Origin of the sequence: Aeromonas caviae (assembly GCF_000819785.1) — a bacterium.
Classification (GTDB): Bacteria; Pseudomonadota; Gammaproteobacteria; order Enterobacterales; family Aeromonadaceae; genus Aeromonas; species Aeromonas caviae.
The window spans coordinates 626-54,339 of record NZ_CDBK01000079.1 but is presented as its reverse complement, the minus strand read 5'-3'; the positions used below and the strand labels follow the sequence as shown (position 1 = coordinate 54,339).

Annotated in this window: 59 protein-coding genes and 1 other RNA gene (1 of these 60 cut by a window edge); 33 read left to right on the top strand and 27 right to left on the bottom strand. The window is 63.4% G+C overall.

What is annotated here, in order from left to right; all coding sequences use genetic code 11:
- The 13 genes from BN1120_RS12810 to BN1120_RS12750 all read left to right on the top strand — a co-directional run.
- Positions 1–761: the 3' portion of a chemotaxis protein CheW gene (locus BN1120_RS12810; RefSeq protein WP_010673941.1), read on the top strand. Its footprint begins 106 nt before the window's first position; the window shows 761 of its 867 coding nt (coding positions 107–867); its start codon lies beyond the left edge, outside the window; it ends in the stop codon at positions 759–761.
- A 69-nt stretch (positions 762–830) separates the two neighbouring features.
- Positions 831–1,319, top strand: a complete 489-nt coding sequence (locus BN1120_RS12805) for a chemotaxis protein CheW (RefSeq protein WP_010673942.1) — start codon at positions 831–833, stop codon at positions 1,317–1,319.
- A 71-nt stretch (positions 1,320–1,390) separates the two neighbouring features.
- Positions 1,391–1,777: a DUF2802 domain-containing protein gene (locus BN1120_RS12800; RefSeq protein ID WP_010673943.1), complete on the top strand. Its 387-nt coding sequence runs from the start codon at positions 1,391–1,393 to the stop codon at positions 1,775–1,777.
- A gap of 218 nt (positions 1,778–1,995) precedes the next feature.
- Complete coding sequence (gene ccmA, locus BN1120_RS12795) at positions 1,996–2,631, top strand: cytochrome c biogenesis heme-transporting ATPase CcmA (protein WP_039039903.1); 636 nt, start codon at positions 1,996–1,998, stop codon at positions 2,629–2,631.
- 3 nt (positions 2,632–2,634) lie between these two features.
- Positions 2,635–3,303 carry a heme exporter protein CcmB gene (gene ccmB / locus BN1120_RS12790; RefSeq protein WP_010673945.1) on the top strand — a complete coding sequence of 223 codons (669 nt, stop codon included), beginning with the start codon at positions 2,635–2,637 and terminating at the stop codon, positions 3,301–3,303.
- A 166-nt stretch (positions 3,304–3,469) separates the two neighbouring features.
- Positions 3,470–4,210: a heme ABC transporter permease gene (locus tag BN1120_RS12785; protein ID WP_010673946.1), complete on the top strand. Its 741-nt coding sequence runs from the start codon at positions 3,470–3,472 to the stop codon at positions 4,208–4,210.
- A 2-nt stretch (positions 4,211–4,212) separates the two neighbouring features.
- Positions 4,213–4,419 (top strand): heme exporter protein CcmD, encoded by a 207-nt coding sequence (gene ccmD, locus BN1120_RS12780; protein WP_039039901.1) that lies wholly within the window; start codon positions 4,213–4,215, stop codon positions 4,417–4,419.
- Positions 4,416–4,907 carry a cytochrome c maturation protein CcmE gene (gene ccmE, locus BN1120_RS12775; RefSeq protein ID WP_010673948.1) on the top strand — a complete coding sequence of 164 codons (492 nt, stop codon included), beginning with the start codon at positions 4,416–4,418 and terminating at the stop codon, positions 4,905–4,907. Before ccmD ends, ccmE begins: the two co-directional genes overlap by 4 nt.
- Before the next feature lie 79 nt (positions 4,908–4,986).
- A complete protein-coding gene (locus BN1120_RS12770; protein ID WP_041212639.1) occupies positions 4,987–6,942 on the top strand; it encodes a heme lyase CcmF/NrfE family subunit in 1,956 nt (651 codons plus the stop codon).
- Complete coding sequence (locus BN1120_RS12765) at positions 6,939–7,469, top strand: DsbE family thiol:disulfide interchange protein (protein ID WP_010673950.1); 531 nt, start codon at positions 6,939–6,941, stop codon at positions 7,467–7,469. Before BN1120_RS12770 ends, BN1120_RS12765 begins: the two co-directional genes overlap by 4 nt.
- Before the next feature lie 10 nt (positions 7,470–7,479).
- Complete coding sequence (locus tag BN1120_RS12760) at positions 7,480–7,959, top strand: cytochrome c-type biogenesis protein (RefSeq protein ID WP_042016378.1); 480 nt, start codon at positions 7,480–7,482, stop codon at positions 7,957–7,959.
- Entirely contained in the window at positions 7,956–9,218 is a 1,263-nt protein-coding gene (gene ccmI, locus BN1120_RS12755) for a c-type cytochrome biogenesis protein CcmI (RefSeq protein ID WP_042016376.1), read from the top strand. The genes BN1120_RS12760 and ccmI overlap by 4 nt, the downstream gene beginning before the upstream one ends.
- A gap of 78 nt (positions 9,219–9,296) precedes the next feature.
- Positions 9,297–10,109: an MlaA family lipoprotein gene (locus BN1120_RS12750; RefSeq protein ID WP_042016375.1), complete on the top strand. Its 813-nt coding sequence runs from the start codon at positions 9,297–9,299 to the stop codon at positions 10,107–10,109.
- 109 nt (positions 10,110–10,218) lie between these two features.
- On the opposite strand, the gene sodB is transcribed toward BN1120_RS12750, so the two are convergent.
- Positions 10,219–10,803, bottom strand: a complete 585-nt coding sequence (gene sodB, locus BN1120_RS12745) for a superoxide dismutase [Fe] (protein WP_010673954.1) — start codon at positions 10,801–10,803, stop codon at positions 10,219–10,221.
- 287 nt (positions 10,804–11,090) lie between these two features.
- Here sodB and BN1120_RS12740 point away from each other — a divergent pair, with 287 nt between their 5' ends.
- Positions 11,091–11,435 carry a Grx4 family monothiol glutaredoxin gene (locus BN1120_RS12740; RefSeq protein WP_010673955.1) on the top strand — a complete coding sequence of 115 codons (345 nt, stop codon included), beginning with the start codon at positions 11,091–11,093 and terminating at the stop codon, positions 11,433–11,435.
- Positions 11,436–11,502: 67 nt separating this feature from the next.
- Here BN1120_RS12740 and BN1120_RS12735 read toward each other — a convergent pair whose 3' ends face one another.
- Positions 11,503–12,714 (bottom strand): RsmB/NOP family class I SAM-dependent RNA methyltransferase, encoded by a 1,212-nt coding sequence (locus tag BN1120_RS12735; RefSeq protein ID WP_010673956.1) that lies wholly within the window; start codon positions 12,712–12,714, stop codon positions 11,503–11,505.
- Positions 12,715–12,925: 211 nt separating this feature from the next.
- On the opposite strand from BN1120_RS12735, the gene BN1120_RS12730 reads away from it, so the two are divergent.
- From BN1120_RS12730 to BN1120_RS12715, 4 genes are all read left to right on the top strand, one after another.
- Entirely contained in the window at positions 12,926–14,893 is a 1,968-nt protein-coding gene (locus tag BN1120_RS12730; RefSeq protein WP_042016373.1) for a reprolysin-like metallopeptidase, read from the top strand.
- A complete protein-coding gene (locus BN1120_RS12725) occupies positions 14,890–15,213 on the top strand; it encodes a hypothetical protein (RefSeq protein ID WP_042016371.1) in 324 nt (107 codons plus the stop codon). Before BN1120_RS12730 ends, BN1120_RS12725 begins: the two co-directional genes overlap by 4 nt.
- Positions 15,214–15,370: 157 nt before the next feature.
- Positions 15,371–16,009, top strand: a complete 639-nt coding sequence (gene pdxH / locus BN1120_RS12720; RefSeq protein ID WP_042016369.1) for a pyridoxamine 5'-phosphate oxidase — start codon at positions 15,371–15,373, stop codon at positions 16,007–16,009.
- Entirely contained in the window at positions 16,009–16,968 is a 960-nt protein-coding gene (locus tag BN1120_RS12715; protein ID WP_010673960.1) for a LysR substrate-binding domain-containing protein, read from the top strand. Before pdxH ends, BN1120_RS12715 begins: the two co-directional genes overlap by 1 nt.
- Before the next feature lie 66 nt (positions 16,969–17,034).
- Here BN1120_RS12715 and BN1120_RS12710 read toward each other — a convergent pair whose 3' ends face one another.
- From BN1120_RS12710 to BN1120_RS12700, 3 genes are read right to left on the bottom strand one after another with little or no spacing between them, the layout of a single operon-like run.
- On the bottom strand, positions 17,035–18,216 hold the full coding sequence (locus BN1120_RS12710) for a M20 metallopeptidase family protein (protein WP_039039892.1): 1,182 nt from the start codon (positions 18,214–18,216) through the stop codon (positions 17,035–17,037).
- Positions 18,216–18,665: a hypothetical protein gene (locus tag BN1120_RS12705; protein ID WP_042016367.1), complete on the bottom strand. Its 450-nt coding sequence runs from the start codon at positions 18,663–18,665 to the stop codon at positions 18,216–18,218. Before BN1120_RS12705 ends, BN1120_RS12710 begins: the two co-directional genes overlap by 1 nt.
- Positions 18,662–19,480 carry a DUF3100 domain-containing protein gene (locus BN1120_RS12700; RefSeq protein ID WP_010673963.1) on the bottom strand — a complete coding sequence of 273 codons (819 nt, stop codon included), beginning with the start codon at positions 19,478–19,480 and terminating at the stop codon, positions 18,662–18,664. Before BN1120_RS12700 ends, BN1120_RS12705 begins: the two co-directional genes overlap by 4 nt.
- Positions 19,481–19,743: 263 nt before the next feature.
- Here BN1120_RS12700 and BN1120_RS12695 point away from each other — a divergent pair, with 263 nt between their 5' ends.
- Entirely contained in the window at positions 19,744–20,934 is a 1,191-nt protein-coding gene (locus BN1120_RS12695; protein WP_042016366.1) for a GNAT family N-acetyltransferase, read from the top strand.
- A gap of 152 nt (positions 20,935–21,086) precedes the next feature.
- A complete protein-coding gene (locus BN1120_RS12690; protein ID WP_010673966.1) occupies positions 21,087–21,593 on the top strand; it encodes a GNAT family N-acetyltransferase in 507 nt (168 codons plus the stop codon).
- 72 nt (positions 21,594–21,665) lie between these two features.
- On the opposite strand, the gene BN1120_RS12685 is transcribed toward BN1120_RS12690, so the two are convergent.
- A complete protein-coding gene (locus BN1120_RS12685; RefSeq protein WP_010673967.1) occupies positions 21,666–22,166 on the bottom strand; it encodes an SRPBCC family protein in 501 nt (166 codons plus the stop codon).
- 182 nt (positions 22,167–22,348) lie between these two features.
- Between BN1120_RS12685 and BN1120_RS12680 the strand changes: the two genes are divergently transcribed.
- Complete coding sequence (locus tag BN1120_RS12680) at positions 22,349–22,780, top strand: GNAT family N-acetyltransferase (protein WP_042016365.1); 432 nt, start codon at positions 22,349–22,351, stop codon at positions 22,778–22,780.
- A 156-nt stretch (positions 22,781–22,936) separates the two neighbouring features.
- Here the strand turns inward: BN1120_RS12680 and ssrA are convergent.
- Positions 22,937–23,296: a transfer-messenger RNA gene (gene ssrA, locus BN1120_RS20820) on the bottom strand.
- Positions 23,297–23,418: 122 nt separating this feature from the next.
- The gene (gene smpB, locus BN1120_RS12675) at positions 23,419–23,907 is read right to left on the bottom strand and encodes an SsrA-binding protein SmpB (protein WP_010673973.1); all 489 of its coding nucleotides are present in this window, start codon (positions 23,905–23,907) and stop codon (positions 23,419–23,421) included.
- 248 nt (positions 23,908–24,155) lie between these two features.
- On the opposite strand from smpB, the gene BN1120_RS12670 reads away from it, so the two are divergent.
- Positions 24,156–24,590, top strand: coding sequence for an SRPBCC family protein (locus tag BN1120_RS12670; protein WP_010673974.1), 435 nt, complete (start codon positions 24,156–24,158; stop codon positions 24,588–24,590).
- Positions 24,583–24,939 (top strand): RnfH family protein, encoded by a 357-nt coding sequence (locus BN1120_RS12665; protein ID WP_039039886.1) that lies wholly within the window; start codon positions 24,583–24,585, stop codon positions 24,937–24,939. The genes BN1120_RS12670 and BN1120_RS12665 overlap by 8 nt, the downstream gene beginning before the upstream one ends.
- Positions 24,940–25,006: 67 nt before the next feature.
- On the opposite strand, the gene BN1120_RS12660 is transcribed toward BN1120_RS12665, so the two are convergent.
- The 3 genes from BN1120_RS12660 to yiaY all read right to left on the bottom strand — a co-directional run bounded on the left by BN1120_RS12660 (position 25,007) and on the right by yiaY (position 27,365).
- On the bottom strand, positions 25,007–25,642 hold the full coding sequence (locus BN1120_RS12660; RefSeq protein ID WP_042016364.1) for an NAD-dependent epimerase/dehydratase family protein: 636 nt from the start codon (positions 25,640–25,642) through the stop codon (positions 25,007–25,009).
- A gap of 100 nt (positions 25,643–25,742) precedes the next feature.
- A complete protein-coding gene (locus tag BN1120_RS12655; protein ID WP_029314185.1) occupies positions 25,743–26,081 on the bottom strand; it encodes an outer membrane protein assembly factor BamE in 339 nt (112 codons plus the stop codon).
- A gap of 132 nt (positions 26,082–26,213) precedes the next feature.
- Positions 26,214–27,365, bottom strand: a complete 1,152-nt coding sequence (yiaY, locus tag BN1120_RS12650) for an L-threonine dehydrogenase (RefSeq protein WP_041212682.1) — start codon at positions 27,363–27,365, stop codon at positions 26,214–26,216.
- A gap of 392 nt (positions 27,366–27,757) precedes the next feature.
- Here yiaY and udp point away from each other — a divergent pair, with 392 nt between their 5' ends.
- On the top strand, positions 27,758–28,513 hold the full coding sequence (gene udp / locus BN1120_RS12645; protein WP_010674037.1) for a uridine phosphorylase: 756 nt from the start codon (positions 27,758–27,760) through the stop codon (positions 28,511–28,513).
- A 107-nt stretch (positions 28,514–28,620) separates the two neighbouring features.
- On the opposite strand, the gene BN1120_RS12640 is transcribed toward udp, so the two are convergent.
- Positions 28,621–29,352, bottom strand: coding sequence for an RluA family pseudouridine synthase (locus BN1120_RS12640; RefSeq protein WP_080768016.1), 732 nt, complete (start codon positions 29,350–29,352; stop codon positions 28,621–28,623).
- 194 nt (positions 29,353–29,546) lie between these two features.
- Between BN1120_RS12640 and rihA the strand changes: the two genes are divergently transcribed.
- Both rihA and BN1120_RS12630 read left to right on the top strand, forming a co-directional pair.
- Complete coding sequence (gene rihA / locus BN1120_RS12635) at positions 29,547–30,482, top strand: pyrimidine-specific ribonucleoside hydrolase RihA (RefSeq protein WP_042016362.1); 936 nt, start codon at positions 29,547–29,549, stop codon at positions 30,480–30,482.
- A 29-nt stretch (positions 30,483–30,511) separates the two neighbouring features.
- Positions 30,512–30,988, top strand: coding sequence for a hypothetical protein (locus tag BN1120_RS12630; RefSeq protein WP_029314217.1), 477 nt, complete (start codon positions 30,512–30,514; stop codon positions 30,986–30,988).
- A 96-nt stretch (positions 30,989–31,084) separates the two neighbouring features.
- Here the strand turns inward: BN1120_RS12630 and BN1120_RS12625 are convergent, their stop codons facing one another.
- The 3 genes from BN1120_RS12625 to BN1120_RS12615 form a co-directional block, all read right to left on the bottom strand.
- On the bottom strand, positions 31,085–31,381 hold the full coding sequence (locus BN1120_RS12625) for a winged helix-turn-helix domain-containing protein (RefSeq protein ID WP_039039881.1): 297 nt from the start codon (positions 31,379–31,381) through the stop codon (positions 31,085–31,087).
- A complete protein-coding gene (locus BN1120_RS12620; protein ID WP_039039880.1) occupies positions 31,378–31,908 on the bottom strand; it encodes a DUF1523 family protein in 531 nt (176 codons plus the stop codon). The genes BN1120_RS12625 and BN1120_RS12620 overlap by 4 nt, the downstream gene beginning before the upstream one ends.
- A gap of 178 nt (positions 31,909–32,086) precedes the next feature.
- Entirely contained in the window at positions 32,087–33,709 is a 1,623-nt protein-coding gene (locus BN1120_RS12615; RefSeq protein ID WP_042016360.1) for a methyl-accepting chemotaxis protein, read from the bottom strand.
- A 164-nt stretch (positions 33,710–33,873) separates the two neighbouring features.
- Between BN1120_RS12615 and BN1120_RS12610 the strand changes: the two genes are divergently transcribed.
- A complete protein-coding gene (locus tag BN1120_RS12610) occupies positions 33,874–34,506 on the top strand; it encodes a LysE family translocator (RefSeq protein WP_039039878.1) in 633 nt (210 codons plus the stop codon).
- Between the two features lie 126 nt (positions 34,507–34,632).
- On the opposite strand, the gene BN1120_RS12605 is transcribed toward BN1120_RS12610, so the two are convergent.
- The 7 genes from BN1120_RS12605 to BN1120_RS12580 all read right to left on the bottom strand — a co-directional run bounded on the left by BN1120_RS12605 (position 34,633) and on the right by BN1120_RS12580 (position 40,831).
- Positions 34,633–35,736 carry a beta-N-acetylglucosaminidase domain-containing protein gene (locus BN1120_RS12605; protein WP_042016359.1) on the bottom strand — a complete coding sequence of 368 codons (1,104 nt, stop codon included), beginning with the start codon at positions 35,734–35,736 and terminating at the stop codon, positions 34,633–34,635.
- A 45-nt stretch (positions 35,737–35,781) separates the two neighbouring features.
- On the bottom strand, positions 35,782–37,509 hold the full coding sequence (locus BN1120_RS12600) for a potassium/proton antiporter (RefSeq protein WP_010674047.1): 1,728 nt from the start codon (positions 37,507–37,509) through the stop codon (positions 35,782–35,784).
- A 268-nt stretch (positions 37,510–37,777) separates the two neighbouring features.
- Positions 37,778–37,924: a hypothetical protein gene (locus BN1120_RS21580; protein WP_010674048.1), complete on the bottom strand. Its 147-nt coding sequence runs from the start codon at positions 37,922–37,924 to the stop codon at positions 37,778–37,780.
- On the bottom strand, positions 37,924–38,610 hold the full coding sequence (locus tag BN1120_RS12595) for a M15 family metallopeptidase (protein WP_029314223.1): 687 nt from the start codon (positions 38,608–38,610) through the stop codon (positions 37,924–37,926). Before BN1120_RS12595 ends, BN1120_RS21580 begins: the two co-directional genes overlap by 1 nt.
- A gap of 29 nt (positions 38,611–38,639) precedes the next feature.
- Complete coding sequence (dapE, locus tag BN1120_RS12590) at positions 38,640–39,767, bottom strand: succinyl-diaminopimelate desuccinylase (protein ID WP_042016356.1); 1,128 nt, start codon at positions 39,765–39,767, stop codon at positions 38,640–38,642.
- A gap of 23 nt (positions 39,768–39,790) precedes the next feature.
- On the bottom strand, positions 39,791–40,141 hold the full coding sequence (locus BN1120_RS12585; protein ID WP_039039874.1) for an ArsC family reductase: 351 nt from the start codon (positions 40,139–40,141) through the stop codon (positions 39,791–39,793).
- 375 nt (positions 40,142–40,516) lie between these two features.
- Positions 40,517–40,831 carry a hypothetical protein gene (locus tag BN1120_RS12580; protein WP_010674057.1) on the bottom strand — a complete coding sequence of 105 codons (315 nt, stop codon included), beginning with the start codon at positions 40,829–40,831 and terminating at the stop codon, positions 40,517–40,519.
- 285 nt (positions 40,832–41,116) lie between these two features.
- Here BN1120_RS12580 and dcuC point away from each other — a divergent pair, with 285 nt between their 5' ends.
- Together dcuC and BN1120_RS12570 are read left to right on the top strand one after the other, a co-directional pair.
- Positions 41,117–42,493: a C4-dicarboxylate transporter DcuC gene (gene dcuC / locus BN1120_RS12575; RefSeq protein ID WP_042016354.1), complete on the top strand. Its 1,377-nt coding sequence runs from the start codon at positions 41,117–41,119 to the stop codon at positions 42,491–42,493.
- A 137-nt stretch (positions 42,494–42,630) separates the two neighbouring features.
- Positions 42,631–43,770 (top strand): M20 family metallopeptidase, encoded by a 1,140-nt coding sequence (locus BN1120_RS12570; protein ID WP_039039872.1) that lies wholly within the window; start codon positions 42,631–42,633, stop codon positions 43,768–43,770.
- Between the two features lie 70 nt (positions 43,771–43,840).
- Here BN1120_RS12570 and BN1120_RS12565 read toward each other — a convergent pair whose 3' ends face one another.
- The 3 genes from BN1120_RS12565 to asnS all read right to left on the bottom strand — a co-directional run bounded on the left by BN1120_RS12565 (position 43,841) and on the right by asnS (position 47,720).
- Complete coding sequence (locus BN1120_RS12565; RefSeq protein ID WP_042016352.1) at positions 43,841–44,497, bottom strand: Dph6-related ATP pyrophosphatase; 657 nt, start codon at positions 44,495–44,497, stop codon at positions 43,841–43,843.
- 126 nt (positions 44,498–44,623) lie between these two features.
- Positions 44,624–45,967: an anaerobic C4-dicarboxylate transporter gene (locus BN1120_RS12560; protein ID WP_042016351.1), complete on the bottom strand. Its 1,344-nt coding sequence runs from the start codon at positions 45,965–45,967 to the stop codon at positions 44,624–44,626.
- A gap of 352 nt (positions 45,968–46,319) precedes the next feature.
- Positions 46,320–47,720: an asparagine--tRNA ligase gene (gene asnS / locus BN1120_RS12555; protein WP_039039869.1), complete on the bottom strand. Its 1,401-nt coding sequence runs from the start codon at positions 47,718–47,720 to the stop codon at positions 46,320–46,322.
- Positions 47,721–47,960: 240 nt separating this feature from the next.
- Here asnS and BN1120_RS12550 point away from each other — a divergent pair, with 240 nt between their 5' ends.
- The gene (locus BN1120_RS12550) at positions 47,961–48,263 is read left to right on the top strand and encodes a hypothetical protein (RefSeq protein WP_010674063.1); all 303 of its coding nucleotides are present in this window, start codon (positions 47,961–47,963) and stop codon (positions 48,261–48,263) included.
- On the opposite strand, the gene BN1120_RS12545 is transcribed toward BN1120_RS12550, so the two are convergent.
- A complete protein-coding gene (locus BN1120_RS12545; RefSeq protein WP_042016350.1) occupies positions 48,251–49,072 on the bottom strand; it encodes a HAMP domain-containing protein in 822 nt (273 codons plus the stop codon). The genes BN1120_RS12550 and BN1120_RS12545 overlap by 13 nt on opposite strands.
- 135 nt (positions 49,073–49,207) lie before the next feature.
- Entirely contained in the window at positions 49,208–50,482 is a 1,275-nt protein-coding gene (gene bioA, locus BN1120_RS12540; protein WP_042016349.1) for an adenosylmethionine--8-amino-7-oxononanoate transaminase, read from the bottom strand.
- A gap of 193 nt (positions 50,483–50,675) precedes the next feature.
- Between bioA and bioB the strand changes: the two genes are divergently transcribed.
- The 3 genes from bioB to bioC form a co-directional block, all read left to right on the top strand.
- The gene (bioB, locus tag BN1120_RS12535) at positions 50,676–51,764 is read left to right on the top strand and encodes a biotin synthase BioB (protein WP_042016348.1); all 1,089 of its coding nucleotides are present in this window, start codon (positions 50,676–50,678) and stop codon (positions 51,762–51,764) included.
- Positions 51,761–52,957, top strand: a complete 1,197-nt coding sequence (gene bioF / locus BN1120_RS12530; protein WP_042016347.1) for an 8-amino-7-oxononanoate synthase — start codon at positions 51,761–51,763, stop codon at positions 52,955–52,957. The genes bioB and bioF overlap by 4 nt, the downstream gene beginning before the upstream one ends.
- On the top strand, positions 52,947–53,714 hold a 768-nt coding region (gene bioC, locus BN1120_RS12525; protein ID WP_042016345.1), incomplete at its 3' end, for a malonyl-ACP O-methyltransferase BioC. The genes bioF and bioC, both read left to right, overlap by 11 nt.

Here is a 53,714-nt window from a genome sequence, read left to right as displayed (position 1 = left end):
CGTTGCAACGTCAGACCGTCGCCGTGCCGGAGGTGGCTGCCACCCCCTATCTTGAAGCCGATACCCGACTGGCCCAGCTGAGCGAGCTGCTTGCCCAGGTGGGACAGGTCCAGTTCGAGATGGATGCCCTGAGCCACGAAGAGGTGCATGTCGAGCCATTCCAGCTCGAGGCGGAGGTGGTTGACAGTGAGCCTCTGGTCGCCCTGGCAGAGCCGGTGGTGGAAGCCGTGGTGGAGGAGGTCGAGCCCGTCGCCCTCGCGGTGGCGGAACCCGCGCCCGCCCTCGAAGCGGCGCCCGCACCATCGACCTGGGAGAACCTGGATACCGGCAACGAGTTTCAGGCGCTCTTCTTCGACGTGGCCGGGGTGACGTTTGCGGTGCCTCTGACCGAGTTGGGGGGCATCCATCAACTGGGGGAGGTGACCTCTCTCTTCGGCCAGCCGGGCTGGTACAAGGGGATCATGACCTCCCGCGAGCAGAAGATGAATGTGGTGGACACGGCCCAGTGGGTCATGCCGGGCCAGCATCTGGAGATGGACGATTACAAATATCTGATTATGCTGGGAGAATCACCCTGGGGATTGGCTTGTCACCAGTTGAAGGGCACAGAACTGCTGCACCGGGACCAAGTGAAGTGGCGCCATCAGGAGGGCAAGCGCCCCTGGCTGGCCGGCATGGTCAAGGAGAAGATGTGTGCCCTGCTGCACGTCAGGGAGCTCTTGCTGCTGCTTGGCCGGGGCGTGAACATCGAAGGCCGCTGACAACATCGGCATCGCCATGGTTTTATTGCTAATTTTACCCGTTGACGGGTTCATACAAGGATCAAGAAGATGACAGAGAAGCGCAATATTGCACAGAATCTGGCCGAAGACGAAGTGCTGCAGTGGGTGACCTTCCAGTTGGAAAACGAGACCTATGGCATCAACGTGATGCAGGTTCAGGAAGTGTTGCGCTACACCGAGATCGCTCCGGTCCCGGGTGCACCTGACTACGTGCTGGGCATCATCAACCTGCGTGGCAACGTGGTGACCGTCATCGATACCCGCTCCCGTTTCGGCCTGCCGGCCGGGGACGTGAGCGAGAACTCCCGCATCGTCATCATCGAGGCGGAGAAGCAGGTGATCGGCATCATGGTGGACAGCGTGGCCGAGGTGGTCTATCTGCGCTCCTCCGAGATCGATGCCGCCCCGGCGGTGGGCACCGAGGAGAGCGCCAAGTTCATCCAGGGCGTCAGCAACCGTGACGGCCAACTGCTGATCCTGGTGGATCTCAACAAGCTGCTCTCCGACGAAGAGTGGGAAGACATTGGTTCCCTGTAACAGGGACGGGAACGTGCGGACGGGGGCGATGGCACCTGTCCGCCTCCCTGTGACGGTAAGGTGATGGTTTGATGATTGAATTTGCAGCCTTGGGGTTGTCCTTGCTCGCACTGGTGCTGGCCCTTTACGGGATCCTGGGGCACCGTCGTCGCCAGCGAGAGTCCGAGGCCAGGGTGGAAGCGCTGCAGGGGCAGCTTGAGAGTCTGCGCAAGCAGATGATGGAGTTGCACACGGGCGCCATCGGCATGGGTCAGCGTCTGCAAGCCGCAGAAGGGGCCATGCAGAAGATCCACGACAGCCAGCAGGAGCTGACGTTGCAGGATCCGGAGCGCCGCCTCTACAGCCGCGCCGCCAAGATGGTGGAGCTTGGTGCCGATCTGGACGAGGTGATGAGCGAGTGCGAGTTGCCCCAGGCGGAAGCGGAGCTGCTTATTTCCCTGCGAAAGGGACGCAGCTGACGGATGTGTCGCGGGGAGGCCGGTGCCTCCCCGCTTTCTGTTCGGCCCGTGGCCACCTCTTTCTCGATGCCGGGACGGTGATAATCCTTTGGCATCAATCTCTTTGGTGGGGGCGCGATCTTCCCCACAAATCCTGTTGATTATTGGCATCTTTGAAAAGACGCCTCCGGATCCTGTGTTAAGATGCAGGCCGCCTCATTTTCAACGATTACATCCCCATGCTGCTTCAAGCGAACAATCTGAGCTGCGTGCGTGAAGATCGCACCCTGTTTGAACATCTCTCCTTCGCGGTGCGTGCCGGGGATTTGATGCAGATTGAGGGTCCCAACGGGGTGGGCAAGACCAGCCTGTTGCGCCTGCTCACCGGCCTCTCCCAGCCCTTTGCTGGCGAGGTGTGCTGGAATGGGGAGAATATCCGCCATTGCCGGGATGAATACCACGCCAGCCTGCTTTACCTGGGCCATCAGCCCGGCGTCAAGGCGACCCTGACCCCCCTTGAGAATCTCTCCTTCTACCAGAAGCTTCATGGCCCTGCCGGGGACGGCGTGGATCTCTGGCGGGTGCTGGCCCAGGTCGGTCTCGCCGGTTTCGAAGACTATCCCGCGGGGCAGCTCTCCGCCGGGCAGCAGCGACGGGTGGCGCTGGCCAGGCTGTGGCTGAGCGAGCGACCGGCGCTCTGGATCCTGGACGAGCCCTTCACCGCCATCGACAAGCAGGGGGTCAGGGTGCTGGAGCAGTTGTTCCTCGCCCACGCGGACAGGGGGGGCATGGTGGTCCTTACTACCCACCAGGATCTGACCCTGATGCAGGGGCGGCTCAAGACCCTCTCCCTGACCTCGCTGTTGCAGGAGTAGCCCATGCTGCGCGCCGTCATACACCTTATTCACCGCGAGTTGCTGATGGCCCTGCGCCAGCGCGCCGACATCTTCAACCCGCTCTGGTTCTTCCTCATCGTCATCACCCTGTTTCCATTGGGGATCGGGCCCGAGCCCCAGTTGCTCGCCCGCATCGCTCCCGGCATCATCTGGGTGGCGGCCCTGCTGGCGGCCATGCTCTCCCTGGAGCGGCTGTTTCGTGACGACTTCAGCGACGGCGCCCTGGAGCAGATGATGCTGATGCCCCATCCCCTGGGGTTGCTGGCCCTGGCCAAAGTGATCGCTCACTGGTTGCTGACCGGTCTGCCGCTGTTGCTGGTCTCCCCCTTGCTCGCCATCCTGCTCTCCCTGGAGCTGAAGACCTATCTGGCCGTGGTGGCTACCCTGGCGCTCGGTACACCAGTGCTGAGCCTGCTCGGGGCGGTCGGAGTGGCGCTGACCGCAGGGCTGCGCAAGGGGGGCGTGCTGCTCAGCCTGCTGCTGCTGCCGCTCTATATTCCGGTGCTTATCTTCGCCACGTCCGCCATCGACGCGGCCAGCATGGGACTGCCCTATGCCGGTCAGCTCGCCATCCTGGGGGCCATGCTGGTGGGGGCATTGACCCTGACGCCCCTGGCCATCTCGGCGGCGTTGCGGGTGAGTGTCAACTGATTGATTTGGTGAAAAGATTTTCGTTTGAAGCCTTGTTAGGGGCGAGATAGTTGAGATAGATCAAGGGGATGGCTGCTTATTGCTTTCGGGGGATATGATGTTTTTCCCCCATGGGTATGGTAGCCCTCGCCACTTAAAAATTAATAACTGAAAGGTTTCGTGAGCTATGTGGAAATGGTTGCACCCTTATGCCAAACCCGAGCGCGCCTATGGGCTGGCCGGCACCCTGCTGCCCTGGTTTGCCGTGACAAGCCTGCTTGCCTTCATCATCGGCACCGTCTGGGGGCTGGCTTTCGCTCCCGCCGATTACCAGCAGGGCGACTCTTTCAGGATCATCTATATCCATGTACCCTCCGCCATCCTCTCCATGGGCGCCTACTCCACCATGGCGGTAGCCGCCTTCATTGGCCTGGTGTGGCAGCTGCGCATGGCAGACATGACGGTGGCGGCCATCGCCCCGGTGGGGGCCGTCTTCACCTTCATTGCCCTCTTTACCGGCGCCGCCTGGGGCAAACCCATGTGGGGCACCTGGTGGGTGTGGGATGCCCGGCTCACCTCCGAGCTCATCCTGCTGTTCCTCTATCTGGGTGTCATCGCCCTCTACAACGCCTTCAGCGACAAGGTGGTGGCGGGCCGCGCCGCCGGCATCCTGGCGCTGGTCGGGGTGATCAACCTGCCCATCATCCACTACTCGGTGGAGTGGTGGAACACCCTGCACCAGGGGGCCACCATCACCAAGTTTGACAAACCCTCCATCTCCCCCGAGATGCTGTGGCCGCTGCTCATCATGATCCTGGCGTTCGCCGCGTTTCTCGGTGCCCTGACCCTGATGCGTTTTCGCAATGAGCTGCTGATGCGGGAGTGGCACCGCCCCTGGGTCGCCGACATCGCCAGGCAGGAGAAGTAAGCATGCACTTTGCCTCGTTCAGTGATTTCATGGCCATGGGAGGCTATGCCTTCTACGTCTGGCTCTCCTTCGGTCTGACCCTGCTCTGCCTGGTCGGCATCGTCATTTCCACCCGGTTGAAGACCCGCAGCCTGCTTGGCGAACTGCGCAACAAGCAGGCTCGGGAGGCACGCCGCAAGGCAGCCCAGCAGATGGAGAACACCCTATGAACCCGCGCCGCAAGAAACGCCTCACCATCATCCTGGCCATCAGCCTGGGCCTTGCCAGCGTGACTGGCCTGGTGCTCTATGCCCTGAGCCAGAACATCGACCTCTTCTACACCCCGAGCGAGCTGGTGGAAGGGAAGGGGCCGGAGAAGATCAAGCCCGAGGAGGGGCAGCGCCTGCGCATCGGTGGCCTGGTGGTGCCGGGGTCTGTGGTGCGGGATCCCCAGAGCCTCAAGGTAGCCTTCAAGCTGGTGGACAACGGCGGCCATTTGGTGACGGTGGAGTTTGACGGCATTCTGCCGGACCTGTTCCGCGAGGGGCAGGGCATTGTCGCTCAGGGCACCCTCAAGGATGCCACCACGGTCGCCGCCTTCGAGGTGCTGGCCAAGCACGACGAGAACTACATGCCGCCGGAAGTGGCCGACGCCACCAACGGCATGCACTTCAAGCCCGAGTACACAGAGGCACAGTTGCAGGGAGCCAAGCAATGATGCCGGTATGTGCCAAGAATTCACTTCTTTATGCCGCCAAATCGGCAGGTTTCTCCGTGCAATCGAGAGGGAATAGTCAATGATCCCGGAATTAGGGCAGTTCTCACTGATCCTGGCCTTCGCCACCGCCCTGCTGCTGGGCAGTTACCCGCTGATCGGGGCCCATCTCGGTCGTCTTGGCATGATGTCGGCGGCCCGCCCGCTCGCCTACAGCCAGTTTCTGCTGCTGCTGCTGTCGTTTCTCTGCCTCACCTGGGCCTTTATCGACAACGACTTCACCGTGCAGTACGTGGCCACCAACTCCAACAGCCTGCTGCCCCTGCAATACCGCATCTCGGCGGTGTGGGGAGCCCATGAAGGCTCGCTGCTGCTCTGGGTGCTGACCCTGGGGGGCTGGACGGCGGCGGTGGCCCTCTTCAGCCGCCGCCTGCCGCTCGATGCGGTGGCGCGGGTACTCGGGGTGCTCGGCCTTATCTCGGTGGGCTTCACCGCCTTCGTGCTGTTCACCTCGGATCCTTTCACCCGCACCCTGCCGTATTTCCCGGTGGACGGGCGGGATCTCAATCCGCTGCTGCAGGATCCCGGTCTCATCTTCCACCCCCCCATGCTCTACATGGGCTACGTGGGCTTCTCGGTGGCCTTCGCCTTCGCCATCGCCTCCCTGATGACGGGGCGTCTGGACGCCACCTGGGCGCGCTGGTCCCGTCCCTGGACCATGGCGGCCTGGGTGTTCCTGACGCTGGGCATCGTGCTCGGCTCTTGGTGGGCCTATTACGAACTTGGCTGGGGTGGCTGGTGGTTCTGGGATCCGGTGGAAAACGCCTCCTTCATGCCCTGGCTGGCGGGCACGGCCCTGCTCCACTCCCTCGCGGTGAGCGAGAAGCGCGCCACCTTCAAGGCCTGGACCGTGCTGCTGGCGCTCTCGGCCTTCTCCCTGAGCCTGCTCGGCACCTTCCTGGTGCGTTCCGGCGTGCTGGTGTCGGTCCATGCGTTTGCCTCGGACCCGACCCGGGGTCTGTTCATCCTGGGCTTCCTGCTGGCGGTGATAGGCAGCTCCCTGCTGCTGTTCGCTTTCAAGGGCTCCCAGGTGAAGAGCCACGGCAAGCATGAGCTGTGGAGCCGGGAGACCCTGCTCCTTGGCAACAACATCCTGCTGGTGGCGGGCCTGCTCACCGTGCTGCTCGGCACCCTGTTGCCCCTGGTGCACAAGGAGCTGGGGCTTGGCAGCATCTCCATCGGCACCCCCTTCTTCAATCACATCTACAGCTGGCTCATCATCCCCTTCGCCCTGCTGCTGGGGGTGGGCCCCCTGTTCCGCTGGCGCCGCCAGGATCTCGGTGAGCTCAAGGGCAAGGTGATGCTCGCCCTGGTGCTGAGCCTGGCCGCGGCTCTGCTGTTGCCCAAACTCTTTGCCGAGGCGTTCAAACCCTGGGCTGCGCTCGGTATTGGGCTTGGCGTCTGGATCATCGTCACCAGCGTGCAGGAGACCTGGGCGCGGGCCACCCACAAACACGGTTTTGCCACCGGCGTGCGCAAGCTTGGCAACAGCCACTGGGCCATGATCCTGGGGCACGTGGGGCTCGCGGTCAGCATCATCGGCATCGCCTGCACCCAGAACTACAGCATCGAGAAGGACCTGCGGATGCAGGCCGGCGATCGCGTCCAGTTCGCTGATTACGAGTTCGTCTTCACCGGCATCAAGGAGAAGAACGGCCCCAACTACGACGGTTTCAAGGGTGTGCTGGAAGTGCACCGGGATGGCAAGCAGGTTGCCCTGCTCAAACCCGAGAAGCGGATGTACACCGTGAGCCGCATGCCGATGACCGAGGCGGCCATCGATGCGGGGGTTACCCGGGATCTCTATGCGGCGCTCGGCGAGCAGCTCGACAACGGCGCCTGGGCGGTACGGATCTACTACAAGCCCTTCGTGCGCTGGATCTGGTTCGGCGGCGTCTTCATGGCCCTCGGCGGCGTGCTGGCCATGCTGGACAAGCGCTACCGCTTCGGACGTCGTGACGAGGAGGCCAAGGCATGAGCAAGAAGACCTGGCTCTATCTGCTGCCCTTCATCATCTTCCTGATGGGGGCCGTGTTTCTGTTCAAGGGGCTCTACTCCGATCCCACCAAGCTCGAATCCGTGATGGTGGACAAGGAGGTGCCCGTGTTCACCCTGCAGGACATCTATGACCTGGGCAAGCAGCACGACAGGAGCATCCTCAAGGGGCGCCCCATGCTGCTCAACGTCTGGGCCACCTGGTGCCCGACCTGTTACGGGGAACACACCTACCTCAAGGAGCTGGCGGGGCAGGGGATCTACATCGTCGGCATGAACTACAAGGATGAGCGTGACAAGGCCATCAAGTGGCTGGCGGAGCTTGGCAATCCCTACCAGATCAACCTCTATGATCCGGACGGCATGCTGGGGCTGGATCTCGGTGTCTATGGCGCGCCGGAGACCTTCTTCATCGACAGCCAGGGCATCATCCGCTATCGCCACGTGGGGGACATCAACCCAGACGTCTGGGCGTCGACTCTCAAACCCATCTTCGATGCCATGAAGTGAGGCCTCCCCGATGAAAACACTGATTGCATCCCTGTTGCTGCTGGCCGGTCTCGTCTGCGCCGGACAGGCCCGCGCCGCCATCGACGTCTACACCTTCGACAGCGACGCCCAAGAGCAGACCTTTCGCGAGCTGACTAAGGAGCTGCGCTGCCCCAAGTGCCAAAACCAGGACATCGCGGATTCCAACGCCGGGCTCGCCAAGGATCTGCGGGACAAGACCTACCAGATGGTGCGCGAGGGCAAGGAGAAGCAGGAAGTGGTGGACTACATGGTGGCCCGCTACGGCAACTTCATTCTCTATGATCCCCCCCTGATGGCCTCGACCCTGATCCTCTGGCTTGGCCCCTTGCTGGTCATCGTGATTGGCGTCGTCACCGTGGTGGTGCGAAGCCGCCGTCGTCCCGCGGCTGCCACGCCGGCGGATAGCGCCCTGAGCGCGGAGGAGCAGCGTCGTCTGGCTGCCCTGCTCAAAGAGGAAGAGAAACAATGACCCCATTCTGGATACTGGGTGCGGCCCTGCTGGTGCTGGCGAGCCTGGCGCTGATCGTGCCGCTGTGGCGTGGCGAGGGCCGGCAGAGCATCAGTCGCTCGGCCCTCAACAAGCAGCTCTATCGCCAGCGCCTGCTGGAGATAGGGGAAGAGCGGGAGCAGGGGATACTGGCGGAGGAGCCGGAATCCCTGGTGGAGCTGCAGCGCAGCCTCCTGGACGACATTCCCGACGTGGAGCAGACCGCCCGTGGCGGCAAGAGCCTGATCTGGATCCCCGGTGTGCTGGTGCTGGCGGTGGTGAGCATCGGCCTCTACGCCAAGCTCGGCGCCTGGCAGGAGGTGAGCCGCTGGCAGGATGCCAGCAGCCGGTTGGGGGAGCTCAGCAATCGCATCCTGGTGGAGCGCGACACCCGGGTGACCGAGCAGGATCTGCTGGACTTCACCCTGGCCCTGCGAACCCGGCTGAAAGAAGAACCGAACGACTACCGTGGCTGGCTGCTGCTGGGGCGCCTGACCCTGGATGGCAATGATCCCGAGATGGCCCGCGAGGCGCTGGAGCGTGCCTACGCTCTCGCGCCCCAGAAGGCCATGGTAGCGGTGCCCTATGCCCAGGCCCTGATGATGACGGGGGAGGAAGCCCGTGCGGATCAATTGTTGCAGGCGGTCATTACCGAGGACCCGGCCAACATCGAGGCTCGCTCCGTCCACGCCTTCATGGCCCTGCAAAAAGAGGATTTCCAGACCGCCCTCGACCGCTGGCAGGGGATGTTGCCGCTGCTGGAGCCGGGCTCGGCCCGCTACACCATGGTGGAGCGCTCCATGGAGTACGCCAGGCAGCAGCTTGTCCAGCGTGGCATCGCCGTGACTACCCCGTCTGCCGAAGGCCAGGCACAAGCCGGGGTGCTGGCGGTGAAAGAGGGGGAGTTCCCCCTGCACATCACCCTGGCGCCGGGCATCAAGATGCCGGAAGATGCCCATCTGTTCGTCTTTGCGGTGATCCCCAACGGTCCGCCCATGCCCATCGCGGTCAAGCGCATTGCTGGCCCGCATCTCCCGCTCACCCTCTCCCTGGGGGACGGGGATGCCATGATGGCGGGGAGCAAGCTGGCGGCCCATGCCGAGCTGCAGTTCAAGGCGCGCCTCTCCCGGGGCGGCAACGTCATGAACAAGGAAGGCGCCTTTGAAGGGGTTTCGGTCACCGTGCCGACCAGCACCATCCCCACAGCGCCGATTGACATCCGCATCGATCACGCCCTCTAATACGCTTTTGGCCCACCCCTTGGGGTGGGCCCCCTGTATAATTCATATCAATACCCAAAAAAATCTTAGGACTTTCATATGTATCTGCGTTCAGGAGCATTGGCGGTGGCATTGCTGCTCGCGGGCTGTGCGGGCGGCCCTCCCAAGCCGGGCCCGGAGAGCCTGGATCTCGGCGAGACCCCGAGCCGCCCCGGGGCATCCAGCACGGCCAGCGATCCTCGCGACCCCTTCCAGGGGCCCAACCGTGCCATGTGGGCCGTCAACTATGACGTGCTGGAGCCCTATGTGGCGCGCCCCGTGGTACACGGCTATGCCCGCTATGTCCCGCAAGGAGTGAGGGACAGCATCGAGAATTTCGTGGACAACTTCGACGAGCCGAGCAGCATGGTAAACCACCTGCTGGTGGGGGATCTGAAAGGGGCCGGTACCAACCTGGGCCGCTTCACCCTCAACACCACTGTGGGCCTGCTCGGTCTGTTCGACGTGGCCAAGCATGCGGGCCTGGCTCGCAACACACTGGAGATGGACACCGTGCTCGGCAAGGCCGACATCGGGGATGGCGCCTATCTGATGGTGCCGGTCTACGGTCCCACTACCACCCGTCAACTGGTAGGGGATACCATCGATACCATCTACTTCCCCTATGCCCTGCTGACCTTCCCGCTGAAGGTGGTGCACTGGGCACTGGATGGCCTCGGCACCCGCTCCAAGCTGATCGATCAGGAGCGCATCATTGACAACGCGCTGGATCCTTACGCCCTGACCAAGGACTTCTACTTGCAGTACAACGATGGCAAGGTGACGGGCCGCAAACCCGAGCTCCAGGAGCAGAAGTCAGAGGCGGCGGATGATGGCAACCTCGACGATTACATGGACGAGATAGACCAGTAAGCACGGTCATCTTCCACAAGGCGCCTGAGGGCGCCTTTGTTGTCGATGGCAGGTGTTCGACCATAAAAAACGCCCCGCAAGTGCGGGGCGTTTTGGCAAGAAAGGCTTATCAGGCAGCCAGGTTCTTGGCCACGAATTCCCAGTTGACCAGGGCCCAGAAGGTTTCCATGTACTTCGGACGCAGGTTGCGGAAATCGATGTAGTAGGCGTGTTCCCACAGGTCGACGGTCAGCAGCGGGGTGGTACCGGCTTCGGTCAGCGGGCAACCGGCGTTGGAGGTGTTGACTATGGCCAGGGAGCCGTCAGCCTTTTTCACCAGCCAGGTCCAGCTGGAGCCGAAGTTGCCGATGGCAGACTTGGTGAACGCATCCTTGAACTCGGCGAAGGAGCCGAAGGCCTTGGTGATGGCATCGGCCAGGGCGCCAGTGGGCTCGCCACCGCCGTTCGGGGAGAGGCAGTGCCAGTAGAAGGTGTGGTTCCAGATCTGGGCAGCGTTGTTGAAGACGCCACCAGTGGAGGTCTTGATGATCTCTTCCAGAGACTTGCCTTCAAACTCGGTACCCGGCACCAGGTTGTTCAGGTTGACCACGTAGGTGTTGTGGTGCTTGCCATGGTGGTATTCCAGGGTTTCCTGGGAGATGTGCGGTTCCAGAGCATTGATTGCATAGGGCAGAGCGGGAAGTTCGAAAGCCATTTTCTACTCTCCATTGGCTGGTCCGTGCGAAGGCGACGGTTGCAAGACATTGCGTACTCTTTTCTATCTTGAAAAGAATTGTTCTTGAAATGAGGGGGCCAGACGGCCCAAAGCCCGTCGATTGTAGCAGTATCAAAGATGGGCGAACAACCCTTGATTCTTGCCATGATCCGGATCAAGCTGCGGCGTATTGATGCATGACTTCTTTCATTCGCAACGGTTTGCCAGTTTGTGGTCTGCCCGGATTGCAGTAGAATGGCCGCCGAAATCGCTCCAGTGAGGCATTTATGGAAACTATTGAAAAGATCAAACAGCAGTTGGCTGAGAATCCCATCATCCTCTACATGAAGGGATCCCCCAAGCTGCCCAGCTGCGGTTTCTCTGCCCAGGCCTCCCAGGCCCTGATGTCCTGCGGCGAGCCTTTCGCCTATGTCGACATCCTGCAGAACCCGGACATCCGCGCCGAGCTGCCGAAATTCGCCAACTGGCCCACCTTCCCGCAACTGTGGGTCGAGGGCGAGCTGGTCGGTGGTTGCGACATCATGATCGAGATGTTCCAGGCCGGCGAGCTGCAGACCCTGATCAAGGAAACTGCCGCCAAGCACAAGCAGGATGACGCTGCCGCCGAATAAGGCCGCATCCATACCATGCAAAAAGGGGAGCCACTGGCTCCCCTTTTCTTTGTGCCCACGACAGACATCAGGCGATGCGTTCGAGGCGCGCCATGTAGAAGCCGTCGAAGCCGGTCTCGGCCGGGCTGACGTTGTGATCGCCGATCAGGCGGAAGTGCTCGTTGGCGGCGAGGAACTTGTCCACCTGCTGGCGGTTCTCCTCGGGCAGGATGGAGCAGGTGGCGTAGACCAGTAGGCCGCCCACCTTCACCATCTGGCTGTAGCGCTGCAGGATCTCCTCTTGCAGGGCGACCAGCACCGGCAGGCGCTCGGCGGTGTCGCGCCACTTGGCATCCGGGTTGCGCTTGAGCACGCCAAGGCCGGAGCAGGGGACGTCCAGCAGCACGCGATCGGCGCTTTCTTTAAGGCGCTTGACGGTCTTGCTGCTGGTGATGACCCGGGTCTCCACGTTGTGGGCACCGGCGCGGCGGGCGCGCTGCTTGAGGTTTTCCAGTTTCCACTCTTCCACGTCCATGGCCAGCAGACGGCCCTTGCCCTGCATCATGGCGGCCAGGTGCAGGGTCTTGCCGCCGGCACCGGCACAGGCGTCGATGACCCGCATGCCGGGCTTGACGTCGAGGGCCGCGGCCACCAGCTGGGAGCCGGCATCCTGCTGCTCGAAGCAGCCATCGGCAAAGGCCTGAGTACGGAACAGGGCGGCGTCCGAGGTCACTTGCAGGGCGGTCTCCACTCCGTCGACGGGCACTGTGGTGACATGCTCTTTGGCCAGCATGGCTTGCAGCTCGTCCCGGGTGCACTTGAGGGTGTTGACCCGCAGGTAACGCTTGGGCATCCAGGCCAGGGCGGCACGCTCGGCCGGCCAGGCGTCGCCCAGTTGCTCGCTGCCGAGCTTTTCCAGCCAGGCAGGGCAGCCGTCCATCAGCACCGGGTTCTTCTTGGCCTCGGTCAGGCGGCGGCGGAACGCCTCCTCGTTGAAGCGATCCAGGGTCGGGTGGTTGGGCTGATCTATCTTGTGGAAGGCGTGCCAGCTGTGCAGCAGCGGCCAGACATTCTTCTCCGCCTGACGGACCTGGATGCCGGTGAGGAAGCAGTAGAGGCTGAGGCGGCGCAGCAGATCGCCGGTGACCAGGGCAATCCTTGCCTGTTCTTGCGGTTTGAGTTCGATGCCGGAGAAGTGACGTGCATAGGCGCGGTCGAGGGTAAGACCCTGACCTAGCACATCGTCAACGATGGCAACGACCAGATCCCCGAAACGGGGCAACAGTGGGGACTTGAGCATGAGATTAACCTTGGCCAAAGAAAGAGTGAACCGGCCCCGTCGAAGAGGGGTTCTGGAACGGACAAATCCGCGCCATGATAGGGGCTAGTCTGCATTGGTGCAACCTTCCCCATTCGGGGAATGTACAGAGGATGTTGCTGGACTAATCGGACCAGCGGGCAAATGATGCCGTGGCAGTTCAGGTGAATCCGTTTAAAAAGGAATTAAAAAGATGCAGTTGATGAAATATTCTCCGCTGGCGGTGCTGGTGGCGGGTCTGATGACGTCCGGCAACCTGATGGCCGGCGAGTGGCATACGGTCACGGCGCGGGCCACCGCCGCCGATGGGTACGAGGTGAGGGCCAGCCAGTATCGCATCGTCACCGTCTCCACCGATTACCTGGCTGCCCTGAAGGGGGGCGAGCGCCGCCTGACTCTGCCTCTGCCGGATGGCAAGGAGGTGACCTTCAGCCTGCAACCCTATGATCTGCTGCCGGCGGATCTGGCCGCCAAATATCCCGATATCCTGGCCTTCAAGGGGTACAACGAAGCGGCGCCGGGCGAGACCGGGCGCTTCGATCTCGGTCCCCAGGGATTCCACGCCATGTTCAGCCATGAAGGGAAGATGGTGTTCGTCGATCCCCTTCGCAATGGGGAAGGCTATGCCGTCTATTACCAGCAAGATGCCCACAGCCGGCTGGAAGAAGAGGCGGACAAGGTGATCGGGGGCGAGGCCAAAAAGCTGGCCCGCCAGGTGCTGGTGGATGGCAACGAGCGCAAGCGCTATGTCATCGCCATCTCGGCGGCGGGGGAGTACACCCAGTATCACGGCGGCACCGTGGAGGCGGGTCTTGGCGCCATCACCACCCTGCTCAACCGGGTCAACGAGGTCTACCAGCGTGACGTGGCGGCCGAATTCCAGCTCGCCAGCGGCAACGACACCATCATCTTCACCGACGTGGCGAACGATCCCTTCAACAATGATGACGGCGATATCGATGCCAACATGCAGGTGCAGGCCGATGCCCTGACCAAGGGGCTGGGGGCCTTCGACATCGGCCATGTGGTCAACACCGGTGGCGGCGGCCTGGCGGGACTGGGCGTACTCTGCACCCCTGACAAATCGGCGGGGATGACGGGCTCCTCCGAGCCGGTGGGGGATGCCTTCTTCATCGACTACGTAGCCCACGAGATTGGTCACCAGTTCGGGGCAGACCACACCTTCAACGGCACCACAGGCAGTTGTGGCGGCGGCAACCGGGAACCAAGCCAGGCCTGGGAGCCGGGCAGCGGCAGCTCCATCATGGCCTATGCAGGGATCTGCGGAGACGAAGATCTGCAGCCCCACAGCGAGCCCTATTTCCACAGCAAGTCCATCGAGCAGATGCGGGCCCACATGGCCACGGAGCCAAATTGCGGCACCCCGTTGGCGCTGGTCAACAATGCGCCCCAGGTGGCGGCAGGCAATGACTACGTCATCCCTGCCAACACCCCCTTCGTGCTCAAGGGGGCGGGGGCCGATCTTGACAGCGATCCGCTGAATTACACCTGGGAGCAGATCGATCTGGGGACGGAGTCGAGCAGCCCGGCCACCATGGTGGACGACGGCAGCCGCCCGCTGTTCCGTTTCGTGGCGCCGACCAGCGTGCCGGAGCGCATCCTGCCGAGTCTCACCTCCCTGCTCACCAACACCCTGGCAATAGGGGAGGCCTGGCCTGCCACCAACCGGGACCTGAACTTCCGCCTCACGGCGCGGGACGGCAAGGGCGGTGTCGCCAGCGATGACATGAAGATCCAGGTGGTCAACACCGGCAAGGCCTTTGCCCTGACCAGCCCGGTGGTGACCCCCCTGGGGGCGGGCAAGACGCAGACCATCAGTTGGGAAGTGGCCGGCACCAATGCCGCCCCCATCAACTGCAGCAAGGTGGATCTCTTCATGACCCGGGACGAGGGGGCAAACTGGACTCCCCTTGCCAGCGGCAAACCCAACTCGGGCTCGGCGAGCGTCACCATCCCGGCGGGCCAGGACGGCACTGCCCGCTTGAAGGTGGCGTGCAGCGACAACATCTTCTTCGCCATCAGTCCCCTCAAGCTCTCGGTCACCCAGCGCGGTGAAGAGGGGGGAAGCGGTGGCGGCGGTGCCCTCGGCTTCTGGACCCTGGCCCTGGCGTTGCTGGGCTGGCAGCGGAGGCGGGCATGAGACTGGCCGGGGGGCTGCTGCTCACCCTGCTCGGCGGTTGTCAGGCCGATGCTGACACCCTGGAGCAGGCGGTCAGCGCCAGCCTCGCCAGGCAGGATTACCGGCTGATCGTGCGGGCCGGGCGCGGCGAGGTGGCGCCCGGGATCGCGGCGGATCAGCAGGCGGCGGCCAAGGCGCGCTGCGGCGTGCGCTATCTCGACGGATTCGGGGATGTCATCAAGCCGGATCAGAAGGAGGCCCACGCCAGGCTGAGCGCCTATGCGGCGGACTACAACCGGCGCATGCTGGCCCATTGCCCGCCGGTTGACGGCAAGCAGTAGGCTGACGGTCATCGGCATAAAGGGGGAGGCATGAGCCTCCCTCTCTTTTTGCTCCGCCATTTGGCCGCCCCGAGGCTTGTACCCATGGCGCGCTCGTCGCACAATGCCTGCACCCATCGCCGCACGGGCGGCAGAGAAAGAGAGAAGGAAAATCAAGATGATGGATGTGGCTGATCTGCGTCGCGAATACACCAGGGGTGGACTGCACCGGGCCGATCTGCCGGCCGAGCCCCTCGCCCTGTTCGAGAAGTGGCTGGCCCAGGCGTGCGAGGCCAGACTGACCGATCCCACCGCCATGGTGGTGGGCACCGTGGATGCCGATGGTCAGCCCTGGCAGCGCACCGTGCTGCTCAAGCACTACGATGCCGAAGGCATGGTGTTCTACACCAACATGGGCAGCCGCAAGGCGCATCAGCTGGAGGGCAACCCCCGTATCAGCCTGCTCTTCCCCTGGCACACCCTGGACAGACAGGTGCACGTGACCGGTCGGGTGGAGAAGATGAGCACCTTCGAGGTGATGAAGTATTTCCACAGCCGTCCCAAGGACAGCCAGATCGCCGCCTGGGTCTCCAAACAGTCGACCCGCATCTCGGCCCGTGGCGTGCTGGAGGCCAAGTTCCTCGAACTCAAGCAGAAGTTTGCCAATGGCGAGGTGCCGCTGCCGAGCTTCTGGGGTGGTTTCCGGGTGCGGATCGAGACGGTGGAGTTCTGGCAGGGGGGCGAGCATCGTCTGCACGATCGCTTCTATTACACCCGCGAGGGGGACGGCTGGCACATCGAGCGCCTGGCGCCCTGATGAACATCGCCCGGCTCAAGAACTTCACCGAGATAGTGAAGAACAACTTCAACATCTCGGCGACGGCGGAGAAGCTCTATACCTCCCAGCCGACCCTCAGCAAGCAGATGAAGATGCTGGAAGAGGAGCTGGGGCTGGCGCTGTTTACCCGCAAGGGCAAGAACCTGGCGGGCCTGACCCCCATGGGGGAGCAGGTGATGGAGCTGGCCAGGGGAGTGGTGGCCCAGGTGGAGCAGATTGGTCAGCTTTCCCTCGGGGATCAGCTGGCCACCAGCGGGGTGCTGCGCATCGCCACCACCCACACCATGGCCCGCTACAAGCTGCCGGCGGTCATTACCGAATTCTCCCGCCGCTACCCCGAGGTGAGCATCCAGCTGCATCAGGGAGCCCCTGCCCAACTGGCGCAGATGGCGCAAAACGGGGATGTGGAGATGGCCATCGCCACCGAGTCCATGCACCTGTTCGACGAGCTGGCGACCGTGCCCTGCTATCGCTGGGGGCGCAGCGTGGTGGTGCCCCACGGCCATCCGCTGCTGGACTGCCAGCCGCTGGCCATGGCGGATCTGGCCCGGTATCCCCTCATCACCTATGTGTTCGGTTTCACCGGCCGCTCCAAGATGGACAAGGCGTTCGGTCGCCATGGTCTCAGCCCCCGCATCGTGCTGACGGCCACCGACAGCGACATCATCAAGCACTATGTGCGCCTGGGAATGGGAGTCGGGGTGATCGCCACCTCGGCGTTCGACGAAGGGGACAGGGAGAGCCTGGTCTGCCTCAACATCGATCATCTGATCGCCTCGAGCGTTGCCCATGTGTGCCTGCGCAGGCACGCCCACCTGCGGGACTACATGTACGACTTCATCCACCTCTATGCCCCCCATGTGAGCCGGGAGACGGTGCAGCTGGCGCTGCTCAACCAGGGAACGCCCGCTCCGTCTGCGACCCTGCCCTGGCTCTGACGCCGAGACATAAAAAAGAGAGGCCGTCGGCCTCTCTTTGCATTGCTATCCCCTTGTACTGACCCCTCAGGCGGCTCGGGTCGCCAGATTGACGAAGATCTGGGCTCCCACCAGCAGGCAGTCGTCGTCCAGGTAATAGGGGTTCGCGTGCAGGTAGTTGCAGATCCCCTTGGCCTGATTGCCGCTGCCGAGGAAGAACATGGCCCCCATGCGGCTTGGCGTGGCGTTGATCATGTAGCTGAAGTCCTCGCTGCCGGTCATGGGCTGGCCCTTTGCGTTGATCCCGTCGCTGGACAACACCTCCGAGGCGGCTTGTTGCAGGCGCTCGCAGGCCTGGGGGTGGTTCTCCACTGCCGGGTAGCCGGCATGGACCATGGTGGTCTTGAAGCCGCGCAGCTCGCTCTGGGCGATGATGTCCCTGAAGCTGTTTTTCAGGATCTGGTCGGTTTCGGCATCCATGGCGCGGATGGTGCCACGGGCCTGCACATGATCGGCGATGGCGTTGGGAATGGTGCCGCCGTTGATCATGCCGCAACCAAAGACCGCCGGGCTGAACGGGCTGGTGCGCTTGGCGACGATGTAGTCCATGTCCTCGATGATCCGCACCGCCTCCCGGATGGCATCCAGCCCCTTGTGGGGGGTGGATCCGTGGGCGGAGATGCCGTGCACATCCAGCGTCCAGGCCGACCCCCAGGAGGACATGACCCCCTGGTTGAACTTGATGGTGCCCGTCTCCATGGCGCCGTCGTTGTGCAGGGCATAGACCTCGTCCACCCCCTTCATGCAGCCAAGCTCCACCATCTTTTCGGCACCGGGGACGCGCATGTCCTCTTCCGCCATCTGGAAGATGAAGCGGACGTTGTACCGCAGGCGCTCGCGGTTGGCGGCCAGAAACCTGGCGGCGGTCAGAGCGATCGCCATGTGGGAGTCGTGGCCGCAGTTGTGGGCCATCCCCTCATGGGTGGATTTGAACGCCACCTCGCTCATGTCGTGCATCTCCAGGCCATCCATGTCGGCACGAAAGGCAATGGTGGGCAGGGCAGGGTCGACCGCCAGATCCCCGTGAAAACCGGTGAAACCGGGATACAGGGTGATCCTGTAGCCGAACTCTTCCATCAACCCACGGCAGTAGGCAGAGGTCTTGAACTCGGCCCCGGAGTATTCCGGGATGCGGTGCAGGTGGTGGCGCACTTCGTAGCTGAAGTCGCGCAGGGCCAACAGGTCAGGTTCGATATGGTAGTGGTTCATCAGATGATCCCTTGAATGGAGAAACCGAGCTGGGCAACCAGGGAGGCGCCAAAGAAGCAGCAGGTGGAGACGATCATGAAGATGAGGATCACCTTCCACGACATCTTCTTGAGCTCCTCCAGCTGACCGCCCACCGAGAGGCCGGCGAAGGCCAGGAGCGGCACGCAGCAGGAGAGGAAGGAGATCTTGGCCACGGCATCGATGAAGAGGCCGCGCACCGGGGTCTCGGGCAGGCAGATGAGAATGCCGATGATGGTGGCATAGGCAAAGGCCGGCAGGGAGGAGGGCAGATAGCGCTTGGTCACCAGGGAGGCGAACACCACCAGGGACATGGCGACGAAGCTGTCCCCCATCTGCCACAGCGGCAGGCCCGAGGTCAGGGTCTGGGTGAACATGGCCAGCAGGATCGCCAGGAAGACGAAGCGCATATCCATCACGATGCTTTTCATGCTTTCTCTCCTTTGGCGGTCAGGGCATAGATTTTTTCAGCGAGCGGCAGACCCAGATAGGTGAGGGAGAGCGCTCCCAGGGCCGACGAGAGCAGGTTCGAGGCGGCGGCGATGCTGAGCACCTGCTGGGCCATCGCCTCATCGAGGCCGTTGATGAGGGCACCGGAGGCGGCGCTCAGCATGGAGCCGGATCCCACGCCGGAACCGGCGGCCAGGGCCAGAGGATGCAGTCCGGTGAGGGGGGCGATGCTGCCGAGCACGCTGAACCAGAGGGTGCCGATGACGGAGCCGCACAGGTAGATGGCGAGCACGCCGATGTACTCCTGAGAGCCGGTGCCGAACTTGCCCTGGATCACCGCGACCGAGGGTTCACGGCTGATGGAGGAGCAGGCCCCGATGGCGCGGCGGCCAAAGCCGAACTTCACTGCCAGCGGAATGGCGATGAGGATGGGCAGGAGGTTGCCTATCTCCTGCAGGAAGAGCGGTACGCCGACGCTCAGGATCATCTTGAGGTTGGGGATGATCATCCCCGCATACTGGGTCCCGAGGATCAGCAGGCTGAAACCCACCATCTTGCCGCAGAAGCCCTCTTCTCGCTCGGTGAAGAGCCTCTTCCAGCCGGGAATGCGATCCTTGACGGGCTTGGCGGAGACGATCATGCCGATGATGACGGCAAAGAGCATGGGCAGGATGGGGATGATGGCGATGCCGAGTCTGATCTCCTGCTTCCCGATGAGGGATTGGGCCACGAAGATCAGCAGGGCGGTCGCCAGGGTACTGACTACTACCGTTTTGAGTGGGCTGGTTGGCTGCATAGTGTGTTCTCTTGTTATCCGTTGTCCTTCATGGGCGTCTTTGGTCACGCCATGATGGGGGCATGATAGGAAGCGAGGAGGGGAAGGAATGTGACCGCCATCAAGTCAGCCATATGGCATTTTTTCATGGGGTATGCCGTTTAACCATGGTAAACATATGGTTTAACAACTCATTGGCAGCGGCTTATGCTGCCTCAAACAGGAGTGTGGTGCCGCCCGGGCACCCGGTGCCTGATCCGGGGGGGGCGGATGTGGGGGAAGGAATGGATCTGTTGATCGAGGGTGTGCTCTGGCGCCCCTCCTGGCAAGCGGCGTTGCAGGCCTGGCAGCACCAGGGAAACCGCTGGTGGCTGCTGCTTGGCAAAGGGGAGGCGAGGGAAATGGCACCCTGGTCGGTCAGCCCGCCAGATGGCATTCTCCTTGCCCGCGACCTGCTTGCCGCCTGGCTGGGGGAGGCCGCCTCCCCGCTGATGGCGACACAGCCGGACCGGCAGATCCTGATCGCTGCCTCCGGCTCCCTGCTGACCCTGGCCAGAGAGAGCGGCCTGCTCACCCTGGGGCCCGCGGGGGCGGATCATCGCCTCGGTGCCGATGACGACCTCGGGGTTGCCCTGCAACACCTGCTTGCCCGCCGCCTGATGACCCCGGTGCTGCGCGAGCCTGGCGGGCAGGACGCGCTGGTGCTGCGCCCCCTGCTGCCCGGCGATGAGAGCGCCATCCTGCGTTATTGTTCGGATGCGGCCCTCGCCCGCTATACCCTCAACATCCCCCACCCCTATTCGCCGGAGGCGGCGCGGGACTGGCTTGCCCTGAGTGGGCGCAAGGCTGCTCTCGGGCTGGGATGCACCTGGGCCCTGACTCTGCCCCAGGGGCGTGAAGACGAGCCCGCTCCCTTGGTCGGCTCTCTCTCCCTGCACTGGCACGGGGAGCTGGCATGGTGGGTCGGCGTGCCCTGGCAGAACAGGGGGCTGGCCACCCGGGCCGCGAGCCTGGTCAGGGCGTTTGCCTTCGAGCAGTGGCACCTGCCTGCCCTCACCGCCCGCCACATGCCGGGCAACCTCGCCTCAGGCCGGGTGATGGAAAAGACCGGCATGCACCATGACGGGCGTCGGCCAGATCCGGCCGATGGCGCCCTCATGCTCGATCACTGGCGGCTGGATCGCCCGGCGCGCCTGACGGATGCACGCAAAGAGGCGCTGACCCCCTGGCTGGATGACGAGGAGGTGGCCGTGGCCATACTGCACGGTGAGGGGGTGGCGCTTTTCATGGCGGGGGAGGCGACAGGGGGCGAGCAGACACTCAGCGGGCTGACGGTGCGGCGCTATCCCCAGGCCATGCTGGCGCCAGAGGCGCCCGGGGTGCAGGCCCATGGTGGTGGCGCCCTCCTCAAGGAGTGCGGGGATCTGGGCCTCGCCTATCTGCGGCGATTGCGACAGCCTGACGACGGACGCTGATGGCTTGCGCAAGCTCGCTCATCGCGAAGCCTGGTGCGGGGTCTGTCAGGTGTTTTCCTGAGTCCGCCCTCCCATTTTCAGACAAAGGCAGTGAAGAGGCGCCCCACTTCTGTGGAATAATGGCCGCCCTGCTGTACGAGGAGTAACGCTGTATGTTGAGAACCGAGCGTCCCGGCGACATGCTGCCAGTCTATGAGCTGGTGAGTGCCGCCTTTGGTCGTCCCGACGAGGCCGAACTGGTCAACCGCCTGCGAGAATGTGGGGCCGCCGTGGTCACCATGGTCGAGGAGGAAGAGTACGAGTTCATGGGGCACCTGATGCTGAGCCCGATCACCATTGAGGGACAGGAAGGGCCCTGGTTGGGACTGGCACCCGTGGCCGTGCATCCCGACTGGCAGGGACAGGGCATTGGCTCGGATCTGGTGCGGGAAGGGCTGGACACGGCACTGGAGATGGACTGGAAGGCGGTGGTGGTGCTCGGGGATCCCGCCTACTACGCCCGTTTCGGCTTTCGGCCTGCCAGCGACTTCGGCCTGCACTGCATCTACGAGGTGCCGACGGAGTGTTTCATGGCGATGGAGTTGCAACCCGGCGGGCTCGACGGGGTAAGGGGCGAGGTGCTCTATCACCCCCTGTTCGATGAAGAGCCGGTGGAGTGACCGCCTGCCCATCCATGAAAAAGGACCCTGAGCGGGTCCTTTTTCGTGCCATGCCCATCGCTTGAATGGACGTCACTGGGCTAGGGATTTCAGCTGCTGCTTGCCCGGCGGGTTGTTCCAGTCGATGGGGCCGTGGGTGAAACGGTACTGAAGCCTTGGCAGACTCAATTCCAGCCACTCCTCACGGAAGTAGGCATAACCCTGGTCCCAGTCTGGATCCTGCGCCCAGCCGGTCTGCAGGAAGTGGAGCCGGGTGCCCTGGCCCTCCGGCACGAAGCGCAGGCTGACCTGGGTCTTCTGTTGACGAATGTGGGGAAACTGGGGAGGGAAATTCCAGCTGAAGCTGAGCAGATCATGGGGCATGACCGCCATCACCCGGCACCCTTCGCTGCCACGCTCGCCGAGGGGAGCATCGGGTCTGAAATAGATCTCGAACGGCCCGTTGGGTTCCGGGACCATGAGGCACTCCGGCGCCAGAAAACTGCGCAGCCCGCTCTCCGTGGTCCAGGCCCGCCAGACATCGTCAATGTGGGCGGGTACCAGAATACTGCCTTCAATTTGCTTGTTATCCATAAATCAGTGAACCTCAAACCAGTCATGGACGGGACCTCGGCAGTATAGCCTCTGAGGCGATAAAATAGGCAGCCCTGTGTCACACGGTTACGTATTCAAGAGGGTCCATATTGCCGATTTGACAGCACGGCGGGATCCATCGAGAGTGGGAAGCGACAAGCACGCAACGCAAGGATGGTGTCATGATCAGAATGATGACGGAAGCTGACGAGCCCATGCTGGCGCAGCTCTTCCTCAAGGGAAGGCGCCAGGCCTTCCATTGGGTTGATCCCGCCCTGTTCCGGCTCGAGGATTTTGCCGAGCAGACCCGGGGCGAGGAGATCTGGGTGGCGGAGAAAGGGGGCAGCCCGTGCGGATTCGTCTCCATCTGGGGGGCCGAGAGCTTCGTGCATCATCTCTACGTGGTGGCGGACTGGCACGGGCAGGGCATGGGGCGGGCCTTGCTTGCCGCCGGCTTGGCCGGATACCCCTCCCCGGCCTCCCTCAAGGTGGCCATGCGCAACACCACGGCGATGGCTTTCTATCATCGCCTGGGCTGGGAGAACACCGAAGAGACGGGTCATTGCGACATCACGGGGCCCTGGCGCAGGCTGGTCCTGACAACCGGCGACTAGTCTCCCTCACGAGGCGCGCCCTCTGCCCCGGCAGGGGGCGGCATCAGGGCCCTCCCTCCCGCCACTGTGCCCCGCACAGGCCATCAGCGCCGGCTCGGAGATGAACGAAAAGCATAAAAAAGGCCACTTCCTGCGAAGTGGCCCTTTCCAAACGTTTGGTGGAGCTGGGGGGATTTGAACCCCCGTCCAAAATTACTACATCCTCGGTACTACATGCTTAGTCACTCTTTACATTCGCCAACACGCTGCGGAGAGACACGCCACGCATTGACTAGCTCGATTGGTTTTAATGCTTCCGCCCCGAGCAGGACTTCCACACGATCCTGTGAAGGATGACCTTCCATTTCCCTAGGACACAGGCAAGCTAGGGGAGAAGGGCTCAGCGCAGGTTATTAAGCTGCGAGTGCGTAGTTTTCGTCGTTTGCGACTATTTTTTTGCGGTTTATTAACGAGGCCTACCGCACCTCGGCATGCACCTTGGGTTTCGTGAATCTTGTCGAATCCAGAATCAGCCCCAAGTTGTCAAAAGGGATTGTACGCAAAAATCCTGTCATGGCAAGGCGTTGATGGCAATCGACCGGCCTTGGCCGGTCGATTGCTGGTTTATTGGTCGCCGCATGGGGGCCGGCGGCGCACAATCAACCGCGGTGCTTGTTCTTCATGATACGGGCCTTCTCACGGTCCCATTCCCGTGCCTTGGTGTCTTCCCGCTTGTCGTGCTCTTTCTTGCCTTTCACTAGGCCGATCTCGACCTTGACCCAGCACGCTTTCCAGTAGAGGGCCAGCGGCACTATGGTGTAGCCCTGACGAGCGGTCAGGCTCTCGAGCTTGTCGAGTTCACGGCGACTGAGCAGCAATTTGCGGGTGCGGGTCGGATCGCATACCACGTGGCTGGAGGCGGCGTTCAGCGGCAGGAAGCTGGAGCCGAACAGGAAGGCTTCCCCCTGCATGAAGATGACATAGGCTTCGCTGATGTTGGCCTTGCCCGCCCGCAGGGACTTCACTTCCCACCCTTGCAGGGACAGGCCGGCCTCCACGCGCTCTTCGATGAAGTACTCGTGACGGGCGGTTCTGTTGAGTGCAATGGTGCTGGACCCGGCTTTGTTTTTACTGTTCTTTTTGCTCATGACGGGGGCCTTAGGCAATGTTTAGGAAGGCGCATTATACGTGGGTGGCGGCGGCTGTAAAACGCACAGCGCTCCGAGTGGCGGCTTTGTGAGCAGTTCGATGACGATTTTGAGGGAAGGGCGGGGCGAGAGCAGGCCACACTGGCCGGAAAGTGTGCGATTGCCCTGCTTGGTGACCCGCGAACAGTTTCGGCGGTGATTTTGGCTGACAAGGTGATAAAATCGGGCCGATTGGATGAGGAAAACCCATGCCCCGTATTACTCGCAGTGCCCTGGTGATGTTCAGCGCGGAACAGATGTTCCGGCTGGTCAATGATGTTGATGCCTATCCTGAGTTCCTGCCCGGCTGTGTCGGCAGCCGTGTTCACGAGTCAGGTGAAGACTACATGATGGCCTCGGTCGATGTGGCCAAGGCAGGTATCGCCAAGACCTTTACCACGCGCAACCAGCTTGATGCCAATCGCACCATCAAGATGGAGCTGGTGGAGGGGCCTTTCAGCAAGCTGGCGGGATGGTGGACCTTCACACCCCTGGACGTGGATGCCTGCAAGGTGGAGTTCGATCTCGACTTCGAGTTCACCTCCAAGCTCATTGAGCTGGCCTTTGGCCAGATCTTCCGCGAGCTGGTGAGCTCCATGGTGCTTGCCTTCTCCAATCGTGCCAAGGTGGTTTACGGTGTCTGAGCTCCTCAATATCGAAGTGGCCTATGCCCTGCCCGAGCGGCAGACGGTGCTGTGCATCCGGGTCGCGCCCGAGACCAGCGTGCTGGCGGCCATCGAACAGTCCGGCATCCTGCAAAAGCACCCGGAGATCGACCTGTCGGTCAACAAGTTCGGTATCTACAGCCGTCCGGTGAAGGGCACAGAGTCGGTGCAGGAGGGGGATCGCATCGAGATCTACCGCCCTCTCATCGCCGACCCCAAGGAGATGCGCAAGAAGCGGGCGGAGAAAGCCAAGGAAGAGGGGCGCGCCGATGTGGTCACCGGCGGGCGACCCGATGTGCACCGCAAGCGAGACGATGCCGGCACCTGACGGGTGATGTGCTGTGACAAGGGGCGCCGTGGCGCCCCTTTGTGATCGTCTCGCCCGGCACGGGGCATCACAGGGTGAGCAGACGCTCGTTTTCCACCGTCTCTATCCCGCTCTCCTGGATGGCAAGGCGCGCCATGGCGTGCGCCACCTGACTGGCCTCGATGGCACGCCAGCGGCGCAGCGACCCGCGCAGCAGGGGCTTTACCAGCGGATAGATGGCCTGGATGATCTGCTCCGAACGGCGCGCAGGTTCGCGATGGCCGAGCAGCATGGCCGGGCGCAGGATGACGAGCCGCTGCCACTCCTGGGCCAGCAGGGCCTGCTCCATCTCGCCCTTGGTGCGGGGATAGAGAGCAGGGGAACCCGGGTTGGCGCCCAGACTGGAGACCACCAGCAGGCGGCGGCAGCCGTGGCGACGGGCGAGCGCGGCAAAGGCCAGCACATAGTCGAGATCGACCCGGCGAAAAGCCTCGGCCGAGCCGGCATCCTTGCGGGTGGTGCCAAGGCAGCAGAAGGCAATGTCCACAGGGGCGGGCAGCGTCAATCTGTCCAGCGCGTCGAACGAGGTGGGCAGCCAGGTGCGTCCCGGAGCGGGATCGCCGGGTTTGCGGCAAAGCAGGAGGAGGTCGTGCTCCGTCCCCAGCTCGCGCAGCAAGGCTTTGCCAATCAGACCGGTGGCGCCGGCAATCAGGAATCGACTCATGATGATCTCCTCGGGGCAATGAGGTATCCAGAGTGTGGCCCGGCGACATCGCCGGGGCCAGAGAGAACAAAACCGGCAGAAGCCGGTTTTGTGATGTCATCTAGAGCGGTGTGGTGAAGGCGGCAGGGAGAGGGAAATCACCGGTCACGGTGGCCAGTCTGTCACCCACGAAGTTGAGGGTCAGCTCCTTGCGCTCCTTGTCGCCCCGACCGGGCTGGAACTCATAGAGGTAGTACCAGGTGTTGGGGTCAAAGCTGTCGCGCAACATGGGAGAACCCAGCACGAACTCGACCTGTTCGCGGGTCATGCCCTGGCGCAGCTTGTCGACCTGCTTTTGTTCCACATAGTTGCCCTGGGGAATATCGATGCGATAGACCAGGCTGCAACCGGACAGGGTGAGGGCGGTCAGGGCCGCGGCAATCAGGTGTTTCATCCGCATATCGGGTTCAGATCATCCATACAGTCTTTTTAGCTCGGCAAATCATACCCACTCCCCGTGCGGAAGTAAAAAGCCATTGATCCATCAGCCAATAAAAAGGGCCGCGTGGCGGCCCTGGCAGATCTTGCCCCCTTACATGGCGGCGCGGAAGATGGCGACGATCTCCGCGTGAGTCGCCTGCCTGGGGTTGGTGAGACCGCAGGCATCCTTGAGCGCATTGGTGGCCAGCACGTCGAGATCGTCGGCCCTGACCCCGAGCTGCTCCAGACCGGCGGGGATCTTGACGTCGCGAGCCAGTTGCCGGATGGCGTCAATGGCTGCCGCCGCACCCTGCTCATCGCTCATGGCGCTCACATCCACCCCCATATGACGGGCCACATCCTTGAGCCGACCGGCGCACACCCGGGCGTTGTAGGCCTGGACATGGGGTAGCAGCACCGCATTGCACACTCCGTGGGGCAGGTCGTAGAAGCCGCCGAGCTGGTGAGCCATGGCGTGCACATAGCCCAGGCTTGCGTTGTTGAAGGCCATGCCGGCCAGGAACTGGGCATAGGCCATCTGCTCGCGGGCATGGAGATCCTCCCCCTGATGCACGGCGGTGCGAAGGTGTTCGGCAATCAGTGCGATGGCCATCACGGCGCTGGCATCGGTGACCGGGGTGGCGGCGGTGGAGACATAGGCCTCGATGGCGTGGGTCAGGGCATCCATGCCGGTGGCGGCGGTGAGGCCGGCGGGCTTGGCCAGCATCAGTTCCGGGTCGTTGACCGACATCAGCGGCGTGACGTGCTTGTCGATGATGGCCATTTTCACCTGACGGGATTCGTCGGTAATGATGCAAAAACGGGTCATCTCGGAGGCGGTGCCGGCCGTGGTATTGATGGCGATGAGCGGCAACTGCGGCTTGGCGGAGCGATCCACCCCCTCGTAATCTTTGATGCTGCCCCCATTGGCGGCCACCAGGGCGATGCCCTTGGCGCAGTCGTGGGGTGAGCCGCCGCCGAGCGAAATGACGCAGTCACAGCCGTGGGCCCGGATCATCGCAAGACCCGCCTCGACGTTGGCCACGGTGGGATTAGGTCTGGTCTCGTCGAACACCACGGCACCGATGCCGTGCTCGGCCAGGAGGGCGGCAAGCCGGCCCACCACGCCAATCTGGCCCAGGATCTTGTCGGTGACGATGAGCGCCTTGCGATAGCCATGTCCCTGGATATCTGCTGCCGCTTCCTGCAGGCAGCCCGCCCCCATCAGGTTGATTGCGGGAATGTAGAACTTGAATGTCGCCATGATGGACTCCGTATGATTAGCCATTAAGTGGTATTCGGGCGCCAACATAACAGCGTCGGAGGGGATGAGAAGGGGTCAATGGTATCTCGTTTGCAACTTTGTGGACTCGATCGAGCTCTTTAAATGGACGGTCGCTCAAGGCTTGACAAGGGACGGGAGAGCAAAAGGAGCGTAAAAACGTTTTTCAAGAAATTCATCATCTTAGCAAACGTTTCGCGCCATTTTTGTCAGCTTTGAAGCGCAGAAGTGTGAGGCGCATCAAGGAATTGGAAAGCGCTTTCGACCATAGTTGGCGCCTCCCCGGATGAGGGGATACTGGCTTGAAAGTACCGTAAAGAATCACCTTAACTGCACTCGGCTGCCATGCGGTGGGGCGCAACCAGGAGTCCACTATGTCTGATGTATTTCACTTGGGTTTGAAAAAAGCGGATCTGCAAGGCGCCACCCTGGCGATCGTTCCCGGTGACCCCGAGCGCGTGAAGCGCATCGCAGAACTGTTGGACAACCCGGTGCACCTGGCCAGCCATCGTGAATTCACCACCTGGCGCGGCGAGATGGACGGCAAGGCCGTGATCATCTGCTCCACCGGTATTGGTGGCCCGTCCACCTCCATCGCGGTGGAAGAACTGGCCCAGCTGGGTATCCGTACCTTCCTGCGCATCGGCACCACCGGCGCCATCCAGCCGCACCTGAACGTGGGCGACGTGATCGTCACCACCGGCTCCGTGCGCCTCGACGGTGCCAGCCTGCACTTCGCGCCGATGGAGTTCCCGGCCGTGGCCGACTTCGACTGCACCACCGCCCTGGTGAACACCGCCAAGGAGCTGGGCTCCAAGCTGCATGTGGGCGTCACTGCTTCTTCCGACACCTTCTACCCGGGTCAGGAGCGTTACGACACCGTATCCGGCCGCGTGGTACAACGTTTCCAGGGTTCCATGAAAGAGTGGCAAGCCATGGGCGTGCTGAACTACGAGATGGAGTCCGCCACTCTGCTGACCATGTGTACCAGCCAGGGCCTGCGTGCGGGCATGGTGGCCGGTGTCATCGTGAACCGTACCCAGCAGGAAATCCCGAACGCCGAAACCATGGCGAAAACCGAATCTGATGCCATCAAGATCGTGCTGGGCGCCGCCCGCAAGCTGATCTGATAGCACCACACCGAGTGGGGGGTGGGGGCCGTTGCGAAAGCGCGGCCCCTATCTTTATCCGCCGTTTGCCTCTTTTGCCTTCCTGGCCCTGCTTTCCCCCTTCTTCGTTACCCCTGTTGCCCCGTCATGGCCGCCAGTGCCTGCGCAAAGGGCGCTTCACAGCGGATCTGTACCGCTTCGCCGCTCACCGGGTGCACAAAACCGAGTTCACTGGCGTGCAGCATCAGTCTGGGGGCCCGTTCGCAGCCGGGCGGGAGCAGGCCGCCATAGAGATCGCATCCCAGGATGGGGTGGCCCAGCCACTGGCTGTGGATGCGCAGCTGGTGGGTGCGCCCGGTCTCCGGTACCAGCCTGACCCGGGTCAATGGCACCGGCTGGCCTGCCCCCTCCAGGGTGAGCCGCTCCATCACCCGATAGCGTGAGCGGGCGGGTTTGCCGCTGGCGGCGCAGATGCTCATCAGCGGGAACAGCGCAGGATCCTTGGCGATGGATGCGTCGATGACGCCCTCATCCGCCGCTAGATGGCCGCAGAGCAGTGCCTCGTAAGCCTTGCTCACGGTGCGCTGGCTGAACTGGTGGCAGAGCAGGGCGTTGATGCTCTTGTTTCTGGCCACCACCATGACGCCCGAGGTGCCAAAGTCGAGGCGGTGCACCAGGGTGCAGCCGGGGTAATCCTGTACCAGCCGGTAATGGACCGAATCGAGGTTCTGCGGGTTCTTGCCCGAGAGGCTCAGCAGGCCGCTCGGCTTGTTGATGAGCAGCAGATGCGCATCCTCAAACAGGATCTCGATGGTGGCGGCGCAGGGCGGAGCAACAAAGGTGTCGATGATGGCGGACATGGGGCAACCGGACGATGAAGGGGGAGGGATCATACCCGAACGATGGCGGCGCGGCGAATCTGGGTGTCCGCTCCCAAGGCCTGTCGCCAAGTACTTGATCTCGTTGGTGGAGGCGTTTTGTGACTCCCTCCTGAGTTCATCTGGCCATCTCTTGCTAAGGTATGGCTCCCTGTCATGTTGTAAGGAGTCTGTCCATGGCGTTGCCCGTTATTCTCGATTGCGATCCCGGCCACGATGATGCCATCGCCCTCATTCTGGCGCTGGCGAGCCCCGAGCTGAAGGTGCTGGCGGTCACCACCAGCGCGGGCAACCAGACCCCGGACAAGACCCTCAACAATGCCCTGCGCATCCTGACCCTGCTCGGCCGCGACGACATCCCGGTGGCGGCGGGGGCTGCCAAGCCCCTAGCCCGTGAGCTCATCATCGCCGACAGCGTCCACGGCGAATCTGGGCTGGACGGCCCAGAGCTGCCGGATCCCGCCTTTGCTCCCCGGGCGATGAGCGCCCTTGAACTGATGGCAAGGTGTCTGCGCGAGAGCCCGGAGCCGGTCACCCTGGTGCCGACCGGGCCGCTCACCAACATTGCCCTCTTGCTGGCGGCCTACCCCGAGCTCAAGCAGAAGATCGCCCGCATTGTGCTGATGGGGGGCGCCGCCGGTGCAGGCAACTGGACCCCCGCGGCGGAATTCAATATTTATGTGGATCCCGAAGCGGCCGATATGGTCTTCAAGTCGGGGCTGCCCATCACCATGTGCGGGCTGGACGTGACCCACGAGGCCCAGGTGATGGACGAGGATATCGAGCGGGTACGCGCCATTCCCAACCCGGTGGCGCAGTGCGTGGCACAGCTGCTCGACTTTTTCATGATCTATCATCGGGATCCCAAGTGGGGATTTGCTGGCGCGCCGCTCCATGACCCCTGTACCATCGCCTGGCTGCTGGCGCCCTCCCTGTTTCACGGGGTGGAGTGCCGGGTCGATATCGAAACCGGCGGAACCCATACCCTGGGCATGACGGTGGTGGATCGTTACGACCTGACCGGCAAACCGGCCAATGCCCTGGTGCTGCTGGGGCTCGACAGGGTCGGTTTCATCGAGTTGCTGGTGCAGCGACTGCGCTCATTTGGTTGACATCCTGGACATCGGATAAGGGGTTGGGAATGTGGAAAGGGACGTTGGCGCTGCTGACATGCATGCAACTGACGGGTTGCGCGACCCCGTTCGAGAAGATGTGGCAGGGGCTGGCGACCTGCGAGCTGGACACCCTTCATCTCGACATCGAGACCGGGCGCCCGGCCAATCCGCAGCTCGCCATGTATACCCCTGACAAGGTGAGCGAGGGCTTTGCCTGGTACAAGGTCCATCAGGAGCTGCACGGCCTGCCCATCGTCGGCTTCCTGGTGCCGGCCTCCACCTTCGAGGTACATGCCCTCTTCGTGGATACCCCCATCGCCAATGCCCGCAGGCTGACCCACAACGCCTATGGCAGCGAATTTTCCGACGAGAGGTTGCATGACGAGGGGATGGCCCCCCTGTTGCTGCGCGACCCCAACAATCCCAAGCGCTCCATCATCGACTGCACCCGGGGTGAGTCGGCGGAGCCGCTGCCGGAAGAGTCTTTCGGCGAAGGGGAGTGAGTCCGGGGGAGGGCAACGGGATATCAGGCCAGACAAGAAAGGGGCCAGCCGCAAGGCTGGCCCCTTCTCTATGGGAGCAGACCCGGGTCCGGGGTGTCAGGGATACCCCAGGGTCTGCCTGATGACGGGAAGCTGCGCAGCAATCCAGGCCGGATTGATGGGCCCCCAGTCGCTGATGCGGTAGTGCCCCTGCAGATGGCGAGCCCCCTCGGTCTGCTCGAAGGCGCACTGGATGTCGAGCTCCGCCAGGGCGCTGAGGGTGTCCTGGGCGGTGCGGCGCGGCATGCCGGTTGCCTCCATGATGGCGGGCACGGTGTCCGTGCCCTGACTGATGAGGTGAGCCACGTAGAGCCGGCGATAGAAGCTGGTGCGGGTCTTGCTCGGCTCGCTCATATCTCGTCCTCGAGGCGATCGAAGTAGCGCCAGGTGGCGATGGCCGCCTTGCCCATCACCAGGGCCCAGACACCGAACCAAAACCAGCGGAAGAAGCTCCAGGTGGAGGCATCGGGCTCGGTGCTCGCGATCTTGGTGACGTTGGGAAACATGGAGAACATGTTCACGCGCCAGCCGTAGGAGGTGATGATGGCCAGGCGTTTTTCGAACTCCATGGACTTGGCCTTGGCCTGGACGTCGGCGGCGTTGAACTTGAAGTAGAAGGGCCAGCCCCATTCGGTGTCTTCATTGCGAAACACCCGGATCTTCTCGCCGGGGCGCTCGGTGTAGATGTAATAGACGTCGGTGGTGGGGCCGTCAGCCGGGTTCTTCTGGCTGATGGGGCCATCCTTGTCGGTGCGCTTCACCTCCACCCCGGTGATGGTGGCGATGGTGTGTTCCGGCAGATAGAAATCGAGCCAGAGTGCGGAGAGCAGGGCGATGAGGCCGAGCGTGATAAAAGCGGGTTTCTTGAACTTCAGGCTCATGATGATCTCTCGATGAGGGGGAGTGACGTGCCTCTACCATACCCACATTTGCGAATGCAGCCCAGCCCCTAATGACACCTTGATGGCAAAAACCCGTTTTAAACAGGAGGCGTGAAGGGGGAGGGGGAAGTGCGGGGCCAGCGCCGGGCCCCGCAGTATCGAAGAGATCCTCGCAGTATCAGAGCTGGAACTGGGCGAGCTGCCTGCGCTGCTGCTCGGCGAGCTGTGACAGTTCGTGACTGGCGGCGGCACTCTGGCTGATGCCGGCAGCGTTCTGGTTCACGATCTCGTGGATGTTGGTGAGGTTGCGGCTGATGTCGGCGGTGACGCAGGATTGTTGTTCTGCCGCGGTCGCCACCTGGGCGTTGGCACCGTTGATCTGGTTGACCGCGTCCGTGATGCCCCCCAGCAAGGCCTGTACCTCGGCGGAGAGCTGCTGGTTGTGGCCGAGGATCTCCAGGGTCTGCTGCACGCCGCTGTTGGCGGAGAGGGACTGGCTCTGCAACTGCTCGATGATGGCCTGGATCTCCTTGGTGGAGTCCTGGGTACGGGCAGCCAGCAGGCGCACTTCGTCGGCCACCACCGCAAAGCCGCGGCCGCTTTCACCGGCGCGGGCCGCCTCGATGGCGGCGTTGAGGGCCAGCAGGTTGGTCTGCTCCGAAATGCTCTGAATGACTTCGATCACCTTGCCGATCTGCTCGGACTGGGACTTGAGCCTGGCCACCACAGTCGCGGCGTTCTCCAGACTGCCCGCCATGCGGCCGTTGGCCTCGATGCTTTCGGCAAACAGGGCCAGCCCCTGCTCGACCCGACTGTTGGCATCCCGGGCCAGCTCGTCGGCCAGGGCGGCGTTGTGGTTGACGTTGTCGGCGGTGCTGGCCAGCTCGGTGACGGCGGAGGCCACCTGTTCGGTCTCACCGCGCTGCTGCTGGGCGTTGACCTCTGCCTGGGTCATCACAGCGGCAAGCTCGGTGGCGGCGGAGGCCACATTGCCACTGATGCCGGTCAGGGTCTGGATGGTGTTGGCAAGCTGGCTCAGGGTCCGGTTGATATCCCTGGCGAGCTGGCCCAGCTCGTTGTTGCCTTCGGCATTGGCACGCACGTTGAAGCGGCCGAGGGCGACGGCGTGCATCACCTCCTGCAACTGGCCGATGGGCTGCACGATGCGCCCGGAGATCCACCAGCCACCCAGCAGGGCCGCGATCAGGGTGCCCCCCATCAGCAGCAGGGTGCGCAGCAGGGTCGCGCGGTAGTGGGCCTGCTCCTCGGCAATCTCAGTCTGGGTCAGCTGATTGATGTGGACGGACATGGCATCGATCTGCTTGATGAGCGTCTCCCCCAGATCGCGAAAGTGCAGGCGGGCCTGCTCATAGGCGGCGGGATCGCCACTGCCTTGGTACTTGGCGGTCAGCAGGGGCAGCATGCTGCTGCGGGTATGGCCGAGGTAGGCCTGCAGGGCGGCCGCGACCTGACGGTTGTCCTGCTCGGCTCCGGTGACAACCAGTCTGGTCAGGATGGCGCCAATCTCCAGTTCGGCGGCGGAGAGCTGGGCCGGCAACTGGGCGAAGAGGGCCTCATCGTAGAGGCCGTAGATGGCGTTGGTGCGCAGCCGGTAGGTGGCGTGGATCAGGGCCGCGATGTCGTCCTTGTGGCGGGTGACGCTGGCGGTGGTTTCATTCATGTCCTGAATGGCACCGTCGATTTCCTGTTTGCTGATCACGGCCATCAGCAGCATCAACAGGCTGGCGAGCAGGAGAGGGATAAGCACTTGAAGACGAATGGACAGATTATTCAATGACATGAAAGATCCTAACCCGAAAGAGGAGTGAGGCGGCATCTTACACAGGCGCGACAATCCTTGTCACAGGGTTTTTAATGCTGAATTCTTGCTGAATGAAAAGGTTTTTCTTGTGTTAAAAGAGTGTGATAGGCAAGATCGTCTGCTTGTTACCCTGGAGGTGTAGTGTGTCCGACTGGATTGATCCCGCCATCTTGGCGCTCTTTATTCCCACGTTCTTTTTTGTCTCAGTAACCCCCGGTATGTGCATGACCCTGGCGATGACCCTGGGCATGAGTCTGGGGGTGCGCCGTACCCTGCACATGATGTGGGGGGAGCTTGTCGGCGTCGGCCTGGTCTCCGTGCTGTCGGTGGTCGGGGTGGCGGCAGTCATGCTCAACTACCCGGCCCTGTTCTCTGCATTCAAATATGTAGGTGGCGCCTACCTGGTCTGGCTCGGCATCCAGATGTGGCAGGCCAAGGGCAAGATGGCCATCCCGGCGGATCTCTCGGCGGGTCAGCAGACCAGCCCCATGGGACTGGCCGTGCAGGGTTTCGTGACCGCCATCGCCAACCCCAAGGGGTGGGCCTTCATGGTCTCCCTGCTGCCCCCCTTCATCAATGCGGCCAAGCCGATGGCACCCCAGATAGGGGCCCTGGTCGCGCTCATCCTGGTCATCGAGTTCTCCTGCCTGATGCTCTATGCCAGCGGTGGCCGCACCTTGCGCCATTTCCTCGCCAAGAGCGGCAATGTCACTCTGATGAACCGGATCGCGGGCTCTCTCATGCTGTTTGTCGGGGTCTGGCTGGCCTTCGGTTAGACACCCGCTCAATCTGCCGCCCTATGTGACGCCATGGGGCACCTGAAGAGACATCATGCAAAAAGGCCACCTCCCTGCCCGGGAGGTGGCCTTTTACATGGGCCCGTTTTTCATGGACTCATGGGGTCAGTCGGTCAGGCAGTCCGGATCGAACACGTATTCCCCGGCCAGCCAGCGCAGGATCTCGTTCACGCAGGCCTGATCCTGGAACGGCAGGTAGCGGCTCTTGAGGTGGATGACCTGCTCGGGGGTGAGCTGGGCCAGACCGATGTCCTGGAAGAGCGGCAGGTCGGCCTGGATCATGGCGGAGATCTGCGGCCCGCAGGTGGCGTTGAGGGAGGCGTGCAGCGCCTTGTCAGGATCGTACTGCTTGCCGAGCTTGTAGCTCATGGGCAGGGTGGCGAGCGGCAGGGCCGAGAGGGCCGCCTGCTTCATGGGATTGACCGCATGGCCGCTCACGAGATCCGCCAGCTCTGCCGGACGGTTTTCGAAGGCGCGCAGGTGCAGGAAGCTGCTCGCCTTGCTGCCGTCGTTGACCGGATAGTTGTCCCACAGGAAGGGCTTGCGATGGAGCCAGTCGGCGGCCTGTTTGAGGTGGGCAGCCGGATACTCGGTGGAGCAGACTTTGGGGCCGGTCCAGAAGACATCGATGCGCCTGTCGAGCCCCTGACCCAGATCCTGCAGATAGTGGGGGGGCATGGCACCGAACACCTTCTCCAGCACCGGATCCGTGCTGTAGTAGCTGGGGCAGAACAGCAGGCGGCCTGCGTCTGTGTGGGCCGCGATATCGTGGGCGATGGTGAGCTGCCAGTGGGCGAGATCCGGGGTGTCCCCCTTCATGTCGTCAAACAGGATCGCCAGGATATCGGGCTTGAGCGCCTCCTCGATGAGCTTCACTTTCTCCAGCAGGGCGGGTCGCTGGCGGGCATAGTCGTGATGGGCCCCCATGGGGCTCAGGCCCACCCCGAACGCCAGACCGTTCTCCCGGCACTGGCGGGCGAGCTGGCACAGGGCTTCAAGCTGGTCGGCGGGCCAGGGTGTGGCCCAGTGTTTGCGCAGGTAGCCGTCTTCCTTGGGGGCGTAGAGGTAGAAGCCATAGCCGTGGCGGGGCAGCCACTGGGCGTAGCGGGCACGGGCTTCCCAGCTCCAGCCCTTGCCAAAGAAACCCTCGATGAGGCCCAGCTTGGGCGAGGGAGGATACAGACCGGACAACAGGGTTTGATAAGGCATGGTTCACTCCCTTCTCACACAAATGCGGGCTACGATGGCCGGCGCCTAGACGGGGTCTTCTTCCAGGAAGCGTACCCCTATCTTGCGGGGTTCACCCTCTTCCATTTCCGCCACCGTCCAGAGCAGTCCCTGCCAGGCGACATGGTCACCGACCACCAGATTATCGCCCAACTGATGGGCAATAAAATCGCCGAGGCTCTGATCCGCCACCTCGCTCACATCCAGCCCGTAGAGCGGGGCGAGATCCACCAGCCTGGCGTTGGCCTCCAGCAGGAAGTCACCGAAGAAGCGCGGGCCCAGATCCTGCTCCGGCGCCTGGCTGAAGAGCTGACCGAGGGCGGGCAGGTCGTGCTCGTGGCCGATGACGCACAGGATGTCATCGGATTGCAGGCAGGTACTGCCCGAGGGGTGGAGCAGCTCCTGGCCGCGGAACAGGGCGCAGATGCGGGTGCCCTGAGGCATGCGCAGCTCCCGCAAGGGGGAGCCGATGCACCACTTCTCGGCGCTCAGGCGATAGACGAAGGTTTCCCACTGGCTGTCGAGATCGATTTCCAGCCCAGAGCGGTTGATGGGAGAGGGCGGTGCGGGCACCTCCACTCGCGCCAGCTTTGATGCCAGCGGCAACGAGCTGCCCTGCAGGATCAGCGAAACCAGCACCACGAAGAAGGCGACATTGAAGTAGAGCTGGGCATTGGGCAGCCCCGCCATCATGGGGAAGACCGCCAGGATGATGGGCACGGCGCCGCGCAGCCCCACCCAGGAGATGAACCAGCGCTCGCGCGGCGCGAAGTTCTTGAACGGCAGCAGTCCAATCCAGACCGACACCGGACGGGCAAACAGGATCATCCACATGGCCAGTGCCAGTGCCGGCAGGGCGATGGGCAGCAGCTTGTGGGGCGAGGCGAGCAGCCCCAGCACCAGGAACATGCCGATCTGGCTGAGCCAGGTCAGGCCGTCCAGCACGGAGAGGGTGGTGCTGCGGCTGCGCAGGGAGAGATTGCCAAGCAGCAGGCCGGTGAGGTAGATGGCGAGGATGCCGCTGCCCCCCACCGCCGTGGTGAGGGCGAAGATGAGCAGGCCGCCGCTCACGGTGAGCAGGGGATAGAGACCGGGGGCGAGCTTGGCACTGTTGATGAGCTTCCACAGCAGCCAGCCCCCCGCAAGGCCGATGCCAGCGCCCAGACCAAACTGCTTGACGAGTTGCAGCAGCAGGAAGCCGGCATCCAGCCCCTGCTGGGCGGTGGCCAGCACCTCGATCAGGGTGACGGTGAGAAAGACCGCCATGGGATCGTTGCTGCCCGATTCAATCTCCAGGGTGGCGCTGACCCGCTCGTTGAGGCTGCGCCCGCCGAGCAGGGAGAAGACCGCCGCCGCATCGGTGGAGCCGACGATGGCACCGATGAGCATCCCCTGCATCAGGTTGAGGTCGAACAGCCAGGCGGCGGCGAGGCCCGTTAGGCCGGTGGTGATGGCCACCCCGACCGTGGCCAGCGAGAGCGCGGGCCAGAGTGCGACCCGAAAGGAGGAGACCCGGGTGCGCATGCCGCCGTCCAGCAGAATGATGGCCAGTGCCAGGTTGCCCACCAGGTAGGCGACCGAGTAGTCGGCGAAGTGGATGCCGCCGGGACCATCCTCACCCGCCAGCATGCCAACGGCGAGGAAGATGACCAGGATGGGGATGCCGACTCTGGAGGAGAGTGCGCTCAACAGGACACTGGCGCCCACCAACAGGGCACCGATGAAGAAGAAACTGTTGACGGTGGTGGCATCCAATGGCGAACTCCTTATGGCGGGCTGCAAAACAGGCACATTATATGCAGATTGACCCCCTTTGTGTGGCTTAATTGTGCATTGTTTTGCAGTTTTTTACGTTTGTTGCGCAGTTTTCAAGCAGGGCGAGGGCGAAGTGACCGCGCGGGAAAGCGCAGGGAAAGGGGGCAATGAATGGGGCTTTCAGGGCCGGCTCAGGGGGCGGCAGAGGGCGGAAAAATGCCGTGGTCGGGAAGGGGGCAGGAGCGCCGACGGGCTCCTGCGAGGAGGGTCAGTCGTCCTCGTCGTCCTTGACCTCCCGGATCTTGTCCTTGTACTTGGGCAGCTGTTTCTCGAGCTGCTTCATGTCCTTGATGGCGTTGAGAAACAGGCCGAGCAAAAACAGCAGCGGCAAGCCTATCCATAACCACAAGCTCATCAGAATCTCCTTTCGTGGTGTGCCGGGGTGACATAGCGGGCCAGGATCTCGTCGAGATGGGCCAGGATGCACTCCTTGCCTTCAATATCCGCCCGTTCCAGACAAAGCGCCAGCGCCGCCGGATCCAGGGCCAGCCCGTCGGATTCGGGTGCGAAGCTCAGGTGCCAGGGCTCGTAGGCCACCCCCTGATCCGGTTGCTCCCCTTTTGCATAGGGCAGGAAGAAGCCGAAGTCGTTCATGTGATCGTCCAGCCATTCGCGCAAATCGGCAAACCAGCCGCCCGCCTCGTACTCCCAGGGTTCCAGCGCGAGCCGGGTGCCGGCGGGGAGGCAGTCCGGATCGTAGATGTCGAGATCCGTGCCCCAGTGATGGCGGCTGGTGCCGGGCAGGGCGCTCCAGTGCAGGATGGCGTGCAGTCGTTCGGTCTCGCCCAGTTGCAGGGCATCGAGGGGCTGGTTGTGCGCATCCAGCAGAGGGCGCTCCCCGCGCCACTTGCCGTTCCAGATGGCGAGCTGGCGCTCGAAGCCGCGCCAGCTGGAGGCCGCCTGCAGGTTGAAACCGGCATGGGCGGCAGCCACCTGCATGTCGTTGAAGGCCGCCGCGGTGGCGGCGGTCAGACGATGGGGGCCGCGCCCCACCAGGATGAGGTGGCTCTCATCCAGCCCAAGCAGTTGATCCTGATTCATGGTCTGGTCTCTCTTGTCCGGAGCGCCGCTCATGCCAGCAGTCGTGCCAGCACCCCTTGGTACATGTCCGCCAGCAGATCCAGATCGTCCGCCTTCACGCACTCGTTCACCTTGTGGATGGTGGCGTTGACCGGGCCGAGCTCGATGACTTCCGCCCCGGTGGGAGCGATGAAGCGCCCATCGGACGTGCCCCCCGTGGTGAGCAGGGCCGGCTGCTGGCCGTTCACTGCCGCCACGGCGGCGACAGTGGCGTCCAGCAGGGCGCCGGTGTCCGTCAGGAAGGGCTGGCCGGAGAGGGTCCACTTCAGCTCGAAGTCCAGGCCGTGACGGGTCAGCAGCGCCTCGACCCGCTCGCGGATAGCCGCATCGGTGAGCTCGGTGCTGAAGCGGAAGTTGAACTGGACCTGCAACTCCCCCGGGATGACGTTGGAGGCGCCGGTGCCGCCCTGGATGTTGGCGATCTGGAAGCTGGTGGGGGGGAAGTAGGCGTTGCCCTTGTCCCACTCGATGGCGGCGAGCTCCGCCAGCGCCGGGGCCGCCTTGTGGATGGGGTTGTCCGCCAGATGGGGGTAGGCGACGTGGCCCTGCACCCCGCGCACCAGCAGATCGCCGGTGATGGAGCCGCGACGGCCGTTCTTCACCACGTCCCCGACCTGGGCGGTGGAGGAGGGTTCGCCGACGATGCACCAGCGGATCTTCTCGTTGCGTGCCTCCAGGGTGTCGATGACGCGCACCGTGCCGTTGATGAAGGGCCCCTCTTCATCCGAAGTGATGAGAAACGCGATGGAGCCCTTGTGGTCCGGGTGCTCGGCCACGAAGCGCTCGGTCGCCACCACCATGGCGGCCAGGGACCCCTTCATATCGGCGGCGCCCCGGCCATGGAGCATGCCGTCCTTGATGGTCGGCTCGAATGGCGGGGTGTCCCACTTCTCCAGGGGGCCGGCGGGCACCACGTCGGTGTGGCCGGCGAAACAGAAGAGGGGGCCCTCGCTGCCACGGCGTGCCCAGAGGTTGGTGGTGTCCTCGAAGATCATGGGTTCGATGACGAACCCCAGGCGCGCGAGGCGCTCCGCCATCAGGGTCTGGCACCCTTCATCCAGGGGGGTCACGGAGGGGCGGCTGATCAGATCCTTGGCCAGTGTGATGACGTCCGACATCGGTGTTCCTTAAACAGAAAAAGTTAACGGGAGAAGAGGGATTGATAGAGGTCTGCCTTGAAGCCCAGGGTCAGGGTACCGTCCTGGTCCAGCAGCGGGCGCTTGATCATGGCCGGGTGGGCCAGCAGCAGGTCACGGGCCTTGGCGGTGTCGAGCCCCTGTTTTTCTGCTTCCGGCAGGGCGCGGAAGGTGGTGCCACGGGTGTTGAGCAGGGCTTCCCAGCCCAGCTTGGCGAGCCAGAGATCGAGCTGCTCCGGGCTCAGACCGTCGGCGCGGTGATCGTGAAAGCGGTAATCGATACCCGCCTCCTCCAGCCACTTGCGGGCCTTCTTGATGGTGTCGCAGTTCTTGATGCCATAGAGGGTGGTGGCCATGGGGGATCCTTTGTCTGCGGGCCTGCGGCCCTGAAATCGTGCAAGGGCCCGATTCTGGCATTGTGGCCCCCCCATGGCAACGCTCATGGCCGGATGGGCTGGTTTTACCAGTCAGGCCGAATGGAGAAGGGAGGGGGCCGCGCGCCAGCACACGCTGGTCTGGGACGGGATGCGCTGCGGTATCAAAGGGGGAGACCGGGGGCAGGAGGCCCTTATGCTGCACGCCTGGCCGGATAGGACGACAGGGGGCAGGGCGCCTCACAGGGACACACACCTGGCCGGATGGGGCCGCTGGGGCTGGGGAAGAAACGGTGGGGGCCAAAAACCAGAACGCGCCTGCTGGTATGGGCGCGTTCCGGATTCAGGGGGAGGCACTCAGTGCAGGGTGGTCCACTCGTGATCGAAGACCCGTGCCCGTTCCCAGGGGGCATCCGGCAGGCTGGAGGAGAGGCCGGCGTACTTGCCCACGTCATCCATCACGATGGCGGAGAGAATGGGCAGGTGATTTTCGGTGCAATACATGCGGATGCGTTGCAGCAGGGTGCGCAGTTCGTCCTGGCACTGCTCCAGCCCGGCCTGCCTGGCCAGTTTGGAGTAACGAATGGTGGTGCGTTCCTTTGCAGACTCGACGAGGATGTCCCACAGCTTGCAGTCGCAGGTCGGGGTGCCTGCGGTGGCTTGGTTTGTCATAACTCTCTCCGGTGCGAAATGGTCGCTCTGTGTCGACGGGCATCTTGGCCAGTTCACCCCGGCGGGATGTTGATCCAACGCAAACAAAGTGGCGGTTGTCGGTCAGGGATACCCTGGGGAGCATTCTAGATCCAGTTCCTTGATGTTAAATGTCGTTTTTAGTTTTATTTTTGGAGTAAAAATCTACAACCGTTTGCTTTTTCCATCTTTATTGATGGTGATCAAGAGGAAAGGGGAGATCCCCCACTAGATTGCGCTTCTCGATAATCTTGTCAGGAGTGCACCTTGGAACTCGTCTTCGTCTTGCTCGTGCTGATCGCCGTGGTCTACGGCATCGTCAAGGATTACAACCCGCAGGCGGTGCTGGCGCTGGCGGGCATGGCCCTCTTCACTGTCGCCTACTGGCTGGGACTGCACCCCATTCTGCCCGCCGACAAGAGCACCGGCTTCGCCCTGTTCGATCTGTTTGAGGTGTTCAAGGGGATCTTCTCCTACCGGGCGGCCGGGCTCGGCCTCACCATCATGGCGGTGGCCGGCTTTGCCACCTACATGTCCCACATCGGCGCCTCCCAGTCCCTGGTGCGGGTGGCGGTCAAACCGGTGGCGGGCATCCAGTCCAGCTACCTGATGCTGGCCATCTGCTACCTGGTGGCGGTCTTCGTCTCCCTGTTCGTCACCTCTGCCACCGGCCTCGGCCTGCTGTTGATGGTCACCATGTACCCTGTGATGCGCAACCTCGGCATCAGCCCGGCTTCCGCCTGCGGCGTCATCGCCACCTCCCAGGCGTTCGAAATCGGCCCGACCCAGACCAACGCCATCTTCTCCGCCGGTCAATCCGGCATGGATCCCACCAGCTATTTCGTTGACTACCAGATCTGGCTGGTGGCTCCCATGTTGCTGGTGACCATGGTGCTGCACTTCTTCTGGCAGCGGCACTGTGACCGCCAGGAGGGCTGGGATCCGGCCCTGCATCGCGGCGAACACGCGGAGCTTGACGAAAAAGGGGCAGATGAGGTGGCCGCGCCAACCTGGTACGGCCTGCTGCCCATCATCCCCTTCGTGCTGATGATGACCTTCTCCAAGCTCCTGGTGACCAGCATCAGCGTCAGCGTGGAGGTGGCCATGCTGCTGTCGGTCTTTATCGGCATGCTGTGCGAGCTGCTGCGCACCCGCTCGGTGCGCACCGCCTTCGCGGGGCTGTCGAGCTTCCTCGACGGCATGGGCAAGGTGTTCGGCCCCGTGGTGGCGCTGATCGTCTGTGCCGAGCTCTTCGCCGAATCCCTCAAGGCCATCGGCGCCATCGACACCCTGCTCCATTCGGCCAGCAATGCCGGCATCGGCAGCGGCCTGATGACCCTGGTGATGGTGGGGCTCATCATGGTGGCGGCGGTCATCATGGGCTCGGGCAACGCGGCCTTCCTCAGTTTCTCCTCCCTGGCCCCCGCGGTGGCGGCCAAGTTTGGCGTGCCGGCGGTGACCATGCTGCTGCCGATGCAGCTCGCCTCCAGTATCGGCCGCACTGTCTCCCCCATCGCGGCGGTGCTCATCGCCTGTGCGGGCATCGCCAAGGTCTCTCCCTTCGTGGTGGTCAAGCGTACCAGCGTGCCCATGGCGGGGGCCCTGGTGACGGCGCTGCTCCTCAACTATCTGCTGTTCATGTAAAGGCTCTGGTGTAGAGGTGGCGGCCAGTTGATCCACGCTGGCCGACCGCCGTTGACGAGGCGGCGCCGAGTGCCCGCCCACTCTTATCGTTGCAAAAACAATCTGTGTTTTACGCAGATTGTTCCATGGAGAAGACAATGAACGACCTCAAGCGCCCGTTTTCACTCGATACCTATCTGGCGGATCTGGCCCCGCTCATCAACCTCGACTGCGGCACCCGCACCCCGGCCGGGGTGGCCCGGGTCGCCGACATCATGACGGAGAAATATGAGGCCATCGGCTGGCAGGTGACCCGCCACCAGTTCGCCGCCGAGTGCGGCCCTTGCCTGGAGGCAACCAATGCCCCGGGGGCGGAGCACTACGATGTCATGCTGGTGGGCCACATGGACACCGTCTTCCCCGAGGGGACGGCGGCCAAACGCCCGCTGAAAGTCGAAGGCAATCAGGCCTTTGGCCCCGGCGTGTCGGACATGAAGAGCGGCCTGCTCTCCACCTGGTATGCCTTGAAAGAGCTGGACCCGGCCGTGCTGGCCAGGCTCAAGGTGCTGGTCTGCTGCAACTGCGACGAGGAGATAGGCTCCCCCTGGTCCAAGGAGTGGCTGGTGGAGCGAGCCAGACAGAGCGGCTGCGTGCTGGTGGCCGAGGCGGCGCGCCCGAGCGGGGATCTCATCAGCGCCCGCAAGGGCAATGCCAAGTACCGCATCACCTTCCACGGCAAGGCCTCCCATGCAGGCTCGGCCCTGGCACAAGGGATTTCCGCCATCACGGAGCTGGCCCACTGGGTGCTCGCCATCAACGAACAGGTCAACATGGAGACCGGCACCACCATGAACGTGGGGGTGGTGCAGGGGGGCACCGGCGTCAACGTGGTGCCCGACTTTGCCGAGGCGATCGTGGATTTGCGCTTCTGGCGCAACGAAGAGGCGCAGGCGGTGCACGACCGGCTCACCTTCATGGCCAACAACCCCTTCCTCGCCGGTTGCCGGGTCGAGGTGGCGCGCCAGAGCTTCAAGCCCGCGATGCGCCCGAGCGGCGACACCGAGGCCCTGATGGCACTGGTGGAGGCGGCAGGCAGGGAGGAGGGAGTCCCCTTCACCTGGCTGGAGGCCGGTGGCGGCTCCGATGCCAACTTCACCGCGGCGGCCGGGGTGCCGTCCCTCGATGGCTTCGGCCCCATGGGGGGCGGCTTCCACTCGGAGGCGGAGTTCCTGCTGCTGGAGAGCATCGAACCGCGCATCCGCCTGCTGAAGCGGGTGCTGGGCAAGCTGGCCAAATAGGTCAACGTTAAGGACAAGCAAAACGGGAGGCCAGCGCCTCCCGTTTTTTATGTGTCGCCCTCGTGAGAGGTCATTCCTCGTCCTCCAGCAGATAGGCGAGGTGCTCCTGGCGCGCCACCTGCCAGTGGCCGAGCGTCAGCGGCGCCGTAAACCCGGGGCCGTCGGTCACCATGGTGTGGTACTCCCCCTGCTCGCCGCAGGCATCGAAGCCATCCCGATCCGCCAGTTGCTGCAGATCGCTGAGGGTGCCAGCATCGAGCCTGCGCCCCACCCACTCGGGGGCCAGTACCCGGGTATCGACGCAGGAGAGGTGGGCGACGATGCCGCGGGCCAGCATGTCCGCCAGCAACGCCTCGCGGGGTTGTTGCCAGAGCGGGGTGTGAACGGTGAGCCCCAGGGAGCGACAGCGCTCGCGGATCCAGTTCGGCGCGCCCCCCACGCTGTCGATGTCGCCGGTGACGACCCCATCGAGTTGCCACTCCTCTTTCAATGCCGCCAGGGCCCGCTCATAACCGAGATCGAAGGGCGCTTCGATGGTGACCAGCTGATGGGGCAGCGCGAGGGCCGCCGCCTGACGGCGAACCTGTGACAGGGGATGGGCGAGAAAGCGGGGCGCTGGCGGGGCAAAGGTGATCAGGGCCACCACCTGATGGCCCGCTTCCCGGGCGTGGCAGAGGGCCTGCATGGCATCTTTGCCGCCGCTCCAGAGCAGGATGACGCGAGACATGGGGGATTTCCGCAAAGAAAAGAGGGGTCATGCTACCCAGAGTGGGGGGCGATGGCAAAGCGCGGGTCGGAGATGCGGGGATAAAAAAGCGGCTCCCACGGGGGAGCCGCTCGCACTGGATGCCTGTTACAGCAGGATGCTGGTCAGGATGAAGCCCAGGGTACAGGAGGTCACCACCCCGATGAGGCCCGGAATGATGAAGCTGTGGTTGATGATGAACTTGCCGATGCGGGTGGTGCCGGAGCGGTCGAAGCCGATGCAGGCGAGATCGCTCGGGTAGGTCGGCAGCACGAAGTAGCCGTAGCTTGCCGGCAGGAAGGCGATGAGCAGTTTGGGTTCGACCCCCAGCGCCAGCCCCATGGGGGCGATGGCGGTGAGCGCCGCGGCCTGGCTGTTCACCAGCTTGGAGATGAGGAAGAGCACCAGAGCGTAGGTCCAGGGCTGGGCCTGTACCACGTGGGCCAGGGTCTCCTTGAGCAGCGGCATGTGGGCCTGGAAGAAGGTTTCGCTCATCCAGGCGACCCCGAACACGGAGAAGATGGCGACCATGCCCGCCTTGAAGACGGCGCCGTTGGCGATCTCCCCCGGCTTGACCTTGCAGCGCATCAGGATCATGGCGCCGGCGATCAGCATCATCATCTGGATCACCAGGTTCATGGAGAGGGGGCCCGTCTTCTCCTTGATGGTGAAGACGGGGCGCAGCGCCTCATCGGCCCCCAGCAGCACCACGGCAGCGATGGCGGCGAAGAAGATCCAGGTGGACCAGTAGGCCTCTTTCGGGAACTTGGTGTTGAGCAGGGTTTCACCACCGCCGTAGATGAAGTCCCGCTGGGCAGGGTCCTTGATCTTGGCCTGGAACTCCTCGTCCTTGTCCAGATCCTTGCCGCGGCGCAGGCTCCACAGGGCCGCCATCATGACACCCGTGAGAGAGGAGGGGATGGCGACCATCAGGATGTCGAGCAGACCGTAGGCCTGACCCACGCCGTGAGCCGCCGCCAGGATGGAGACCATGGAGACCACGGCCACCGAGACCGGCGAGGCGCAGATGGCCATCTGGGAGGCAACGGACGCCACTGCCATGGGGCGCTCCGGGCGGATGTTCTTCTGCAGCGCGATGTCGGCGATAATGGGGAACATGGTGTAGACCACGTGGCCGGTGCCGCACAGGAAGGTGAGGGTCCAGGTAGTGAGCGGCGCCAGCAGGGTGATGTACTGGGGGTGACGGCGCAGCAGACGCTCGGCCACCTGCATCATCAGGTTGAGACCGCCGGCGGTCTGCAGGGTGGCGGCGCAGCCAATGACCGCCAGTATGGTCAGCATCACTTGCACCGGCGGCTCGCCCGGCACCAGGCCGAAGACGAAGGTCAGCAGGAACAGACCGATACCGCTGATAAGACCCAGCCCCATGCCCCCAAAGCGGGTACCCAGCAGCAAGCAGCCGAGTACCACCAAAAATTCCATCAAGATCATTCCATTACCTCGTGTGTTTTATCCATGTCCCCATCGGCCAGCTGCCCGGGATCCGCTGTCATCAATTACCCCTGAAGGGTTAATGGATATTTTGTCACCCCTAAAGGGGTAAAAAATTGCGTTGCTTCAACAACCGGCTTTTTTCCGATTTAAGTGCATAAAAACTACGGTTCAGCCCTTGAACAGGGGTCGCGTCCTGGCGCACACCAGATAAATGACGGGAAAGATGGGGGAGCGCACAGGGTTGGGAATGCAAAAGGCGGGAATAACGGGGGCGGGAAGAGCGAGGCAGGCATAAAAAAAGCCGACCCCGGGGGGTCGGCTTTTGCACGGCGCGAGTGGGCGGGTCGCCTTAGAACTCGGCAGTGCGGGGAGTACGGGGGAAGGGGATCACGTCGCGCACGTTGCCCATGCCGGTCACGTAGACCACCAGGCGCTCGAAGCCCAGACCGAAGCCGGAGTGGGGCACGGTGCCGTAGCGACGCAGATCGCGGTACCACCAGTAGTCTTCCTTGTTCAGACCCATCTCGGCCAGACGGGCATCCAGCACCTCGAGACGCTCTTCACGCTGGGAGCCGCCGATGATCTCGCCGATCCCCGGGGCCAGTACGTCCATGGCGGCAACGGTCTTGCCGTCATCGTTGAGGCGCATGTAGAAGGCCTTGATGTCCTTCGGGTAGTTCTTCACCACCACCGGGGACTTGAAGTGCTCCTCGGCCAGGTAGCGCTCGTGCTCGGAGGAGAGATCGATGCCCCAGGAGACCGGGAACTCGAAGCTCTTGCCGCAGTTTTGCAGCACGTCGATGGCGTCGGTGTAGTCAATCTGGGCGAAGTCGGAGGCGACGAAGCGCTCCAGACGGCCGATGGCGTCCTTGTCCACGTGCTGGGCGAAGAACTCCAGATCGTCGCGGCGCTCGGTCAGCACGGCGTTGAAGACGTACTTCAGCATGGCTTCGGCCAGGGCGGCGTTGTCTTCCAGATCGGCGAAGGCCACTTCCGGCTCCACCATCCAGAACTCGGCCAGGTGGCGGCTGGTGTTGGAGTTTTCGGCGCGGAAGGTCGGGCCGAAGGTGTAGACCTTGGACAGGGCGCAGGCGTAGGTTTCGACGTTCAGCTGGCCGGACACGGTCAGGAAGGTCTCCTTGCCGAAGAAGTCCTTGTCGTAGTCCACCTTGCCTTCGGGGGTGCGCGGCAGGTTTTCCATGTCCAGGGTGGAGACGCGGAACATCTCGCCGGCCCCTTCGGTGTCGGAGGCGGTGATGAGGGGCGCCGCGATCCAGAGGTAGCCCTGTTCGTGGAAGAAGCGGTGAATGGCCTGGGAGAGGCAGTTGCGCACCCGGGTCACGGCACCGACGATGTTGGTGCGGGCACGCAGGTGGCCCTGCTCGCGCAGGTACTCGATGCTGTGGCGCTTGGCAGACATGGGGTAGGTGTCCGGATCTTCGACCCAGCCCACTACCTTGACCTCGGTGGCCTGCAGTTCGAACGCCTGGCCGCTGCCCTGGGACTCGACAACGGTGCCGGTCACTTCGACGGAGCAAGCTGTGGTCAGACGTTGCACTTCATTCTCGTAATTGGCCAGGGTATTGGGGGCGACGGCCTGCACCGGATGGAAGCAGGAGCCATCGGAAACGGCCAAAAATGAGATCCCCGCCTTGGAATCGCGGCGGGTCCGGATCCACCCTTTCACAGTCAGGGTGGTGCCGACCGAATACTTACCGGCCAGCACATCAACTACGGATGCGTGCGTCATCGAAATATTGTCTCCAGCTTGTTCTTGCAGCGCTATTTGCAACACTAGGGGTCTGGCCCGGGCGCAGTTGGCCCACCATGGCAGACTAAGCCGTTCATCTTACCCGCGCAGGTTTGATAAACAAGCAAAAATGTCGGACCCTTGCGGGGATTTCCCCATGCATCGTGCATGGATCATGGCGGCTGGACGGGGGTGAGGGTGAAGGAGCGCAGGCGGGGGCCGGATGGCTGGATACGGGTGTTGCAGGGGCTGGTGATCCTCTGCTGGGGCGGCTTTGTCGCCCTGCTCTCCCTCTATCACTTCGCCCGGCCAGAGGTGGCTTACGGCTTTCTGGTCTATGGGGGCGTCAAGGTGCGCCAGAGCTGGGACCCCCTGCTCACCCCCTGGCTGGAGCGCGGGCTCTGGGGTTGCTGCCTGCTGACCCTGGTGGTGCTGGTGCTGGCCCGTGGCCGCAGCCGTCGGCAGGAAGATGCCCGCCACGTCAATCTCTTCATCCTGCTGCTGATCCTGGTGGCCTGCCTGCTGCTTTACTACCGGGGCTGAGGGCCGTCGCCGTCATCCAGCCCCTGAGAGGTGGGGCGCTTGCCTATCTGGCGCTCCACGCTGTCGAGCATCTGGTTGTAGGCGAGCGCCACCCGGCCAATCTCGTCCCCTTCATCCCCCTCCAGCCTGTGGCCGAAGTCGTTGCGATCGGTGGCCTCCTCCATGGAGCGGGTCAGCTGGTTGAGGGGGCGGACTATCCAGGTGCGGATGACCCAGAGGGTGAGCAGGAGTCCCAGCCCGAAGATGAGGGTGAGACTCAGGGCCGAGGTGAGGATGTTCTGCTCCACCCGGGTAAACAGGGTGTCGAGGGAGTAGTCAAAACGCACCGCTCCCAGCACGGTGTTTTCCGGCACCTGGTGGCAGCTGGTGCAGTCGGTACCGCGAAAATCCTTTCTGGCCAGCAGCGGGCGGGTCACCACCAGCCGGCTGTGCATGCCGTCATGTTCTACCTCCAGGCTCCCCTTGCCCGCCAGCGCCAGGGCATCAAACCTGTCCTTCGGGGCCTCGACGTCACGGCCCGGCCCGTACTGCTTGTTGACCGCCGCCCCGCGCACGATGCGGGCATCTTCCACGTGGGCGTGATCGAGAAACTTGGCGCGCAGGGTGTCGCGGGCGTCCATCTTGCCAGTCAGCATCAGCATGTTGAGGCCGTCGAAGTAGGCCTCGGTCTGCTCGCGGCTCTGTTCCTTGATGAGGGTCAGGATGAGGTCACGCTCGCGCACCGCCTGATAGGCCGCAGAAAACACCAACACCATGGAGAAGATGAAGAGCAGGAAGAAGTTGATCTTGGCAGCAATGGAGAGGCGCATGGGACTGGTACATCTGTTGGGTAAAACCCGCGCAGTCTACTCTCCTCGCCGGACGGGTTTTGGTGTCTTGCTCACATTCTGATGAAAAAGCGCCAAAAGGCCCTGCGTTCTCATGCAGGGCCCGTTCAGCCGGACTCAATATTCGCCGCTGGTGATGGCCTCGTGGATGGCGCCGGTCAATACCCGCAGCTCTTCAGGGGTGATGACGAAGGGGGGCATCAGGTAGATGAGCTTGCCAAAGGGACGGATCCAGGCGCCCAGCTCCACGAACTTGCGCTGGATGCGCGCCACGTCCACCCGCTCCTTCATCTCCACCACCCCGATGGCGCCGAGCACCCGCACATCCGCCACCGCCGGGTGCAGGGTCAGCTCCACCAGTTCGGTTTTGAGTTGGTGTTCGATGGCTTGCACCCGCTCCTGCCAAGGGGAGGCGAGCAGCAACTCGATGGAGGCATTGGCTACCGCACATGCCAATGGATTGCCCATGAAGGTGGGGCCGTGCATGAAGACGCCCGCCTTGCCGTCACACACGGTGCGAGCCACATGCTCGGTAGTGAGCGTGGCCGACAGCGTCAGGTAGCCGCCGGTAAGCGCCTTGCCCAGGCACATGATGTCGGGGCTGATCCCTGCCCAGTCGCAGGCAAACAGCTGGCCGGTGCGGCCAAAGCCGGTGGCGATTTCATCTGCTATGAGCAGCACGCCGAACTCGTCGCACAGGGCGCGCACCCACTGCAGGTAGCGGGGGTGGTAGAAGCGCATACCGCCCGCCCCCTGGACGATGGGTTCTAGCACGATGGCGGCAATTTCCTCGTGATGATCCGCCACCAGGGTGGCCAGCTCCACCACGCTCTGCTCGTCCCACTGGGCGTGGAAGCGGCAGCTTGGCGCTTCGACGAAATGGTGTTCGGGCAGGAAGCCCTGGTAGAGCTCGTGCATGCCGCCATCCGGGTCGCACACGCTCATGGCGCCGAAGGTGTCGCCGTGATAGCCGCCCCGAAGGGCAACGAATTTGGCGCGGGGCGTCCCTTTGGCATGCCAGTACTGCTGGGCCATCTTGAGGGCCACCTCCACCGCCACCGAGCCGGAATCCGCCAGAAAGACCCGATCCAGCCCCTTCGGGGTGATTTCCACCAGTTTGCGGCAGAGCTCGACCGCCGGGGCATGGGTCAGGCCGCCAAACATCACGTGGGACATCTTGCCGAGCTGGGCGGTGGCGGCCGCGTCGAGCTCAGGCACCTGGTAGCCGTGCACGCAGGCCCACCAGGAGCTCATGCCATCCACCAGCTCGCGCCCGTCCGTCAGGGTGAGGGTCACCCCTTTGGCGCTGGCCACTTCATAGCAGGGCAGGGGATGGGTGAGGGAGGTATAGGGGTGCCAGACGTGGTGCAGGTCGAATTCTTGATTGGTCATTTTGTGTTCTGTTGTCAATTGATTTGATCTGGTCGGTGTTGACAGTCTACGCGTGCTCTCTACACTAGCCAACAATTTCAGCCACTTGGCTTCGCGAACGCCCTGGCATCGCGCTGTCCAGCTGGCGGGTCTTGCGGCGAACGCTCTCTTGAGCGCGGCGCAGGATCCCACCAATAACAACCGGAAGCCATGTATGAATGCTCTCACCGCGGGTGCCCACACCCTTCGTCACGACTGGACCCTGTCCGAGGTTCAGGATCTCTTTGCCCTGCCATTCAACGATCTGCTGTTCCAGGCCCAGACGGTGCACCGCGCCCATTTCGACCCGAACGAGGTGCAGGTAAGCACCCTGCTCTCCATCAAGACCGGGGCCTGCCCGGAAGATTGCAAATATTGTCCCCAGAGCGCTCGCTACCACACCGGGCTCGAGACCGAGCGGCTGATGGAGGTGGAAAAAGTGCTGGAGCGGGCCCGGGAGGCCAAGGCCAACGGCTCGTCCCGCTTCTGCATGGGGGCGGCCTGGCGCAACCCGAAAGAGAAGGACATGCCCTACATCCTGCGCATGATTGAAGAGGTGCGCGGGCTCGGCATGGAGACCTGCATGACGCTGGGGATGCTGACCGCCGATCAGGCGGCGCGTCTCGGGGCTGCGGGGCTCGATTACTACAACCACAACCTCGACACCTCGCCAGAGTTTTACGGCGACATCATCACCACCCGCACCTATCAGGACAGGCTCGACACCCTGGAGCATGTGCGCGGCGCCGGCATGAAGGTCTGCTCCGGCGGCATCGTCGGCATGGGGGAGCAGGCGAAAGATCGGGCGGGCCTCTTGATGGCGCTGGCCAATCTGCCGCGCCACCCGGAGAGCGTGCCCATCAACATGCTGGTCAAGGTGAAGGGGACGCCCCTGGAGAACCAGGAGAACCTGGACCCGTTCGAATTTATCCGCACCATCGCCGTGGCGCGCATCATGATGCCGGCCTCCCACGTGCGCCTCTCCGCCGGGCGGGAGAAGATGAACGAGCAGATGCAGGCCATGTGCTTTATGGCCGGGGCCAACTCCATCTTCTACGGCTGCAAGCTGCTGACCACTCCAAATCCGGACGAGAACAGCGACATGCAGCTCTTCAAGCGTCTCGGCATCCGTCCCGCCCAGCGGGCCCAGAAGCCGGATCAGGTTCAAGAGGAGGAGCTGCTGGCCGAGGTGAACCGCCAGAGCGAGCCGAGCGAACTCTTCTACGATGCCACCCGTTCCCGCGCAGATGTCCTCCGTCCATGATGACGCCCGTTGTTACCGACCCCTTTGCCCTGGGGGAGGCGCTGGCCGAGCGTGAACAGGCCACCCTGCTGCGCCGACGCACCCCGGTGGATGTGGCGAGCGGCGGGCGGATCCGGGTCGGGGGGCGCGATTACCTCAACGTCTCTGGCAACGACTACCTGGGCCTTGCGGGTCACCCCGCCATCAAGGCCGCCTTCACGGCGGGGGTGGCGCAATATGGCACAGGTGCAGGTGCCTCGCCCCTGGTGACCGGCTACAGCCGCGCTCACCAGCAGCTGGAAGAGACGCTTGCCGACTGGCTCGGGGTGGAGGCGGTGCTGCTGTTCAACTGCGGCTTCTCCGCCAATCAGGCGGTGCTCAAGGCCCTGCTCGGCAAGGATCACCTGCTGTGGCAGGACAGGCTCAACCACGCCTCCCTGCAGGAGATGGGGAGCCAGCTCCCCTGCAAGATGAAGCGCTTTTGCCACAACGACATGGCGGCCCTTGAGCGGCTGCTTGAGCCAAACCGGGGCCTGATCGTCTCGGAAGGGGTCTTCAGCATGGACGGGGATCAGGCCCCCTGGGCTGAGCTGGCCACACTCGCATCCCGAAGCGGCAACTGGCTGATGATTGACGATGCCCACGGCCTCGGCGTGCTGGGTGCTGAGGGGCGCGGCACCCTGGCGGCCCAGGGGGTTGCTCCTGCCAGCGTGCACATCCAGATGGGGACCTTCGGCAAGGCGCTCGGGGTGGCCGGCGCCTTTGTGGGTGGCAGTCGCGAGCTGGTGGAGTACCTGGTCAATTTTGCCCGCCACTATGTCTACAGCACCCATATGCCCCCCGCCCAGGCGTGCGCCGTGCGCCAGAGCATCGAGCTGGTACGCGTAGCCGACGAGGCCCGTGCCCACCTGGCTCGCCTTGTCGCCCGGTTCCGGCAGGGGGCGCAGGCGCTCGGCTGGCGGCTTGGGGCAAGCGATACCCCCATCCAGCCGCTGCTGGTGGGGGAGAGCGTCGCTGCCCTGCAACTGGCCGAGCGGCTGCGGGAGTGCGGTGTCTGGGCCGGCGCCATCCGCCCGCCCACGGTGCCGGTCGGCACGGCGCGCCTTCGCATCACCCTGTGCGCCGCCCATGGCGAAGATGACGTGGATCGCCTGCTCGAGGCCCTGGGACCCCGCCCATCCACCGACGAGAGAGGGGGCGCCCATGGTGCATGAGCGTTTCCAGTCGGTGGACAAGGCACAGCTCGCCCGCCGCTTCGGGGCGGCGGCCCGCCACTATGACGCCCACGCCCGCTTCCAGCAGGAGGTGGGGCAGTCGCTGCTGGCGCGCATGGACGAGGGGGGCGTGAAAGAGGTGCGCTCAGGGGCCGGGCTGGATCTGGGTTGCGGTACCGGTTTCTTCCTGCCTGCCCTGGCGCCGCGCTGCGAGACGCTGATCGGGCTGGATCTCGCTCCCGGCATGCTGGCCCAGGCGGCCCTTCGCGGCAGCGGAGCCCGCCTGGTGTGCGGCGACGCGGAGGGGCTGCCCTTTGCCGACCAGAGCCTGGACTGGGTTTTCTCCAGCCTGGCCCTGCAGTGGTGCGAGCGGCCGGCCCAGGCCTTTGCCGAGCTCAACCGGGTGCTCAAACCCGGTGGACAGGTCTTCTTCTCGACCCTGCTTTCGGGGTCACTGTGGCAACTGCGGGAGGCCTGGCGGGCCGTGGACGGTCGTGACCATGTCAATCGCTTCCTGACGTTGCCCCAGTTGCAGCAGGCGGCCCGTGACGGGGGCTTCGAGGCCCCGGCACTCTGCCCGCTGACCTGGTCCCTCGCCTACCCGGCGCTCAGCGGACTGCTGCGCGACCTCAAGGGGATAGGTGCGAGCCAGGTCAACGACGAGCGGTCTGCGGGCCTGGGTCATCGCCAGCGCCTGGTGCGACTGGGGGAGGCCTACGAGCGCCACCGTCAACCGGACGGCCTGCTGGCCGCCAGC

What these genes read in the sequence shown, in the direction of transcription:
- BN1120_RS21580 (WP_010674048.1), bottom strand. Translation starts at nt 37,924, where the DNA reads ATGAGCTTGTGGTTATGGATAGGCTTGCCGCTGCTGTTTTTGCTCGGC.
- BN1120_RS12580 (WP_010674057.1), bottom strand. Translation starts at nt 40,831, where the DNA reads ATGACAAACCAAGCCACCGCAGGCACCCCGACCTGCGACTGCAAGCTG.
- yiaY (WP_041212682.1), bottom strand. Translation starts at nt 27,365, where the DNA reads ATGGCGACATTCAAGTTCTACATTCCCGCAATCAACCTGATGGGGGCG.
- BN1120_RS12625 (WP_039039881.1), bottom strand. Translation starts at nt 31,381, where the DNA reads ATGAGCGAGCCGAGCAAGACCCGCACCAGCTTCTATCGCCGGCTCTAC.
- ccmA (WP_039039903.1), top strand. Translation starts at nt 1,996, where the DNA reads ATGCTGCTTCAAGCGAACAATCTGAGCTGCGTGCGTGAAGATCGCACC.
- BN1120_RS12565 (WP_042016352.1), bottom strand. Translation starts at nt 44,497, where the DNA reads ATGTCTCGCGTCATCCTGCTCTGGAGCGGCGGCAAAGATGCCATGCAG.
- BN1120_RS12640 (WP_080768016.1), bottom strand. Translation starts at nt 29,352, where the DNA reads ATGTCCGCCATCATCGACACCTTTGTTGCTCCGCCCTGCGCCGCCACC.
- pdxH (WP_042016369.1), top strand. Translation starts at nt 15,371, where the DNA reads ATGATGGATGTGGCTGATCTGCGTCGCGAATACACCAGGGGTGGACTG.
- BN1120_RS12695 (WP_042016366.1), top strand. Translation starts at nt 19,744, where the DNA reads ATGGATCTGTTGATCGAGGGTGTGCTCTGGCGCCCCTCCTGGCAAGCG.
- BN1120_RS12715 (WP_010673960.1), top strand. Translation starts at nt 16,009, where the DNA reads ATGAACATCGCCCGGCTCAAGAACTTCACCGAGATAGTGAAGAACAAC.
- BN1120_RS12660 (WP_042016364.1), bottom strand. Translation starts at nt 25,642, where the DNA reads ATGAGTCGATTCCTGATTGCCGGCGCCACCGGTCTGATTGGCAAAGCC.
- BN1120_RS12655 (WP_029314185.1), bottom strand. Translation starts at nt 26,081, where the DNA reads ATGCGGATGAAACACCTGATTGCCGCGGCCCTGACCGCCCTCACCCTG.
- sodB (WP_010673954.1), bottom strand. Translation starts at nt 10,803, where the DNA reads ATGGCTTTCGAACTTCCCGCTCTGCCCTATGCAATCAATGCTCTGGAA.
- BN1120_RS12620 (WP_039039880.1), bottom strand. Translation starts at nt 31,908, where the DNA reads ATGAGCCTGAAGTTCAAGAAACCCGCTTTTATCACGCTCGGCCTCATC.
- ccmI (WP_042016376.1), top strand. Translation starts at nt 7,956, where the DNA reads ATGACCCCATTCTGGATACTGGGTGCGGCCCTGCTGGTGCTGGCGAGC.
- BN1120_RS12800 (WP_010673943.1), top strand. Translation starts at nt 1,391, where the DNA reads ATGATTGAATTTGCAGCCTTGGGGTTGTCCTTGCTCGCACTGGTGCTG.
- BN1120_RS12760 (WP_042016378.1), top strand. Translation starts at nt 7,480, where the DNA reads ATGAAAACACTGATTGCATCCCTGTTGCTGCTGGCCGGTCTCGTCTGC.
- ccmD (WP_039039901.1), top strand. Translation starts at nt 4,213, where the DNA reads ATGCACTTTGCCTCGTTCAGTGATTTCATGGCCATGGGAGGCTATGCC.
- BN1120_RS12740 (WP_010673955.1), top strand. Translation starts at nt 11,091, where the DNA reads ATGGAAACTATTGAAAAGATCAAACAGCAGTTGGCTGAGAATCCCATC.
- BN1120_RS12725 (WP_042016371.1), top strand. Translation starts at nt 14,890, where the DNA reads ATGAGACTGGCCGGGGGGCTGCTGCTCACCCTGCTCGGCGGTTGTCAG.
- BN1120_RS12630 (WP_029314217.1), top strand. Translation starts at nt 30,512, where the DNA reads ATGTGGAAAGGGACGTTGGCGCTGCTGACATGCATGCAACTGACGGGT.
- rihA (WP_042016362.1), top strand. Translation starts at nt 29,547, where the DNA reads ATGGCGTTGCCCGTTATTCTCGATTGCGATCCCGGCCACGATGATGCC.
- BN1120_RS12785 (WP_010673946.1), top strand. Translation starts at nt 3,470, where the DNA reads ATGTGGAAATGGTTGCACCCTTATGCCAAACCCGAGCGCGCCTATGGG.
- BN1120_RS12570 (WP_039039872.1), top strand. Translation starts at nt 42,631, where the DNA reads ATGAACGACCTCAAGCGCCCGTTTTCACTCGATACCTATCTGGCGGAT.
- BN1120_RS12615 (WP_042016360.1), bottom strand. Translation starts at nt 33,709, where the DNA reads ATGTCATTGAATAATCTGTCCATTCGTCTTCAAGTGCTTATCCCTCTC.
- BN1120_RS12690 (WP_010673966.1), top strand. Translation starts at nt 21,087, where the DNA reads ATGTTGAGAACCGAGCGTCCCGGCGACATGCTGCCAGTCTATGAGCTG.
- BN1120_RS12710 (WP_039039892.1), bottom strand. Translation starts at nt 18,216, where the DNA reads ATGAACCACTACCATATCGAACCTGACCTGTTGGCCCTGCGCGACTTC.
- BN1120_RS12730 (WP_042016373.1), top strand. Translation starts at nt 12,926, where the DNA reads ATGCAGTTGATGAAATATTCTCCGCTGGCGGTGCTGGTGGCGGGTCTG.
- BN1120_RS12545 (WP_042016350.1), bottom strand. Translation starts at nt 49,072, where the DNA reads ATGCGCCTCTCCATTGCTGCCAAGATCAACTTCTTCCTGCTCTTCATC.
- BN1120_RS12735 (WP_010673956.1), bottom strand. Translation starts at nt 12,714, where the DNA reads ATGCTCAAGTCCCCACTGTTGCCCCGTTTCGGGGATCTGGTCGTTGCC.
- ccmE (WP_010673948.1), top strand. Translation starts at nt 4,416, where the DNA reads ATGAACCCGCGCCGCAAGAAACGCCTCACCATCATCCTGGCCATCAGC.
- bioB (WP_042016348.1), top strand. Translation starts at nt 50,676, where the DNA reads ATGAATGCTCTCACCGCGGGTGCCCACACCCTTCGTCACGACTGGACC.
- bioF (WP_042016347.1), top strand. Translation starts at nt 51,761, where the DNA reads ATGATGACGCCCGTTGTTACCGACCCCTTTGCCCTGGGGGAGGCGCTG.
- BN1120_RS12705 (WP_042016367.1), bottom strand. Translation starts at nt 18,665, where the DNA reads ATGAAAAGCATCGTGATGGATATGCGCTTCGTCTTCCTGGCGATCCTG.
- BN1120_RS12585 (WP_039039874.1), bottom strand. Translation starts at nt 40,141, where the DNA reads ATGGCCACCACCCTCTATGGCATCAAGAACTGCGACACCATCAAGAAG.
- udp (WP_010674037.1), top strand. Translation starts at nt 27,758, where the DNA reads ATGTCTGATGTATTTCACTTGGGTTTGAAAAAAGCGGATCTGCAAGGC.
- BN1120_RS12750 (WP_042016375.1), top strand. Translation starts at nt 9,297, where the DNA reads ATGTATCTGCGTTCAGGAGCATTGGCGGTGGCATTGCTGCTCGCGGGC.
- BN1120_RS12685 (WP_010673967.1), bottom strand. Translation starts at nt 22,166, where the DNA reads ATGGATAACAAGCAAATTGAAGGCAGTATTCTGGTACCCGCCCACATT.
- BN1120_RS12560 (WP_042016351.1), bottom strand. Translation starts at nt 45,967, where the DNA reads ATGATCTTGATGGAATTTTTGGTGGTACTCGGCTGCTTGCTGCTGGGT.
- dapE (WP_042016356.1), bottom strand. Translation starts at nt 39,767, where the DNA reads ATGTCGGACGTCATCACACTGGCCAAGGATCTGATCAGCCGCCCCTCC.
- BN1120_RS12595 (WP_029314223.1), bottom strand. Translation starts at nt 38,610, where the DNA reads ATGAATCAGGATCAACTGCTTGGGCTGGATGAGAGCCACCTCATCCTG.
- bioA (WP_042016349.1), bottom strand. Translation starts at nt 50,482, where the DNA reads ATGACCAATCAAGAATTCGACCTGCACCACGTCTGGCACCCCTATACC.
- BN1120_RS12805 (WP_010673942.1), top strand. Translation starts at nt 831, where the DNA reads ATGACAGAGAAGCGCAATATTGCACAGAATCTGGCCGAAGACGAAGTG.
- BN1120_RS12765 (WP_010673950.1), top strand. Translation starts at nt 6,939, where the DNA reads ATGAGCAAGAAGACCTGGCTCTATCTGCTGCCCTTCATCATCTTCCTG.
- ccmB (WP_010673945.1), top strand. Translation starts at nt 2,635, where the DNA reads ATGCTGCGCGCCGTCATACACCTTATTCACCGCGAGTTGCTGATGGCC.
- asnS (WP_039039869.1), bottom strand. Translation starts at nt 47,720, where the DNA reads ATGACGCACGCATCCGTAGTTGATGTGCTGGCCGGTAAGTATTCGGTC.
- BN1120_RS12700 (WP_010673963.1), bottom strand. Translation starts at nt 19,480, where the DNA reads ATGCAGCCAACCAGCCCACTCAAAACGGTAGTAGTCAGTACCCTGGCG.
- BN1120_RS12680 (WP_042016365.1), top strand. Translation starts at nt 22,349, where the DNA reads ATGATCAGAATGATGACGGAAGCTGACGAGCCCATGCTGGCGCAGCTC.
- smpB (WP_010673973.1), bottom strand. Translation starts at nt 23,907, where the DNA reads ATGAGCAAAAAGAACAGTAAAAACAAAGCCGGGTCCAGCACCATTGCA.
- BN1120_RS12670 (WP_010673974.1), top strand. Translation starts at nt 24,156, where the DNA reads ATGCCCCGTATTACTCGCAGTGCCCTGGTGATGTTCAGCGCGGAACAG.
- BN1120_RS12605 (WP_042016359.1), bottom strand. Translation starts at nt 35,736, where the DNA reads ATGCCTTATCAAACCCTGTTGTCCGGTCTGTATCCTCCCTCGCCCAAG.
- BN1120_RS12770 (WP_041212639.1), top strand. Translation starts at nt 4,987, where the DNA reads ATGATCCCGGAATTAGGGCAGTTCTCACTGATCCTGGCCTTCGCCACC.